The 57,671-nt window shown below is 66.3% G+C and carries 45 protein-coding genes and 2 tRNA genes (1 of these 47 running past the window's edge); 20 read left to right on the top strand and 27 right to left on the bottom strand.

The annotated features are described in order from the left end of the window. Positions 1 to 2,714, top strand: the 3' portion of a protein-coding gene (locus GX414_09395) for a hypothetical protein (GenBank protein ID NLI47308.1). The gene continues 1,000 nt to the left of window position 1, outside the view; 2,714 of the gene's 3,714 nt are visible here — the last part of the coding sequence; its start codon lies off the left edge, out of view; its stop codon occupies positions 2,712 to 2,714. 22 nt (positions 2,715 to 2,736) lie between these two features. Here GX414_09395 and GX414_09390 read toward each other — a convergent pair whose 3' ends face one another. The 5 genes from GX414_09390 to GX414_09370 form a co-directional block, all read right to left on the bottom strand. After that, positions 2,737 to 3,156 (bottom strand): YjbQ family protein, encoded by a 420-nt coding sequence (locus tag GX414_09390; protein ID NLI47307.1) that lies wholly within the window; start codon positions 3,154 to 3,156, stop codon positions 2,737 to 2,739. A gap of 16 nt (positions 3,157 to 3,172) precedes the next feature. After that, the gene (locus GX414_09385) at positions 3,173 to 5,209 is read right to left on the bottom strand and encodes a protein kinase (protein NLI47306.1); all 2,037 of its coding nucleotides are present in this window, start codon (positions 5,207 to 5,209) and stop codon (positions 3,173 to 3,175) included. 28 nt (positions 5,210 to 5,237) lie between these two features. Beyond that, positions 5,238 to 5,882 carry a class I SAM-dependent methyltransferase gene (locus tag GX414_09380; protein NLI47305.1) on the bottom strand — a complete coding sequence of 215 codons (645 nt, stop codon included), beginning with the start codon at positions 5,880 to 5,882 and terminating at the stop codon, positions 5,238 to 5,240. 43 nt (positions 5,883 to 5,925) lie between these two features. Further along, positions 5,926 to 6,001: transfer RNA gene (locus GX414_09375), tRNA-Ala, on the bottom strand. Positions 6,002 to 6,079: 78 nt separating this feature from the next. After that, positions 6,080 to 6,505, bottom strand: coding sequence for a PaaI family thioesterase (locus GX414_09370; GenBank protein ID NLI47304.1), 426 nt, complete (start codon positions 6,503 to 6,505; stop codon positions 6,080 to 6,082). Between the two features lie 165 nt (positions 6,506 to 6,670). On the opposite strand from GX414_09370, the gene GX414_09365 reads away from it, so the two are divergent. The 10 genes from GX414_09365 (at position 6,671) to dnaB (ending at position 14,206) form a co-directional block, all read left to right on the top strand. Further along, positions 6,671 to 8,074 (top strand): hypothetical protein, encoded by a 1,404-nt coding sequence (locus tag GX414_09365; protein NLI47303.1) that lies wholly within the window; start codon positions 6,671 to 6,673, stop codon positions 8,072 to 8,074. 7 nt (positions 8,075 to 8,081) lie between these two features. Next, positions 8,082 to 8,981, top strand: coding sequence for a 4-(cytidine 5'-diphospho)-2-C-methyl-D-erythritol kinase (gene ispE, locus GX414_09360; GenBank protein NLI47302.1), 900 nt, complete (start codon positions 8,082 to 8,084; stop codon positions 8,979 to 8,981). A gap of 5 nt (positions 8,982 to 8,986) precedes the next feature. Next, positions 8,987 to 9,061 (top strand) — tRNA-Gln (locus GX414_09355). A gap of 75 nt (positions 9,062 to 9,136) precedes the next feature. Beyond that, positions 9,137 to 10,063, top strand: a complete 927-nt coding sequence (locus GX414_09350; GenBank protein NLI47301.1) for a ribose-phosphate pyrophosphokinase — start codon at positions 9,137 to 9,139, stop codon at positions 10,061 to 10,063. A 37-nt stretch (positions 10,064 to 10,100) separates the two neighbouring features. Beyond that, positions 10,101 to 10,742, top strand: coding sequence for a 50S ribosomal protein L25 (locus tag GX414_09345; protein ID NLI47300.1), 642 nt, complete (start codon positions 10,101 to 10,103; stop codon positions 10,740 to 10,742). 8 nt (positions 10,743 to 10,750) lie between these two features. Then, the gene (locus GX414_09340; protein ID NLI47299.1) at positions 10,751 to 11,404 is read left to right on the top strand and encodes an aminoacyl-tRNA hydrolase; all 654 of its coding nucleotides are present in this window, start codon (positions 10,751 to 10,753) and stop codon (positions 11,402 to 11,404) included. Positions 11,405 to 11,513: 109 nt separating this feature from the next. Then, entirely contained in the window at positions 11,514 to 11,963 is a 450-nt protein-coding gene (rpsF, locus tag GX414_09335) for a 30S ribosomal protein S6 (protein ID NLI47298.1), read from the top strand. Next, entirely contained in the window at positions 11,956 to 12,210 is a 255-nt protein-coding gene (locus tag GX414_09330; GenBank protein ID NLI47297.1) for a 30S ribosomal protein S18, read from the top strand. Before rpsF ends, GX414_09330 begins: the two co-directional genes overlap by 8 nt. 44 nt (positions 12,211 to 12,254) lie before the next feature. Next, positions 12,255 to 12,725: a 50S ribosomal protein L9 gene (locus GX414_09325; GenBank protein NLI47296.1), complete on the top strand. Its 471-nt coding sequence runs from the start codon at positions 12,255 to 12,257 to the stop codon at positions 12,723 to 12,725. A gap of 116 nt (positions 12,726 to 12,841) precedes the next feature. Next, positions 12,842 to 14,206, top strand: a complete 1,365-nt coding sequence (dnaB, locus tag GX414_09320) for a replicative DNA helicase (protein ID NLI47295.1) — start codon at positions 12,842 to 12,844, stop codon at positions 14,204 to 14,206. Here dnaB and GX414_09315 read toward each other — a convergent pair. The 3 genes from GX414_09315 to GX414_09305 all read right to left on the bottom strand — a co-directional run bounded on the left by GX414_09315 (position 14,193) and on the right by GX414_09305 (position 16,911). Next, positions 14,193 to 15,209, bottom strand: a complete 1,017-nt coding sequence (locus GX414_09315) for an energy transducer TonB (protein NLI47294.1) — start codon at positions 15,207 to 15,209, stop codon at positions 14,193 to 14,195. The two genes, dnaB and GX414_09315, sit on opposite strands and share 14 nt — an antisense overlap. A 77-nt stretch (positions 15,210 to 15,286) precedes the next feature. Then, positions 15,287 to 16,588, bottom strand: coding sequence for an imidazolonepropionase (locus GX414_09310; GenBank protein NLI47293.1), 1,302 nt, complete (start codon positions 16,586 to 16,588; stop codon positions 15,287 to 15,289). Beyond that, entirely contained in the window at positions 16,585 to 16,911 is a 327-nt protein-coding gene (locus GX414_09305; protein ID NLI47292.1) for a hypothetical protein, read from the bottom strand. The genes GX414_09310 and GX414_09305 overlap by 4 nt, the downstream gene beginning before the upstream one ends. A gap of 79 nt (positions 16,912 to 16,990) precedes the next feature. Here GX414_09305 and GX414_09300 point away from each other — a divergent pair, with 79 nt between their 5' ends. Further along, positions 16,991 to 18,073 carry an RDD family protein gene (locus GX414_09300; protein ID NLI47291.1) on the top strand — a complete coding sequence of 361 codons (1,083 nt, stop codon included), beginning with the start codon at positions 16,991 to 16,993 and terminating at the stop codon, positions 18,071 to 18,073. A 2-nt stretch (positions 18,074 to 18,075) separates the two neighbouring features. Beyond that, positions 18,076 to 19,782, top strand: coding sequence for a DUF814 domain-containing protein (locus GX414_09295; protein NLI47290.1), 1,707 nt, complete (start codon positions 18,076 to 18,078; stop codon positions 19,780 to 19,782). An 87-nt stretch (positions 19,783 to 19,869) separates the two neighbouring features. Here the strand turns inward: GX414_09295 and GX414_09290 are convergent, their stop codons facing one another. From GX414_09290 to GX414_09280, 3 genes are all read right to left on the bottom strand, one after another. Next, positions 19,870 to 21,462, bottom strand: a complete 1,593-nt coding sequence (locus GX414_09290) for a glycosyltransferase (GenBank protein NLI47289.1) — start codon at positions 21,460 to 21,462, stop codon at positions 19,870 to 19,872. Positions 21,463 to 21,595: 133 nt separating this feature from the next. Then, positions 21,596 to 23,041, bottom strand: a complete 1,446-nt coding sequence (locus GX414_09285) for a nucleotide excision repair endonuclease (GenBank protein ID NLI47288.1) — start codon at positions 23,039 to 23,041, stop codon at positions 21,596 to 21,598. Further along, on the bottom strand, positions 23,038 to 24,261 hold the full coding sequence (locus tag GX414_09280) for a hypothetical protein (GenBank protein NLI47287.1): 1,224 nt from the start codon (positions 24,259 to 24,261) through the stop codon (positions 23,038 to 23,040). The genes GX414_09285 and GX414_09280 overlap by 4 nt, the downstream gene beginning before the upstream one ends. A 178-nt stretch (positions 24,262 to 24,439) precedes the next feature. Here GX414_09280 and rpsO point away from each other — a divergent pair, with 178 nt between their 5' ends. Then, positions 24,440 to 24,709: a 30S ribosomal protein S15 gene (rpsO, locus tag GX414_09275; protein ID NLI47286.1), complete on the top strand. Its 270-nt coding sequence runs from the start codon at positions 24,440 to 24,442 to the stop codon at positions 24,707 to 24,709. 178 nt (positions 24,710 to 24,887) lie between these two features. Continuing rightward, positions 24,888 to 27,092, top strand: coding sequence for a polyribonucleotide nucleotidyltransferase (gene pnp / locus GX414_09270; protein NLI47285.1), 2,205 nt, complete (start codon positions 24,888 to 24,890; stop codon positions 27,090 to 27,092). 86 nt (positions 27,093 to 27,178) lie between these two features. Here the strand turns inward: pnp and GX414_09265 are convergent, their stop codons facing one another. The 11 genes from GX414_09265 to mnmA all read right to left on the bottom strand — a co-directional run bounded on the left by GX414_09265 (position 27,179) and on the right by mnmA (position 42,003). Beyond that, on the bottom strand, positions 27,179 to 29,191 hold the full coding sequence (locus tag GX414_09265; GenBank protein NLI47284.1) for an Rne/Rng family ribonuclease: 2,013 nt from the start codon (positions 29,189 to 29,191) through the stop codon (positions 27,179 to 27,181). 159 nt (positions 29,192 to 29,350) lie between these two features. Continuing rightward, positions 29,351 to 30,340: an HD domain-containing protein gene (locus tag GX414_09260; GenBank protein ID NLI47283.1), complete on the bottom strand. Its 990-nt coding sequence runs from the start codon at positions 30,338 to 30,340 to the stop codon at positions 29,351 to 29,353. Then, a complete protein-coding gene (locus GX414_09255) occupies positions 30,337 to 30,609 on the bottom strand; it encodes an RNA-binding S4 domain-containing protein (GenBank protein ID NLI47282.1) in 273 nt (90 codons plus the stop codon). Before GX414_09255 ends, GX414_09260 begins: the two co-directional genes overlap by 4 nt. Positions 30,610 to 30,632: 23 nt before the next feature. Then, on the bottom strand, positions 30,633 to 31,637 hold the full coding sequence (locus GX414_09250; protein ID NLI47281.1) for a hypothetical protein: 1,005 nt from the start codon (positions 31,635 to 31,637) through the stop codon (positions 30,633 to 30,635). Then, the gene (locus GX414_09245; GenBank protein ID NLI47280.1) at positions 31,627 to 32,589 is read right to left on the bottom strand and encodes a hypothetical protein; all 963 of its coding nucleotides are present in this window, start codon (positions 32,587 to 32,589) and stop codon (positions 31,627 to 31,629) included. Before GX414_09245 ends, GX414_09250 begins: the two co-directional genes overlap by 11 nt. 83 nt (positions 32,590 to 32,672) lie before the next feature. Continuing rightward, the gene (gene mfd, locus GX414_09240) at positions 32,673 to 36,131 is read right to left on the bottom strand and encodes a transcription-repair coupling factor (GenBank protein NLI47279.1); all 3,459 of its coding nucleotides are present in this window, start codon (positions 36,129 to 36,131) and stop codon (positions 32,673 to 32,675) included. A 19-nt stretch (positions 36,132 to 36,150) separates the two neighbouring features. Further along, on the bottom strand, positions 36,151 to 36,654 hold the full coding sequence (gene rfaE2, locus GX414_09235) for a D-glycero-beta-D-manno-heptose 1-phosphate adenylyltransferase (GenBank protein ID NLI47278.1): 504 nt from the start codon (positions 36,652 to 36,654) through the stop codon (positions 36,151 to 36,153). Then, on the bottom strand, positions 36,614 to 37,507 hold the full coding sequence (locus tag GX414_09230) for a hypothetical protein (GenBank protein NLI47277.1): 894 nt from the start codon (positions 37,505 to 37,507) through the stop codon (positions 36,614 to 36,616). The genes rfaE2 and GX414_09230 overlap by 41 nt, the downstream gene beginning before the upstream one ends. After that, on the bottom strand, positions 37,473 to 39,560 hold the full coding sequence (locus GX414_09225) for a hypothetical protein (GenBank protein NLI47276.1): 2,088 nt from the start codon (positions 39,558 to 39,560) through the stop codon (positions 37,473 to 37,475). Before GX414_09225 ends, GX414_09230 begins: the two co-directional genes overlap by 35 nt. Then, on the bottom strand, positions 39,560 to 40,768 hold the full coding sequence (lpxB, locus tag GX414_09220; protein ID NLI47275.1) for a lipid-A-disaccharide synthase: 1,209 nt from the start codon (positions 40,766 to 40,768) through the stop codon (positions 39,560 to 39,562). Before lpxB ends, GX414_09225 begins: the two co-directional genes overlap by 1 nt. Positions 40,769 to 40,887: 119 nt before the next feature. Next, on the bottom strand, positions 40,888 to 42,003 hold the full coding sequence (mnmA, locus tag GX414_09215) for a tRNA 2-thiouridine(34) synthase MnmA (GenBank protein ID NLI47274.1): 1,116 nt from the start codon (positions 42,001 to 42,003) through the stop codon (positions 40,888 to 40,890). Positions 42,004 to 42,195: 192 nt separating this feature from the next. Between mnmA and GX414_09210 the strand changes: the two genes are divergently transcribed. The 3 genes from GX414_09210 to hemL are packed head-to-tail and all read left to right on the top strand — an operon-like array spanning position 42,196 to position 45,318. Beyond that, positions 42,196 to 43,029 carry a uroporphyrinogen-III synthase gene (locus GX414_09210; GenBank protein ID NLI47273.1) on the top strand — a complete coding sequence of 278 codons (834 nt, stop codon included), beginning with the start codon at positions 42,196 to 42,198 and terminating at the stop codon, positions 43,027 to 43,029. Then, positions 43,026 to 44,003, top strand: coding sequence for a porphobilinogen synthase (gene hemB, locus GX414_09205; protein ID NLI47272.1), 978 nt, complete (start codon positions 43,026 to 43,028; stop codon positions 44,001 to 44,003). Before GX414_09210 ends, hemB begins: the two co-directional genes overlap by 4 nt. 10 nt (positions 44,004 to 44,013) lie before the next feature. Further along, positions 44,014 to 45,318: a glutamate-1-semialdehyde 2,1-aminomutase gene (gene hemL / locus GX414_09200; GenBank protein NLI47271.1), complete on the top strand. Its 1,305-nt coding sequence runs from the start codon at positions 44,014 to 44,016 to the stop codon at positions 45,316 to 45,318. 83 nt (positions 45,319 to 45,401) lie between these two features. Here hemL and GX414_09195 read toward each other — a convergent pair whose 3' ends face one another. The 5 genes from GX414_09195 to GX414_09175 form a co-directional block, all read right to left on the bottom strand. Further along, positions 45,402 to 46,637, bottom strand: a complete 1,236-nt coding sequence (locus GX414_09195) for an FtsX-like permease family protein (GenBank protein NLI47270.1) — start codon at positions 46,635 to 46,637, stop codon at positions 45,402 to 45,404. A 26-nt stretch (positions 46,638 to 46,663) separates the two neighbouring features. Further along, positions 46,664 to 47,989, bottom strand: a complete 1,326-nt coding sequence (locus GX414_09190; GenBank protein NLI47269.1) for an HlyD family efflux transporter periplasmic adaptor subunit — start codon at positions 47,987 to 47,989, stop codon at positions 46,664 to 46,666. Then, positions 47,986 to 50,409, bottom strand: coding sequence for an HlyD family efflux transporter periplasmic adaptor subunit (locus GX414_09185; protein NLI47268.1), 2,424 nt, complete (start codon positions 50,407 to 50,409; stop codon positions 47,986 to 47,988). The genes GX414_09190 and GX414_09185 overlap by 4 nt, the downstream gene beginning before the upstream one ends. Before the next feature lie 167 nt (positions 50,410 to 50,576). Next, the gene (locus GX414_09180) at positions 50,577 to 51,545 is read right to left on the bottom strand and encodes a hypothetical protein (protein NLI47267.1); all 969 of its coding nucleotides are present in this window, start codon (positions 51,543 to 51,545) and stop codon (positions 50,577 to 50,579) included. Positions 51,546 to 51,642: 97 nt separating this feature from the next. After that, positions 51,643 to 51,834 carry a hypothetical protein gene (locus GX414_09175; GenBank protein NLI47266.1) on the bottom strand — a complete coding sequence of 64 codons (192 nt, stop codon included), beginning with the start codon at positions 51,832 to 51,834 and terminating at the stop codon, positions 51,643 to 51,645. A 212-nt stretch (positions 51,835 to 52,046) separates the two neighbouring features. Between GX414_09175 and GX414_09170 the strand changes: the two genes are divergently transcribed. Next, a complete protein-coding gene (locus tag GX414_09170; GenBank protein NLI47265.1) occupies positions 52,047 to 55,511 on the top strand; it encodes a protein kinase in 3,465 nt (1,154 codons plus the stop codon). 41 nt (positions 55,512 to 55,552) lie between these two features. Then, positions 55,553 to 56,599 (top strand): GNAT family N-acetyltransferase, encoded by a 1,047-nt coding sequence (locus GX414_09165; GenBank protein NLI47264.1) that lies wholly within the window; start codon positions 55,553 to 55,555, stop codon positions 56,597 to 56,599. Positions 56,600 to 57,671 lie beyond the last annotated feature (1,072 nt).

The raw sequence follows: 57,671 nt of genomic DNA, 5'->3' as shown, positions 1-57,671 counted from the left end.
CCGACGAGACCGACCTGTTCGCGGAGGTGGCAGTGGGCCGCATCGCCGCCTCGAGCCCCACGGAAGCGACCACCCAGATTCAGAAAATCATCGCTTACGAGAACTCTGCGCCACCCTTCCGCACGCTGCTGCTGGGCGAAAAGCTGGACGACCAGACCTATGGCGGCGACAGCAAGGATGTCGTTTACGGGGCGATGGCCGGAATTCCCGCCGAGCGCCTGTATGACGCGCCGGGTGCGGAGTGGTCGACCGATACGCTAATCGACACCTATTTCAACACCGACGACACACACATCGTCAACCACCTGGGGCACGCCAACAGCACCTATTGCTTGAAGCTGTACAACTCCGATGTCAGCCGGCTCACCAACACCTGTCCGTTCTTTGTGTACAGCCAGGGTTGCTACCCGGGGAACTTCGTCTACGACGTCTGTTTCGCCGAGCGGATGACCGTGGGTACCACCGCCGCCGCGTTCGCCGCGGTGATGAACACGCGCTACGGCTGGTACGCGTCCGGCGGCACCAACGGCACGTCCAACGTGTTTGACCACGAGTACATGCGATCCGTGTTCGAGCAGTTCCGCCGCAATCTGGGTCTTGCCCTGAACGAATCCCGTCAGCGTCTGGCCGCCCTGGCCGGCGACGGCAGTTACCGTTGGGTCTATTTTGAAACCACCCTCTTCGGCTGTCCCGAGACCGCCCTGCACTGGACCTGCACTCCGACAGCCGTCCGGCTTGTCCCCGACCAGCCTGCAGGTGGATTCGTCGTCATGGACGGTGATGACGTGACCTTGGGCGCCGTGGTGGGCACCGATTGCGCCGAACCGGTGGACCAGCCGCACGTCACCGCCCGGGTGGTGGATGCGGCGGGCACGCGCACCCTCACCCTGAGCGACGACGGTGCGGACGCCGATGTCCGTGCAAATGACGGGCTGTTCACCGGACGGTGGGTGCCGGCGGGCCCGAGCAGCGCCCAGATCACGTTTTTCGCCAGCGCGCCCGGTCTGGCCGCCGACCAGGAGGTGGTCTCGGGCGAGGTGGTGGAGCGGATGGACTACCTGATGCAGACGCAGGACCCGGCCTGGATCGAGCCGGCGGGTGGAGCGGCCGTCCTGGCCGGCCAGGATGATGCGGGCGCGGTCGTACCGATCGGGTTCCCGTTCAAGTTCTACGGCAAGACGTATGAACAGGTGCTGATCTCCACGAACGGACTGCTCCGCTTCACCGGCGTCTACGATTGGGACGCCGGCAACACGCAGATCCCCCGGCCGGAGAATCCCAACGCGGTCATCGCGGCGTTCTGGACCGACCTGGACCTGACCAAGCCGGGGGCGGCCATCCGCTACCGGGTTGACGGGCAGCCGCCCCACCGGCTGTTCGTGGTGTCCTGGCTGAATGTGGCGCATTACAACAAAGTCGGGGCGGTCACGTTCCAGGTCGCGCTGGAGGAGTCGACCCACAAGATCCACCTGAATTACCAGGACACCGCGTTCGGCGACCCGGCCTATGACTTCGGCGCCGACGCCACGGTGGGGATCGAGGATTACAACGGAACGAAAGGGCTTCAGTTCGCCTGCCGCGAACCGGTGGTGGAACCCGGGCTCAGCCTCTGCTTCATGCCGGTGGTGGGACCGGTGGTGGTCCCGACCGACTGGCAATTTTGGGGTGGCGACGGCGACGGGATCCCGGAACCGGGCGAGTCGGTGACCATGCAGCTGACTCTGCAGAACATCGGCACGAATCCCGCCGTGGATGTCACCGCCAGCCTGGCCACCGGCATGCCGGAGGTCCAGATTGACCCCGCGGCCAGTGGTTACTCCACGTTGGCGGTCGGTGCCGTCGCGACCGGTGAGTTCTACGTCATCCTGGATGATGCGCTGGCCTGTGGCGCGCAACTGGACTGGCTGTTGACCATCGAATGCCGGAACGAAGCGGGCGACGCGCTGCAGTGGGAGCAGCCGATGGCGCTGCTCGCGGGCGAAGAGGTGGACCGGATCACGTTTGCGGACGACGTGGAGGCGGGTGCGGGCGGGTGGAGCCACCTGCTCGACCAGGGAGTGACCGACTGGTCGCAGGTCGGCGGGTGGAGCCATTCTCCGGCAACCAGCTGGTTCACCCCCGCGGAAGACAACATCAAGGATAACTCGTTGCTGAGCCCCTGGTTTGAAGTGCCTGAAGGTGCGGCATTGACCTTCTGGCACGATTACGACCTGGAGACAGAGTCCGACGGCGGCGTCCTGGAGATCCGGACCGCCACGGAGCCGTGGGCCGACCTCGGTTCGGCGATGAGCGCCGGCGGCTACACGCACGAGCTGGATTTCTTCCTGCTCAATCCGCTGGGCCGGCGCGCCGCCTGGTCCGGCGACAGCCAGGGGTTCATCCAGACCCAAGTGGATCTCGCCGCATACGGCGGCCAAAGGGTCCAGATCCGCTTCCGCCTGGGCTGTGACCTGGTGGTGGGATCGGGCGGCTGGTACGTGGACGATGTCCAGGTGAGCGGCCGCGAAATCCGCTGTGTCCTGGAGCCCGACGGCGATCTGGACGGCGATGGTCGATCCGATGCCCGGGATCTGGGCCTGCTGTTGCACCTGGTCGTGGGTAACCTGGCGCCCGGCAAGCCGCCCTGTCTCCGGCCGGACATGGGCGATCTCAACCGGTCCGGCGCGCTCGATGCCCTGGATTGCCGCCTGCTGGCCGCCCGGCTGGCTGAGTAACACCGGCACCGGCGCCCGGATCTCACTCGCCGATGATCTTGATCAGAACCCGCTTGCGCCGGCGTCCGTCGAACTCACCGTAAAAGATCTGCTCCCAGGGGCCGAAGTCAAGCGCACCCCCGCTGATGGCCACGACCACCTCCCGCCCCATGATCTGACGCTTGAGATGCGCGTCGCCGTTGTCCTCGCCTGTCCGATTGTGGCGGTAGCGCGCGGTGGGGCTGTGGGGCGCGAGTTGTTCCAGCCAATCCTGATAGTCCTGGTGCAAGCCCGGTTCGTCGTCGTTGATGAAGACGGAGGCGGTGATGTGCATCGCGTTGACCAGGCACAGTCCTTCCCGCACACCGCTGGCGCGGACGGCTTCTGCCACTTGTGGCGTGATGTTGACGAGGGCAATCCGGGTTGGGGTCTGGAAAGTCAGTTCCTGACGATAGTGGCGCATGGCGGTCTCCCGGGAATCAGTTCGGCGGCCGGGCCGTGGCGGCTTTCAACTCCTCGAGCAGCACGGCGGCGGACGGATAGCGGAGCTGGCGATCCTTTTCGAGGCACTTCAGGACGATCTGCTCCAGTTCCACCGGGAGCGAGGGGTTGTGGGACCGGATCGGCACGGGCGGAGTGACCAGGTGGTGGTGGAGGATGCCGTCCAAGGGGTACGGGAGCGTGCCGGTGAGCATTTCGTGAAAAGTGATCCCGAACGAATAGATGTCGCACCGTTCGTCGACGGGGGATCCCTGGAGCTGCTCCGGCGAGATGTACTTGGGCGTGCCCATGACGATGTCGGAGGAGTGGCCGGGCAGTTCGTGGAACAGTCGGGCGATGCCGAAGTCGGTGAGCTTGACGATCTTGTCGTCGCTGAGCATGATGTTGGCCGGTTTGATGTCCTGGTGGCTGACGCCGTTGCGGTTGGCGTAGGACAGGGCCTGCAGCATGTGCCGGGCGATATACAGGGACAGCTTGAGCGACAGGGCGCCCTTGACCTCCAGCAGCCGCTCGACGGTGGTGCCCCGGATGAATTCCATCACGATGAAGTAGGCGTTGTCTGCCTTGATGATGTCGTGGATGGCCACGATGTTGGGGTGGTTGAGCTTGGCGATGGCCTTGGCTTCCGAAAAAAAGGCCTGCAGGCGGGCCGGGTCCTGGGTGACCGAGGTGGGCAATTTTTTCAATGCGACGGTGCGATCGAGGATCTTGTCCCGCGCGCTATAAACGATCCCTGCGCCGCCGCGACCGATTTCTTCCAGTTCCGTGTAGCGCTCCCCCAACCGGATCAGGAAATCGTCGGACAGCCCGGCATCCTTGGCGGCGGCATCCTGGTCCAGCATCGCCTTCATCGCATCCGGCTCGCTGGTTTTGTGGTCGATCGCGTCGATGCGCTCATCGACGTTCATGAAAAAGGGCCGGATGCTCTGCACCCGCGCATACACGTCGCGGGCGTGCTTGAGCCGGCCGAGTTTTTCCAGGCAGAGGCCCATCTGGAAGAACTCCTCCAGCGTGGTATCGGAAGGTTTCACCCGCTTGAAGTACTCGACATAGTGTTTCAACGATTCCTGGTAGCGCTCATCGCGGAAGTGAAGGCGGGCCATGAGCACCAGACTGTCGGTGTACTGTTTGTGATCCGCCGTGATCTTGCCCATGACTTTCAGCGCCTGGTCGGTTTCCCCACCAGCCAGCAGCAATTCCGCCGCCCGGATGAAATTGCCCCCCTGCGTGTAGTATTGCACCGCGCCGGGGATGTCCTGGGCGGTCTCGCAGAAAGCGGCGGCCTTCAGAGGGAGCCCGAGCTGGTCGGCCAACTGGACGATCTTCTGGCAGCGTTCCCGGAGCTGCTCCGGGGGGTAGAGGCTCCGGAGATCGCGCAGGTGCGTCTCATAGCACGCCAGCGCGCTCGCCTTGTCCTCGGCCTTCAGATAGTACTTGGCGGCCTTCTCCCATTCTTGGCGCTGGTAAAAGTATTGGCCCGCCGCCGCGTACGCCCGGCGCGCCTGGTCCAGCCGGCCCATCTCCTCGTACAATTCGCCGGCGCGGGTGAGGCTCTCGTTGCCCAGGTGTTCCAGCATGCGCGCTGCCTGGGGATACTGGCGACGCTGGCGGTAGATTTCCGCCGCCCGGTCCCACCGGCCGATCTGCTTGTACAGACGCAGAGCACGGCGGAGCCTGCCCTCGCGCATCAGCGTGTCCGCCTGCAGCTCGAGCGGCAGGTGGCGGAGGTGCTCGTCCCGGCCCGACAGGATGATGTATTCGAGATAGAGGAACAGCATCGTCAGGCCCAGCGATCCGATGAACAGCAGGCTCGGGTGGATCGATTCGCGCAACTGGATGAGCCAGAGTGCGGCGTCGGCCAGCGTCGTCCGGCTGAGCATGCCGAGGAAGGCGTCGAAGATGTCTCGCAGGAGCGCGACGGAGAACGCCAGGGTGGCGCTGTAGAGCAGCAGGAAAATCGACACCATGAACAGGGTGGTGACGAGGAACACTGCTAAGTGATGCGTGATTCTCATCTGTCCATCGCGTCGGGCGGCACCGCGGTCAGTATCTCTGCCCGGTCAGCAGTCGGATGTAACCCCGCATATAATACCACGCCCGGAAGTCGGCGAACCGGTAATCGGCGAGGATGGTGCGCCAGTCACGGGCGATGAAGTCCTGCGCCTGTTCGCATTCGAACCGTTGAAACAACTGCCGCACCAGCGGATTGAAGCCGGCCAGGCCGCGCTCATTCCAGTCGAGGATGCACAACCAGCCGTCCGCGGTCAGCAGCTCGCTGGCATTCTGGATGACCAGAATACGCTGGTGGTGTTCGAGACCATGCATCACAAAGGAAATCAGAATCCGGTCGTAGAGTTCCCCGAGGTCCAGCGGTTCGTCGATGCGCCGTTCCACCAGGGCCATGTTGGGGAGCTGCGCCGCCCGCCGCCGGAAGCAGTCTTGCATCTCCGGGCCGATCTCGACACCGACGACCCGACCCGCCGGGCCGGTGCGCCGTGCCATCTGGGCGGCCAGCCGGCCGGTGCCTGCGCCCAGGTCGAGTATTCGTTCGCCGGGTTGGATGGCCAAGTCGTCCAGCACCCGCCGGAGGAAACGGCGGTAATAGCCGGCGCTGACCAGATCCAGCAGCCGGTCGTAGTGGCGGGCCTTGAAGCCGGTGATTTCGATTCTGGGTTTCTGCGTCACCATATCGGGATAAACACGAAACGACCCTGACGGGCCGTTCCGAAAATGGTGGAGCAAGGGGGTCTCGAACCCCCGACCTCGGCATTGCGAACGCCGCGCTCTTCCAACTGAGCTATTGCCCCATAAATTTTAAGGCGGCATCATAGCCAAGAAGCGGTCCGAATGCAAGCATTTTTAGCGACGACCAGTGGCCGACGGATTCAGCGCATCACCGGCTTCGGAGATCCATCGGCGGACACGGCCAGAAACAGGGCGGAGGCCTCGGCCAGGCGCTCCCCACGGCTGTTCACGATCCAGCCCCGCGTCTGGATCCGGCGACCGGAGACCTTGTCCGCTTCAGCCTCCACCCGGAGGGGCTCCCCGACCGGCACCGGTCGGCGGAAGGCCACCTCCATCCGGGCTGTGGCCGCGTGTCCGCCAGCGACCCGCAGCGCGGCGTGGGCCATCAGCTCGTCCAGCAGGGTGGCCAGCAGGCCCCCGTGCACGGTGCCCCGGTAGCCTTGATATCGCTCAGCCAGCACGCACTCAGTGAAGACTCGGCCGGTCGACTCGTCATGCGCGATCCGCAGCTGCAAACCGTGCGGATTGTCCGTCCCGCAACAAAAGCAGAATCGATCCCGTTCCATCGCCAGCTCCTGAGCCATAAACCATGATTATACACATTCCAACGTTCACGGGCGGGAAATCCTGGGCGGCCCGAAACCGGCGGCAAGATGTGCTATCATTCCTCTAGAACCAAGCGGTCGTCCCTGTACGGATGTGATGGCCGCCGAATTTCCCAGGAGGACGATATGCGCAAGGCAGTGTTGGGCCTTTGGGTGCTGGTCGCCCTGATGGCCGCCAGCCCGATCCAGGCAGGCGTCGCGGTGGTCGAGGTCAGCGTCGACGGATCGGATTATCTGTTGATCCGCGGGGCTGATATCCGCGTGGAGCACCGCAATTTCGAACCACTGACCAATCTGAAGGTGCGCTTCGATCCCACAACCGGCCTGCCCGCGGCGGCGGCGACCATCACCGTGACCCGGCTGGAAGGGTCGGGACCGGTGACCGTTGTGGAACAGCCGTCGGCGGGGAACGACTATACGCTGAAAATTCTCATCGACAATGACAACGAATCGCTCTACCCCCAGAAATACCGGTTGCGCCTCGAGTGGGAAGAACAATCGGCTGCCCTGTTCCCCACCATGGACCGGAACATCCACGATTACTTCCATTGGCGCGGTGAGGTGGACGGCACGGACATGATCCGCATCCAAGGCACCACCGTGACCATCGATCATGTGCGCGCCCAGCCCATCAAGAACCAGCGCGTGGACTACACCGCCGCCTTGCCGGCCGCCCGAGTCGAAACGGCGTTGTACACGGAGCGAGCGCGCGGAACCGTCGAGGTCATCCAACAGCCCAGTTACACCAACAGCTACACCGCCGTCATCCGGGTGGACGACGGGAAGTTCTCCGGATCGGACGTGTACGACATCTACCTCTATTGGCCGAAGACGATTCCGGAAGAGGCGATCACACCCGACGAAATGGATTTCTATTGGGAAGGACGGGTGGACGGCGTGGATCGCGTGATCATCCGCGGCAACAGTGCGACGCTGGAGCATCTGCAGTCCAAACCGCCTGAAGGGGTCAAGGGCCAGTTGCGCCGGGCGTTACCCCAGCGGGAACAAACGGTCAGCTTGCATGTGTTTTCGGGGCGCGGCTCGGTGAAGATCACCGAACAGCCCAGCTGGTCCAACAAATATGCGGTGAGTGTGCTGGTGGACGATTCGAACCGAAGCGGTGCCGCCGATTACCGATTCGGCCTGCGCTGGGGAGTGGATGGATCCGCCGACACCGTGCCCATGGCCGGCACCACCCATGCCGGGACCACTCCGGCCGGCACCACGCCGGTCAGCAACGGCGGGGTGATCCGGTGGCGCGGACGGGTCGATGGCAAAGACCGGTTGTTGATCAAAGGCAACACCGTCACCGTGCAACACCTGGCGGCCCAGCCGATCCGCGATGCCAGCCACACGTTTTCCGATCCGCTGCCCGCCAGGGACGTGACCGTCAACCTGAACCTGATCGCGGGCCGGGGCTCGGTTCGGATTGTGGAACAACCGAGCCGTGGCAACAACTACACGCTGATCGTCGAAATCGAGGATGCGTCCAACGGCGACAGTGTTTATGAGTTTGAGCTCTTCTGGTGAGTGGGCGATGACGCTGCGCGTACCCGCCCGGGCGAAACTCAACCTGCACCTGCAGGTCATGTTCCCTCGCCCGGACGGGTACCATGAAATCCGAACCGTGTTTCAGACGGTGGATCTGGCCGACGAGGTCGTTCTGGAATCCGCCGCCGACGGACAACTGGTGTTTCGCTGCGACCAGCCGGACGTGCCCACGGGTGAGGACAACCTGTGCTTGAAGGCTGCCCGGCTCCTCCAGGCGGAGACCGGTGTCCGGCGCGGCGCCCGGATCACGCTGCGCAAGCAGATACCGATGCAGGCGGGACTTGGCGGGGGGAGCGCAGATGCCGCGGCGACGCTGGTCGGGTTGATGCGGCTCTGGGATCTGGCGTGTGCTTCGGAAGACCTGCTGCTCTGGGGGGGGCGACTGGGCTCGGATGTCCCTTTCTTTCTGGTGGGCGGCACCGCGCTCGGGCTGGGTCGCGGCGAAGAACTGGTGCCGCTGCCGGACGCGCCGTCCCGTCACGTGTTGCTGGTGTGCCCGCCGGTGGCGGTCAGTACGGCCTGGGCCTACGGACGCCTGAATTTTCAGTTGACAACAAAGGGTTTCGTGAATAAAATTCCTCCCCTGCACAGGGTGCTCGCGGACGGCCGAATGGACGCATTCCAGGGCGTGAACGATTTTGAAGCGGCGGTTTTTCCTGAATTTCCCCTGTTGCTCCATATCAAATCACAAATCGCGGATTGCGGCGCCGACGGGACGATGATGAGTGGGAGCGGATCCTCGATTTACGGGCTCTTTGACACTGCGGCTGCGTGCATGGAGGCGGAGCGTAGCCTGTGCCGCCAGTCTGTGCCGGGTCGGATTATCCGCACCCGGTTCATCGGCCGAGACGAGTACCGTCGCAATCTGTTTTCCCACTGGAATTGATCTGCTGGGGAGTCGTCAAGCGGTAAGACACAGGTCTTTGGAACCTGCATTCGGAGGTTCGAATCCTCCCTCCCCAGCCAAATTTTTCCGGCGGATTCCGGCGTGCCCGCGGGCGCCGTCCGGCGGTGAGGAGGCCTTCTTTGGTCAAGGGCGATTTGATCATCTTTTCCGGATCTGCCAACGTGCCGTTGGCGGAGGAGATCTGTCGCTATCTGAAAGTCCCAAAAGGAGAATGCCGACTGACCCGCTTCTCCGACGGCGAGATTTACTTCCAGAGCCATGAGAATGTCCGCGGGCGCGACGTTTTCCTCATCCAGCCCACGTCGAATCCGGTCAACCATCACCTGATGGAACTTCTGATCATGATCGACGCCTGCAAGCGGGCGTCGGCCTCCCGGATCACGGCGGTCATGCCCTATTTCGGTTACGCCCGCCAGGACCGTAAGGACAAGCCGCGCGTACCGATCTCATCGAAGCTGGTGGCCGATCTGATCACCGCGGCCGGCGCGAACCGGGTCCTGACCATGGACCTGCACGCGTCCCAGATCCAGGGCTTCTTCAATATCCCGGTGGACCACCTGTTCGCGGCGCCGGTGATCCTGGACTACATCTCCTCGTGCTGTTTCGAGGATCTGACCATCCTGTCGCCGGACACCGGCGGCGCCGAGAGAGCCCGGGCCTACGCCAAGCGCCTTGAGGCGGGCCTGGCCATCGGCGACAAGCGACGGGTCGCGGACAACGTAGCCGAGGTCATGCATATCATCGGCGACGTTGAAGCGAAAACCGTGGTCATCTGTGACGACATGATCGATACGGCCGGCACGGTGGTGGAGATCGTGCACGCGCTGAGTCTGCGCGGGGTCAAGCGAGTCGTGGTGGCGGCCACCCACCCGGTGTTCAGCGGCCCCGCCTTCGAGCGGCTGGGCAAACTGGCGCTGGAGGAGATCGTCGTGACGAACTCCATCCTGATCCCGGAGGAGCGGCGGTTGAAGAACCTCCGGATCCTGTCGGTGGCCGCCTTGTTCGGCGAGGCCATCCGCTCGATCCACTACGAGACGTCAATCAGCACGCTCTTTATCTGAGTGGTTTGGCAAATCAACGTTAGCAGGAGATATTCCGATGGAAAGAGTGACAATCGAAGCGCGGCGGCGTTGGGATTTGGGCAAGAACGGCTCACACCGCCTCCGTGAGACGGGGTGGGTTCCTGCCGTGGTGTACGGCAAGGATACGGATCCCCTGCCGCTGGCGGTGGAACAGGCGTTTATGGACCGGTTGCTGCACAATCCCGAGGCCCGCAACCAGATCTGCGACCTCAAGGTCGACGACATGAAACAGCTGGCGGTGCTGGTTCGCGATTATCAGCTGGATCCGATCCGGGGCGAGCTGATCCATGTCGATCTGATGGTCGTCAACGAGCAGCGCGTGATCAAGGTCAAGGTGCCCATCGAGACCGTCGGCGTGCCGGTCGGCGTCAAGACCGCCGGCGGCATGCTGGTGGTTCTGGTCCGTGAAGTGCCCATCGAGTGTCTGCCGCAGCACATCCCGGCGGTGATTCGCTTGGATGTCAGCGGCCTGGATCTCAACCAGAGTCTGCGGGTCCGCGACCTCCAGCTCGGCGATAAAGTCACGATCCTGATGGATCCGGAAGTCAACATCGCCCATGTGGAAGAGACGCGCGCCGCAGTGGCCGAGGAGGCCCCCGCTGAAGGTGCGGCTGAAGCCGCGGCTGCGGGTGGTGAGCAGGAAGACGAAGAATCCTGACGGGGGATATGACGGATTCCGCGGACCTCCGTGCGGTTTTTGGATTGGGCAATCCGGGATTGGCCTATCGGTTCCACAGGCACAATGCCGGATTTCTTTTTCTGGAGCGTCTGTTGCGGGATGCCCGCGTCACGCGGCTGGAACACCGCACCGAGTCGCTGAGCCTCGTGGACTGGGTGGTGGTAGGCGGCGCTCGCTGTCTGCTGGTCCGGCCGCAGACGTTCATGAACCTGAGCGGGCAGGCGTTCGAGTCCGTCCTGGCGGCGCACGGCTGGACACCCCGCCAGGCGCTGCTGGTCTACGATGACCTGGATCTGCCGCTCGGGACGTTCCGCCTCCGGGCCCGGGGCGCATCAGCCGGGCATCGGGGGGTACGCAGCATCCTGGAGGTGGCCCAAACGACCGCCGTCCCGCGCCTCCGACTCGGCGTGGGCCCCCGCCCCCCGGAGGTCGATGCCGCCGCCTTCGTTCTAGCCGATTTCACGGCCGCCGAGTGGCCGCGGCTCGAAGCGGTTTTCGACGGCGCAGCGGATGCGTTGATGTCCGTCCTCGCCGAAGGGCTGGCGACGGCGATGAACCGTTTCAACGCCCGTCCGGCGCCGCGGCGGCCCGATGCAGGGCTTCCGGCGGGACCGGATGCGCCGCAGGAAAAAAAGTTGTAATTTGGGATTTTTTTGGTATAATCCCAACTTTCGCGAGCTGGGCCTTGCTTCGCCACCGGGGTCCATGGATAGCTGATCCTGTTGAGAACACCTGCAAAGGAGTGATCCCTTGAGTAAGTACGAACTCGTTTATCTCGTCGCGCCCGATACGCCGGAAGAACGCCAGGCGGACATCGCGGAGCGGCTCAAAAGCTACATTCAGCAGCTCAACGGCACGCTGGAAAGCCTGGACCTCTGGGAAAAGCGCAGACTGGCGTACGAGATCAAGAAATTTCAGGAAGCGTTCTACTATGTCGCCCGGTTTGAGGGCGACGGCAAGCTGGTGGACGAGCTGGAGCGGCGTCTGCGTGTCGCCGATGAGGTGATCCGCTTCATCACCATCCGCAAGGACGACGAGATCAAGATCATGGAGAAGCGGCAGCGCTACTACAAGTCCCGCCGGGAGGGCCTGGAGAAGCGGAAGAAGAAAAGCCCCCCGCCGGCCGAGCGCCCGGATGCCGGTCATCACGGCGGGCGAGCCCGCGCGAAAACGGAGAACGAGGTAAGCAGTCATGAGTGAAGGCACTGAAAAACCCCAGCGGCGCTATGTGTACCGCAAGAAGAAGGTCTGCAAGTTCTGCGAAGAGAAGATCCCGTTCATCGACTACAAAGACGTGAATCTGCTGCGGTTGTTCGTTCCCGAGCGCGGACGGGTGATGCCCAAGCGACTGTCCGGCGTTTGCTCGTCGCACCAGCGCCAGTTGCGAAACGCGATCAAGCGCGCCCGCGTGGTCGCCCTGGTGCCGTTTGCGGCTGACTCGTTCTGAGCCGGCGGCGCGTGATTCCGACAGCCTGACTGGAGATGACAGCGATGAAGATCATTTTGATCCAAGAAGTGGATAACGTTGGCCGGCGCGGCCAGATCGTCAATGTCAGCGACGGCTACGCCCGCAACTATCTGATCCCCCGCAAGCTGGCGATGCCGGCCAGCGCCGCCAACCTGAAGTACGTCGAGACGCAGAAGTTGAACTGGGCCAAACAGGAGGCCAAGCTGAAGGATGAGGCCGAGGTGCTGGCCAAGGCGCTGGGCGACGTACGCATTGCCGTGACGAAGAAGGTTGGCGAAGGCGACAGCCTCTACGGTTCCGTCACCACAATGGAGATCGCCGACGGCCTGTCGCACCGGGGCTTCAGTATCGAGCTGCGCAAGATCCGGCTCGAGCATCCGATCAAGACCCTGGGTGAATACACGATTCCCATCAAACTGCACGCCGAGGTGACCGCGCATATCAAGCTGCTGGTCCAGCGGGAAGGGGAGGCGGAGGCCCCGGCAGAGGCGTAGGCTCAGCCGCCGCGCGATTCGGCGGCGACACCCACCCGTTCTGAAGGGGCGCGCATTCCGCTGCGCCCCTTCGCATTTTGAAGGCCGCGGGCCCGACCCGTCTGCGAGGATTGTCCATGAAGGGGAATGTCTCATCGTCGATCACCCGGCCGCTGCCGCAGGATCCGGACAGCGAGCGGGCGATCCTCGGTGCGGTGCTCGTCAACAACGAACTGTTCCACACGATCAGCGACAAGCTGGTCCCTGAAGATTTCTGCCTCCCGCCCCACCAGGCCGTCTACGCGGCGATGGTGCAGCTAGCCCAAGGCCGCCAGCCGCTGGATGAGCTGACACTCAAGAATGCGCTGGAGGCCATGAAGCTGGACGAGCCGATCACGCTGTCCTACCTGACTTCGCTCTCGAACGGTTTCCCGCGGCTCGAGAACATCATGCACTACGTCGAGATCGTCAAGCAGAAGGCGATCCTGCGCAACCTGATCCGGGCGTCGGAATCGATCGCCGAGATCAGCTACGCCCAGGAGCAGAGCGCCATCGACGTCCTGCAGCAGGCCGAGACCTGGATCGGCCACATCTCGGAATCGTTCATCAAAAAGAACTACATGACGCTCTCGGACGCGCTGGAACAGGCCTACCGCTACATCTCCCAGCTCTACGAAGCCAAGACGTACCTGACCGGCATCCCTACCGGCTTCCGGGATCTCGACCAGTTGACCTGCGGCTTGCAACGCGGCGAGCTGATCATCATCGCGGCCCGGCCCTCAATGGGCAAGACCAGCTTCGCGCTGAATCTCGCCCTGCACGCGGCGCTGAAGGAAAAACTGTCCGTGGCGGTGTTCTCGCTGGAAATGTCCGCCCGCCAGCTCGCGCTGCGCCTCCTGTCCGCCAAGTCGCCCATCGACGGCCAGAAACTGCGGAGCGGCTATTTCTCCAAATCGGACTGGGAAGAGATCGGCCGGGCGGTCGCGGAACTGGACCAGGCCAAGATCTACATCGACGAAACAGCCAACCTGACCCTGCTGGAGCTGATGACCAAGGCCCGGCGCCTCAAGAAGCAGTACAACCTGGATATGGTGATCGTCGACTACCTGCAGCTGCTGGCAGGCAACCAGCGGTACGAGAACCGGGTGCAGGAAATCGCCGCCATCTCCCGCTCACTCAAAGCCATGGCCAAGGAGCTGGATGCGCCGGTGGTGGCCCTGTCCCAGCTCAGCCGGGCGCCGGAGACCCGCAAAGGCGACCACCGGCCGATGCTGGCCGACCTGCGAGAGTCGGGGTCGCTGGAGCAGGACGCCGACGTCGTGATGTTCATCTATCGCGGGGAAGTCTACGACAAAGACGATCCGGACCTGGCGGGGAAGGCGGAACTCATCATTGCCAAGCAGCGCAACGGCCCCGTGGCCAGCATCGACCTGGCGTTTCAGAAGGAGTTCAGCCGATTTGTGCAGATGGAATCCCGGGGACCCCGCTCTACCGAAACGTAAAGAAGATCGTATCCCAGACCTTCACGCGGACGTTTCCCTTGCGGGCCGGCTTGTACTTGAAATCCCAAGCCGCGTCCGTGGCCGCCTTGCCGAAGCCGAATCCCTTGGGCGTCTCGTTGACCAGTTTGGCGTCGGCAACCGAGCCATTCTCGTCCACCAGCACACGGACGATCACCTGACCGGACTTCTTCAACTGACGGGCCAGCGCGGGCATCGCCGGCGTCGCCCGCTTGGTGATCTCCGGCTTGATCACGTCATCGGTCAGCGGGACCAGGTCGCCTTCCTTGACCTTAGGCTGCTCCGAAAGGGTGAAGCCCGATTCCATCGAGGACGCCGTAGCCGGAGCCGGTGAGGCGGACGCCGGCGTGCTGGGGGGTGCAGCCGGCGTGGTCGTCGCCGGCTGGGGCTGCGGCTGAGCCGGAGCCGGAGTCGGGGTTGCCGCCGGGGCCGGCTGGGTCGGCGCGGGACGGACGGGAATCGTGGGCGCGGCCTCGGTGCCGCTGCTGATGGTGGCCGATGATTCGATCCGCGCGGCCTGCACCACGGGGGCGGCACCGGATCGCCCGGCGTCGCGGGCGGCTTCATCACGGCGGTCAGCGGAGGCGCCGGGCTGCGAGATCGACGGGACAGCCGCAGCCTGCCGGTCGCCGGACGCCTGGCCCGGCGAGCGACCCTGGACGATCTGGGCGTCCATCGAGTCGGTGCCGCCGGCGGCGATGTCGGCGGAACCACCGGAGAAGATGCCGCTGCTGCCGCCCGAAAAGAAGGCGAAGTAGACGATGACGGCGATCACGGCCAAGCCGGCGAGGATGCCGCCGACGATCAGGCCCACGTTCGATTTCTTCTTCTCCTCGTCATCGATCGCCAGGTCGGCCAGCCGGCTGGTGAGCGGCGCGGTGACGGCCGTCTCCGCCTCGATCCGTTCCGGTTTCTTTTTCAGCAGTTTGGTGGTGGGAGCGGATTCGGGTTCCGGAATGTTCGGGTCGCGATTCATTGCGTCCATAGCCGACCTCCAAAGCGGTCTCTACCCCAATCATTGTAACATTTTATTCAGAGCCGATCGAAAGAATGTGCTCCCGGTCACGTTTCAGCGGTACAGGTGCAGTCGTTGAAGCCGGCCAGCTTCCTGACCGGCCGACCCTGGACAAAGGTTTCCACGCAGTGGTTCACGCCGAACAGGTAGGGAATCTGGCGGTAGTTTTCACAATCCATCACGGCCAGGTCGGCCCGCTTGCCCGGTTCCAGCGACCCCCGGTCGTGCTCCAACTCCAGAGCGCAGGCGCCGTTGACGGTGGCCGCCACCAGGGCCTCGGCGGGGGTCATCCGCATCTGGCTGCAGGCCACGGCGATCACCAGCTGCATGTTCGGGGTGAAGCAGGTGCCCGGATTGAAATCGGTCGCCAGCGCCACCGGCACCCCGGCGTCGATGAGCGCTCGGGCCGGCGGGTACATGTCGAGCCCGAGGTTGAAGGCCGTGCCGGGAAGCAGGCCGGCGATGACACTCCGATCAGCCATCGCCGCAATGCCGGCCGGGCTGATGCGCTCCAGGTGATCGGCGCTGACGGCGCCCACCTCGGCGGCCAGTTCCGCCGCCCCGACGGCGGCCAACTCGTCGGCATGCAGCCGGGCTTTCAAGCCGAAGCGCCGGGCGGCCGTGATGATCTCGCGCGCCTCCGCCACCGAGAAAAAGCCCTGATCGCAAAAGACGTCGACGTAGCGGGCCAGCCGCTCGCCGGCCACCCGGGGGAGCATCTGTCCGATGATCTGGTCGAGGTAACCGCGGTGGTTCTGGCGGAACTCCAGCGGGTAGGCGTGGGCGCCCAGGAAGGTGGGGACCATGTCCAGCGGCAGGAGCCCGCGGGCGGCGGCGATGGCCCGGAGGAGTTTCAGCTCGCCGTCGGGGCTGAGTCCGTAACCGCTCTTCGCCTCGATGGTCGTCGTGCCGTGCGCCAGAAAGAGCCGACCGAAGCGGACCACATTGGCCGTAATCTGTTCGAGGGTGGCCTGCTGGACGCGCCGGGCGCTGTTTAGAATTCCGCCTCCCTTGGCCGCGATTTCCTCGTAGGAGGCGCCCAGGATCCGCAGCTCGTACTCGTCCTCCCGCGTGCCCCAGAAGGCGAGGTGGGTGTGCGAATCCACGAAGCCGGGTAGTATCACCACCGGCCGGTCGCGAAAATCAATGACTCGGAACTCCTGCGGATCTACGTCCCGCATGATGGCGGGAGTGGGGCCGACGGCCAGGATCCGGCCGTCGCGGATGAGGATCGCCCCCGCCTCGATGAGACCAAGCTCCCGCATCTCCGCCCTGCGGCGGGGGCCGGCCGGTCCGGCCATGGTCAGGATTTGACGGACATGAATCAGGGCCAGCGCTTCGGGTGTCATCGGGTTCGAGCGTGCTCCATATATTCCTCGATCCGCTCCAGCTCGCGTCGGCCGAGCACCTCGTGCTTTTCGACGAAGGCGGCGGTGTCCAGCAGGAACTGGCGGTGGACGGTTCGGGACAGGCGGCCGCCGTCCCGCCAGGCGCGCAATTCGACGAACCGGGCCTGGACCGCTGCCGCGTCGATTTCCGGAGCCAGCTTTTCCAGCACGGTATGCTCCACGACGAAATCGAGGAACTCCACGTCGTGGGTCCGGAACAGAGTGTACCCGCCGGCCAGCGCCAGCAGACCCACTGCGGAGATGATCCAAAATCGGCAGCGCAAAACGTTTGACCCTCGGCCTTTCTTTCTGCTACCATTTTAAAGGATTTGATGCGAGTTTCAACGCGGTCGTGAATGCCGGATGAAGAAAAAAGACGATCAGCGGTTGCTTCAGTTCCCCTCCGTTTTCAACATGGAACCCGGCGGCAAGGCTGAAGTCAAGCCGGTCGAAGATGAGAACGCTCCCGAGTGGCGCCGGGAAGTCAGCCGCAAGGTCGAGGAACACCGCAAGATGAAGGAGCTCCAGGACAACCTGGACATTCTCCGTCGCATCGATGCGCCCGATGACGCTGCCGCGACGATGGGCCGGGAGAAGGCCCGACCCGACGAGCGCGTTGCCGAGGCGGTTCTGTCGGCACCGGCACCGCACCCGGCGATACCGGTGGCCGGAGGGGTGCGGGACGAACGACTCCGGCAGGCACTGCAGACACCCAAGCCGCGGGAAAGCACGCCGCGTCCTCACCTGGACAGCGATCTGAAGGAAAAGCTGGCGGACCAGCACCGTCAGCTTTTCAAGGACGCCGTGGTCGAGGCGGACGACGACACCGCCGAATCCATCACCCAACCCATCGCGTTCGACGAGCTGGACCTGGCCAAAAACCCCACGCCCGTCATCGAAGACGAGCCGCCGGTGGTTGAGGCGCAAGCCGCAGAGGAGTCCGTGGCCAGGTCCGAGTACGACCGGCCGCTGGGCGAGCTGCTCAGCCGGTACGAGCAGCGCAGCACTCGGCCCCGGAAGGAGGCCGCCCCGCCCGCTGACCGCACCTTGCTGGTCAGCCGGTTTCTGGCCGGTCTCATCGACTTCGTGCTCGTGACGGGGCTGGCGGTCGCGCTGCTGGCCATCGTCGCCTGGCTCACCGGCGGGGGGCTGTTCCAACCGCGGATGGGTGCTCTGCTCGGCGGATTGTTCGTGCTTGTGCACCTCGTGTACAGCTTCTATTTTCTCTTCTTGGGCGGCCAGACACCCGGGATGGCCATGGTGGGCCTCCAGGTAGTCCAGGACGGCGACCGCGCGATGTCGCCGCGGGCAATCCTGGTGCGCACCATCATCTACCTGCTGGCCGTCGCCTGTTCGGGCATCGGCCTGATCTGGGGCATCTTCGACCGGGAAGCCAAGTGCTGGCAGGACATCCTGTCCGATTCCCACGTCACCCGGGTCGTCTGACCTTGCTCGAGGATTTTCACCTTCACCACCTCTGCCTGGGGTTGCGGCAGCGGCTCACCGGCCGCCGGGTCGCGGGCGTGCAGACCGCCGGCGCCACCCGTCTGCTGATCCGTTGGGAGGGAAACGCGGAACGGTGTCTGGTGCAGCTGGATCCGGACCGCCCCACGATCCGGATCCTGGCTGCACGGGCGCGCCGGGACTCCGACACCTGGGTGAACTGCCCGGCGATTGACGACGAACTGGCCGGCCGCCGGCTCACCGACCTGGAGAAGGTGTCCGACGACCGCCGCGTCGTTTTGCGGTTCGGTGATGCCGGCGCCATCCTGGTCGCCGAGGTGCGGCCCATCGCACCTTCGCTCCACCTGTGTGACGCCGGAGGCGTCGTCCGGTACGCACTGGGCCCGCTGCGGACCCAGCTCCAGCCGCTGGGGGCGCCGTACCGCGAACCGGTCCGCGCCGGCCGGGTGCCGCCCGAGGCCGGCTCGATCCGGGAACTGCTCGCCGCAGGCGACGGCCGCGACCGACGGCGGGCGCTGCTCGGCCGGGTGCAGCGGCTCAGCCCGCTTCTTTTGGATGAGGCGCAGGCCCGCGCGGGCGTTGACGAGCCCGATGTCCTGGCAGCGGCGGTGGCGATGGTTGTGGCGGAAGCGTATGCGCCGTCAGCGGGCGCCATCCTGTACGCGCGGCAACCCTGGCTGCCCGACGAATATCGGATGGATCCCCGGGGGGACTTCCGCCTCAGCACCTGTCCGCTCCGGCTGTGCCGCGACTGGTCAGCGATCCGGTTCGAACGTTTTGAGGATGCGGCGGACCGCTGGTTCGACTATGCGGAGGCGCACCGGCGATTCGTCGCACGACGGGATGCCGCTGCCCGGGCCCTGGTGGCGAAACTCCGGAAGTCCGAAGACCGGGTGGCGGCGCTGGAGCGGGAGTTGGCGCGGACCGATGACGCCGAGACGGGCCGGCGATACGGCGAACTGATCCTGGCCCACCTGCACCGCCTGGGGGCCGCGTACCGGGGCGTGTCCGTGGAGGTGCCCGACGTGTACCAGCCGGAGGGGCCTGCCGTCCGCGTTCCGTTGGATCCGGAAAAGACCCTTCGCGAGAACGCCGACAGCTACTTCCGCCGCTGGCGCAAGGCGCGACAGGCGCGGGAGAATCTGCCGGAGCATCTCCGCGCGGAGCGTGAGCGCCGGGCGGCGCTGGCGCAGCAGGCGGCGGCGGTCCGGGCAGCCGTCTGCGACAGCGAGTTGTCCGCGGCGCCGGCGCAACCGTCGTCTCCGACGGCCCGCCAGCGACCGGCCAAAGGCGGCGGTGCGGCGGGCGCGCGGTTTCGCCGATTCCGGACCCGGAGCGGCCTGGACGTGCGGGTGGGGCGAAGCGCCGCCGAGAATGACCGGCTGACGTTCGGCGCCAGCCGTCCGGACGACGTGTGGCTGCACGCCGCCGACTACGCCGGATCCCATGTGGTTCTGGCCTGGGGACAGAAAACGGATCCGCCGCTGGCCGACCTGCGCGAAGCGGCGGCGGTGGCGGCCTGGTACTCGGGCGCCCGGCGCGAGCCGGCGGCCGACATTCGCTGGACCCGCTGCAAGTACGTGCAGAAGGTGAAAGGGACAGCCGGACTGGTTCGGCTGATGAAATTCAAGACACTGCGAGTGGCGCCTGCCCTCCCGCCGGGTGAGACGGCCGGAGAAGCGGATACCTGACCCGCCGGGCGCCGGCGCGGTGATTTTGAAAATGAAACGACCGGGCGCACCGCCCGGTCGTTGGTTGTCTGTCGACGAGAGCCGGCGCTAGTCGAGCAGCGCCCGCAACCGCCGGTATTGCATGTCCACAAAGGGGAACTTGAGCAGGTTGTGGAACAGCGAGGAGAAGCCGGTGTAAAAGTACCCGACGATGAACAGCAGCAGGAAGGGGAGGACGCCGAAATTGCCGATCGCCACGCAATAGCCGAACACCCAGGTGAAAAAGCAGCCGAACGCGATCTCCACCAGCGGCCAGATGCCGATCTTGCCGCGGTACTTTTTCCGCAGCCAGCTGTCCTTCCGGCCGGTGACGTGGTACTTGGGGGTGCGGACGAAAGCCGACTTGATGCCGAGCACCGCCTCGATAACGGCCTTGCCGTTGGTCACCGTCAGGCCGATGCCCAGCGCCATGAGGAACGGCAGGAGCCGGACCCGCTCTTTCCAGTCGGTGTACAGCGCTTTCTGGGAATGGATGTAAAACAACGCCACGCTCAGCGTGGAGGCGACGAAGATGGGCAGATCCAGAACCAGCATCTCCCAGATACCCTGGTGGAAGCGTACGATGATCGACGGCAGCAGGACGAGCGACAGCAGCACCATCAGCGGATAGGCGAAGTTGGCGGTCAGGTGGAACACCGCCTCGGTTTTGACGGGACGGGGGAGCGGCGCCCGGAGGATGGGGCCCAGCATCTTGAGGCAGACCTGGGTGGAGCCCTTGGCCCAGCGATTCTGCTGGTTCTTGAAGGCGTTCATCTCCACCGGCAGCTCGGCGGGGCACTCGATTTCGGGCAGGTAGACGAACTTCCAGCCCTTCATCTGGGCGCGGAGGCTCAGGTCCAGATCCTCGGTGATCGTGTCGTGGCTCCAGCCGCCGGCGTCGGCGATCGCCTGCTTGCGCCACAGTCCGGCGGTGCCGTTGAAATTGACGAACAGCCCGGCGCGGGCGCGGGGCAGGCTTTCCATCATGAAGTGGCCGTCGAGGAACAGGGTCTGGGCGCGGGTCAGTAGGGAGTAGTCGCCGTTGAGGTGGGTCCAGCGAGTCTGGACGATCGCCACCCGCGGATCGGTGAAGTGATGCACCGTGCGCTGGAGAAAGTCGGAATGGGGCACGAAGTCGGCGTCGAAAATGGCCACGATGTCGCCTTTGGCGGTGCGCAGCCCGTTCTCCAGCGCGCCGGCCTTGAAGCCGCCGCGGTTGGTCCGGTGGATGTACTCCACGTCGAAGCCGCGGTCGGTCCAGTACGCCACCGCCTGTCGCATGATACCCACCGTCTCGTCGGTGGAATCGTCCAGGACCTGGATGTGGAGCTTGTCCTTGGGGTAGTCCAGCTGGCAGGCGGAGTTGAGGATCCGGGGGCCCACATACATTTCGTTGTACATGGGGAGCTGCACCGTGACCATGGGCAGTTCCTCGAAGTGGCCCGCCGGCGCCACTCGCTCGTGGCGGTGCTTGCGGAAGAGGTGGAGGTAGTAAAACCGGCGCAGCCCGTAGGCGCTCAAGAAGATTAGGACGCCGAAGTAGATGAGCAGGATGACCAGATCGAACAGTTCGGGGCGGTACAGGAACGAGAGGTTGCCACTCTCTAGGAATTTTTCGTAGCTGCCCGGGGGCAGGCGATGGCTGAACGGATTTCCGAACATAGGCTCCTCATCCGGATGGATTGACGGGGTGTTGAGTGAAATGATCCGCCATACGAATGCCTATGCTAAACAAGTGCGCGGGCGAGGTGAAGCCGTATCTTGTATGGAATTGTCGCGGATTGTAAGCAGGCCGTCAGCGGTAAATGCGGGGTCCGTCGACGGCGGTTTCGGCGAGGGCGCGAGTGATGGCGCGAGCCAGGGTGTCGCGATCGGGGAAATCGTGGAATTTGAAAAAGGTGACGGACTGGTTGTTCTTGCGGAGCCAGCGCAGCGCCAGGGGAAAAGACGCCTCCCGATATACCTGCAGAGCCGGGTGCGGCTGGCCGGCGGCGACTGCAGCCAGCACGGTGTCCAGCACCTCCGGCTGGACGCCGGCCCGCGGCAGAGCCAGGCTGCGGATCTGGCCGCCCGGATGCAACGCCCAGAGGCGGACTTTCCCGGTGTCGGGGTGCGGCAGCAGGGCCAGGAGCACGTCCTCGATCCCCTTCTCGCTGGGTGTCGGTTGGGTGTCCAGTTGCACATTGACGGTGGGTTGGTGGCGGGCGATGAGCTCGGCCTCCTCCAGCATCGCCTCCAGGTCGGAACCGAGAACGATGTGGCGCAGCCGACGGGTGTCGCGCTGGATCCGCTCCAGCTTCGGATCATCGTCGGCCCGCCAGCGGAAGTAGCTCTGGACCCGCCGGCGCAGGTTGACGCTTTTGCCCACGTAAATGACCGAGTCACGGGCGTCCAGGAACAGGTACACGCCCGGGGTTTCGGGGAGCGCCGCCAGGTCGGCCGGCGTGAAGGCGTAGCGCCCGAAATCCACCGGGGCGTGGCGGGCGGCCAGCGCGTCATCCAGCTCATCGAGCCGCTCCACGCCCTGGATCGCCAGCTCGGCGGCCAGCCGCGGCAGCAGCGCCGGCAGCGCGGCCAGCTCGTCGACGAACGGATCGTCCCGGCGGGTCGCCACGGCGGCAAAATCCAGCAGGGCGTCGAGGGCGGGCCGCGGCCTGCCGGGCAGGGCCAGCCAGCCCATGTCGGCCAGCGACCATAACGGCTCCGGCAACACGGATCCGGTGTCTTCGGCGACCTGAAGCCAGGGGCCGAGGTCTCGGGCATTCAATCCCCGGAGACACAGGCCGCCGCCGGCGAACGCCTCGTCCAGAACGCGCAACACCTTGAGCTCGGTGAGGAGCTGCGGCGGCGCCAACCCCTCCAGTGCGGCGGCGGCCGCCCGCAGGGCGTCCGCAGGCCCCACGGCGGCGATCTGGCATTCGACGGGCGATTCGGCGCCGGGCTGGTAACGGGTCACGGCCACGAGCCGCAGCGGCCCCTGACCGGACGGTCGAGTGGTCGCTGAGAGCACCGTCCAAGGGAGCGCCGCCAGCCGATCGCCGGCCGAATCGGGAACGGCTTCCCAGCCTTCGGGCAGGCGGCGGAAGCGCGGGTCGCGCCGGAGGGCCGTCTCAAGGATACGCACTGCGGCCGCCTGGCCCGACATCGCGGCACCCAGGTGGCGGATGCACAGTTCGGCGGCCGGCACCGGAGCCGCCGCGCCGCGCAAGGCGTCGTAGATGCGATCTTCGAGGCGCTTCATGGCGACCCGTCCCCGATCCGGAGAAGCACCGTATCGGGCGCGGTCCGCCTCGCCACGAGCCGGGGGGCGTCGGCGGACCAGGCGGACAGGGCGGCCTGGAACCGGTCAGCGTCGGCGGGGACGTCCCAGGCGATGAGCCAGAGGACCAGCGGGGGACGGCCGTCGCTGCGCTCCACCAGCACCAGGGTATCGCCGCCCCAGCCACGGGCGGATCCGACGGCATCCGCTTCGGGCAGGCCGCGCTTCAGAAATTCGGCCAGCTGAAACTGGCCCCAGCAGCGGAGCCGGCCGGTTTGCCGCCCCAGCTCACGCCAGTGTGTTTCGTCCAGGGTGAGCGGCCGGCCGCTTTCGGGCGGTGTCGCCAGGAACTTGTCCGGCCGCAGAATCTGTTCGGTGGTGGCGGGCGGATGCTCCACCAGCCGGAGGGTCTGGGCGAACGTGCGTGTCTCCATCAGCCGACAGACGAAATCGGTGCCCTCGAGATAGGGGAAAAGCAAGGCGGCTTGCAGGAAGGCCGGCGCCCGGGCGAACACCGCCGCCTGTCCCTGGGACTGCCGGACGGCGCTGCGCATCATGGCGGCGATGCCGGGGATGGCAGCGACCTGTTCCACCGGGGAGTCGGTCATATACGCCAGCATCGCAACGGTGGCCGTGCCTTCGAGCAGGGCCATCAAGGCCAGGGCGGCGTCATCGTTGTGGCGGACCCGGGCCTGGAGGGCGCCGATCCCGCCGTACTGATCCTGCAGGGCATGGACCAACTCGTGGGCCATGACCGCTTCCTGCAGGTCCGGCGCGATCCAGTCGGCCATCACGTAGGCGCCGCTGTCCGGGTCGTAATAGCCGCCCAGTTGTTCGGTGTAGAGATCCACCACCAGACGCTTTAGATCCGTCCCGACCGGCACGAGCCCCAGGGTTTCCAGAATGAGTGTTTCTTCGCGGATCTCGGCCTCGGTGTAGTCCTCGCCGAGCTTGCGCAGCACCAAGGCCTCGATCTCGGCCTTGCTCATGGTGCGCGCGGCGACTGGTCGCTTGCGCGAGACGCCGGTGAGCCGCTCGAGCTTGGCCAGCACCCGCTCCACGGCCGCAGCGTCCGGCGCCACGTCCGCTGTCGCCTGTTCGCCGGCAGCGGGTGTTGCCATGGCGGGGGCCGCAACCGGAAGGATTTCCAGGCCAGCCAGCCAGGCGCAGATACACAGCAGCAGGGTGAACAGTCGAACCATGGACGCGGACTCCTGTGGCAATCGGCGGCCATTGTAGCAGATCCGGTGCCTGTTTTCATCGCCCCGGCTGGGCCGGACATCGAGGGCGGTTCCGCGGCTCTGGAAAAATTTCTCTTTACAGGCCGGGGAAGCTGTGATAAAAGATCTGTCTTTTGATCGACGCCCGAGGAGGACACTCTTGTCTCTGACGAACGAATCGAAGCAGCAGATCATGAAGCAGTACCAGCGCCACACCAAGGACGTTGGATCCACGGAAGTCCAGGTGGCGTTGCTGACCCAGCGCATCAACGACCTCAATGAGCATTTCCGGTCCCACGTCAAGGATCATCACTCCCGGCGCGGTCTCCTGCAGCTCGTGGGGCAGCGGAAACGGCTGCTGGAATACCTGAAGCAGACCGACATCGAGCGCTATCGCAAGCTCATCGGCGAGCTGGGGCTGAGGAAGTAACCGCTAATTTGACTGCACCCGATACTGATACTGACCAAGACGCCGCGAGGAAGGGGTGCCCCCTCCCGCCGGCGTCTTGTTATATTTCCCTTCCCGTCATCCTGAGACCAACGGCCGATGCCGCACCGGCATCCCGGATCATGAAACCGGGGAGACACCCGCATCTGGAGGATTCGATATGATTTACCGTGCATCGGTTGAAATCGGGGGCCGCGAGCTGACCATCGAGACTGGCCGGCTGGCCAAGCAGGCCAACGGCGCCGCGCTGATCCGCTACGGCGACACCGTAATCATGGCCACGGCTTGCGCCGCCACCAAACCCCGGGAGAACGCCTCGTTCTTGCCCCTGACTGTGGATTACCGCGAGTACACTTACGCCGCCGGCAAGTTTCCGGGCGGCTTCCACAAGCGCGAGGGCCGGCCGTCGGAGAAGGAGATCCTGACCAGCCGCCTCATCGACCGGCCGCTGCGCCCCCTGTTCCCGGAGGGTTACTTCCGCGACACCCAGATCGTCGCACTGGTGTTTTCGGCGGACGGGGTCAACGATCCCGACACCATGAGCATCTGCGGCGCCTCGGCGGCGCTGTACCTGTCGGACATTCCCTTTACCACCCCCATCGCGGGCGTGCGCATGGGCTACATCGACAACCAGCACGTGGTCAACCCGACTCCGGCCCAGCTCGCGGCCAGCCGCCTGAACCTGGTGGTCGCCGGCTCCGAGGAGGCCCTCGTGATGGTGGAGGCCGCGGCCAAGGAAGTCAGCGAGGAGGTCCTGCTCGAGTCGCTGCTGCTGGCCCACGAGCAGATCCGCAAGATCATCGGCCTGATCAAGCATCTGGCGCAACAGAAGCAGCCGGTCAAGCCCGTCGTGGAACCGCCGGCCATGCCCGCCGAGGCCGTGGCCGAAGTCCGGCAGGCGGTCGCCGACAAGATTCTGGCCGCGCTGTACACCCCGGGCAAGCTGGCCAGCGAGCGCGCCATGGACGCCGTGAAGGACGAGCTCCTCGGTGCCATCCCCGAGGAGGAGAAGGAGAAGAAGGCCCTGTTCAGCGGTATCTTCGAGAAATTGAAGGAGGAGATCTTCCGCGAGGAGATCCTGGTGAAGGGTACGCGGCCCGACCGCCGGGGCACCGAGGAGATCCGGCCCATCGACATCGAGGTGGGGGTCATGCCCCGCACCCACGGCTCGGCGCTGTTCACCCGCGGCGAGACCCAAGCGCTGGTCACCGCCACGCTGGGCACGCCCGAGGACACGCAGATCATGGACACCTTGGACGGCGAGTCGGAGAAGACCTTCATGGTCCACTACAATTTCCCGCCGTTCAGCGTGGGCGAGGTGGCCTTCCTGCGCGGCCCCGGCCGCCGGGAGATCGGCCACGGCGCGCTGGCCGAGAAGGCGCTCAAGGCCATGGTGCCCACTGAGGAGCAGTTCCCCTACACCATCCGGGTCGTTTCCGACATCCTGGAATCCAACGGCTCGTCGTCCATGGCCACCGTCTGCGGCGGCTCGCTGGCACTCATGGATGCCGGCGTGCCCATTCCGAAGCACATCGCCGGCGTGGCCATGGGCCTGATCAAGGAAGGCGACCGCTACGCCGTCCTGACGGACATCGCCGGGTTTGAGGATCACTACGGCGACATGGATTTCAAGGTGGCCGGCACCGTCGATGGCGTCACCGCCCTGCAGATGGACATCAAGATCACCGGCATCACCCCGGAGATCATGAAGCAGGCGCTGGACCAGGCCAAACGCGGCCGCATGTACATTTTGGACAAGATGAATGGGGTGCTGGCCAAGCCGCGCGAGAACCTGGCCGCCAACGCGCCGCGGCTCCACACCATGGAGATCGCCGTGCACCGCATCAAGGACCTCATCGGACCCGGCGGCAAGAACATCAAGGCGATCGTCCTCGCCACCGGCGCCAAGATCGACATCGAGGACGACGGCAAGGTCAAGATCTATGCGTCCGACGAGCAGTCGGCCCAGGACGCCATCCGCCGAATCAACGAGCTGTGCGAGGAGGCGGAGATCGGCAAGGTCTACACCGGCCGGGTGACCCGCCTGGAGACCTATGGCGCGTTCGTGGAGATTTTCCCCGGAACCGAGGGACTGTTGCACATCTCCGAAGTCGCTCACCAGCGCACCCGCGACATCCGTGACGTGGTCAACGTGGGCGACGAGATCCAGGTCAAGGTGCTGGGAATCGAGCCGCCCAACAAGATCCGGCTCAGCATGAAGGCGCTGCAGGAACCACCGGCGGGCATGGAGGAATCCGGCTTGGCCGAGGGCCACAGCCACCCGCGTGAGCACCGCGAGCATCGGGACCGCCGTGAGGGACACGGCGACCGGGACCGCGGTCCCCGCGGGCCGCGCCGTCACTGATCCGATTCCGGCGACCGAAAAAAAACGAGGCGGGCTGCATCCAGCAGCCCGCCTTGTGTTTTTGAGGACCGCGCGGAGCGGCGCCGTCAGATGCCGACGATGTCGAATGCGGTCAATTCCAGCATCGAGTCCGGGATCAGGACCACCGGCCGGTGGAAATCTTTTTCGATGGCCGCGACCACTTCCCGCTCGATGCTCTTGAGCGCCCGGATGACATTCGGATGGGCGCGGATCTCGACCTGGGTGCCTTCCAGCGACTTGCGCATCCGCGCCACGTGCGCGTAAATCTCGTAGCAGATGGTGGACACCGACTTGGTGAAACCCGACCCGCCGCACAGGGGGCAGGGCTCGGACAGATTCTTCTCCAAGGCGCTGGCCGACCGTTTCCGGGTCATGATCACCATGCCGAAATCATTGAACGGAATGACCTTGGTGGGCACCTTGTCCTTGCGCAGTTCCAGCGTCAGGGCGTCCAGAACCAGCCGTTTGCTTTTCTTCTCCTGCATGTCGATGAAATCGATCACGATGATGCCGCCGAGGTTCCGCAGACGGATCTGGCGCATGGCCTCCTTGGCCGCGTCCACGTTGATCTTGGTGATGGTCTCCTCGAAGCTGTTTCCCTTGCCCACGTACTTGCCGCTGTTGACGTCGATGGCCACGAGCGCTTCGGTGTGATTGACGACGATGAAGCCGCCGGAGGGGAGCCAGACCTTCTGCCGGGTGGCGCGCTGGATCTCGGGCGTCAGGTTGAAATGGTCGAAGATCGAAGCGTCGCGCGAGTACAGCTTTACGCGCGACAGGAGCGTGGGCATGAAGCGCTCGACGAAGTTCACGATGGCGGCGTACTCGGTTTCGTCGTCCACCCAGATGTTCTGAAAGCTGTCGTCCAGCTTGTCCCGGAGGAGTTTTTCCACCAGGTCGAGCTCCTGGTAGAGGAGACACGGGGCGGATTCGGCGGCGCCACGGGTCTGGATATCGTCCCACGTCTTCATCAGGTATTCCATGTCCTGAACCAGTTCGGCCTCGCTGAGCCCCTCGCTGGCCGTACGGATGATGAAGCCGCCCGGACGCTCCTTGCGGTTCTGGATGATGATGGTGCGGAGCCGTTTCCGCTCCTGGTCGCTGTGGATCTTGCGGGACACGCCCACGTGATTGACGGTGGGCAGGAACACGAGCTGGCGCCCGGGGAGCGAGATGTGGGAGGTGATCCGGGCGCTCTTCAGGGACATGGGCTCCTTCATGACCTGAACGATGATCTCCTGGCCCGGTTTCAGCATGGTGGCGATGTTGCCGGGCTCCGCCTCGCCGGCCAGGTTGAACCCCTTGCGCTTCCGGCGGCCGCCGCGCGGGCGGCTGGCGCAGAAGGTGAGGTCGGGGTCGGGAAAGCGGATGGTGGCTGTGCCGTCTTCGGCGTCGGTGCGGTCGCGCTCCGGTTCCGGCGCGTCGGCGGCAGGCTGGGCCCAAGGGGAGGTCCAGGACGGTTCCGCCGGGGTGGCGGCGGTTTCCGCCGGGAGAGATTCCGTGCCCGCGGCCGCCTCGACGGCGGTCTCCGCCAACGGTCCAGCCGTTGCCGGCGTGGCCTCGGCGGCTTCGGAATCCGCAGCCGTTGCATCGGCGGCGGCCCGCGTGCGCGACCGGGAGCGGGACGACCGGCGGGAGCGGCGGCGCTTCTTCGGCGCCTCGGCCGTTCCCTCAACCGCTGCGGATTCGACATCCGCCGCCGGAGCCGCCTCCGTCTCGACGGCTTCTCTCTCGGGCGGTGCCGAGATGGCAGTCTCCGCTTCCGCCGGCTCCTCGGGCGGTCGCGCCGGCGGTTTGGCGGCGCGTCCCTTGGGCACGTCCACGTCGAGGGTTTCCTTCAGATCGGCGAACTCCTCGAAGAAGTCGGTGACATAGAGGAAGGCGTTTTTTTCGATGCCGATGTCCACAAAGGCCGACTGCATACCCGGCAGCACCTTTCCCACCCGGCCCTTGTAGATGTTGCCGACGATGCTGCGGTCCTTGCGGCGCTCCACATGGTATTCGGCCAGCGCACCGTCCTCCAGAATGGCGGCATGCACCTCGAACGGGGTGACGTGCACCATCATTTCACGGCTCATGGTGTACACCTCGAGCTTGAAGGTTGTAGAGTGGGAATCCGGCGTGTGCTGTCAGGAAAAAATATCTTTACGCCACCGGACGGTCCAGGATTCCCATTGTCCGGTCGTTAAAATTCCATGCCGCTGAGGATCTTAGCACAGCGGCGGGGAAAATCCAAATCATTCGTCGGCGCCTACGCCCTCCGCCGGCTTGTCCTCCGCGACCGAGCGGCGATAGATGAATCGCTGCAGGTTGGTGTTGTAGGGGGTCCAGTGATCGCTCTCGCCGGCCTGCTGAATCGCCTCGAGGAAGGTGCCCAGCTTGGCGTCGAGATCGTCCAGGTAGGACAGGGCCAGAGCTTCCAGGGTCTTGGGGCGTTTGGGCGAACCGAATTCCAGTTCGCGGTGGTGGCTGATCACCAAATGGAGCAGCTCCATCCGGAGGTCGGCGGGAAAATCGGGGATGGCCGAGATCCTGCGGTCCAGCAGGATGGCTTCCATGGTGATGTGCCCGACGAGGCGGCCCTCGTCGGTGTAATCGATGCTCTTACCCCAGACCAGCTCGTCCAGTTTGCCGATGTCGTGGAGCGCGGCGCCCGCCAGCAGCATGCTCTTGTTCAGGAATGGGTAATGCTGGCAGATGCGGACGCACAACTGCATCACCGACAGCGTGTGATCCAGCAGGCCGCCGATATACGCGTGATGGAGCGCCTTGGCCGCGGGGCACTGTTTGAATCGGGCCTGCAGTTCCGGCTCGCCGAAGATGTCCAGGAGCAGGCGGCGCAGGAACGGATCAGCCACCTCCCGGTCAATGCCGTCGAGGAGGGCGGCGTAGCTCTGGTCGGTGTCGCGGTGCGACTTGCGGATGAAGTCATCCAACTCCACCTGGTCGGGTTCGACCCGTCGGATCTTGTGGATGGTGATCTGGGTGGCGTTGTTGAATTCCTTGGTCATTCCGATCACGTGGACGAACTGATCCACGTCGAACTTGGCGCGGAAGACATCCACGTTGTCCCAGAGGAAGGCGGTGATGGTGCCGGTCCGATCGGCCAGCACGGTGAAGATGAAATCCCCCCCCTGCTTTTTCGGCCGGATTTCCTTACGGACCACCAAAAACACGTCATCGACGTTCTGGTTCGGAAGGTAATCGGAAACGTATTTGGCTTTCAATCCAGTATGTCCTTTCGTTCGGTGTCGAGCAGCGTGACCAGCTCGCGGGCTTCGGTTCGAGCGACGTTGCGGCCGTCGGGCAGCCGCTCCACGCGGTAGCGGCGGCGCGTGCCGGGCGCGTCCACTTCGATGATGTCGCCGGCACGAATCTCCTGGGCTGCCTTGGCCGTCCGGCCGTTGACCCGCACGGCCCCGCTGTCGCACAGCCGCTTGCCCAGCGGGCGGCGGGCGATGATCCGGCTCACGCGCAGAAACATGTCGAGGCGCATGCCGGCGCGACCCCTGCGGGCCCCTACCTGGGCTCGGCGTCGGGGTCGTAGTCCCCACGGAATTCGGGAAACACATACACGTAGGCCTGCTTGCGCAGCTCCGCCATGAACTCCTTCATGACCGGCTCCAGCCGGATGCGGAAGAGCTTCTCCTCGACATCGCGGCGGACCTCCTCAAGGGGACGCTGTACGGCGGCGGTCCGCTTGACGAGCTGGAGAATCTCGAAACCGAACTCCATCTCCAGTACGCGGCTGTACTGGCCGGGTTGCAGTGTCTGAACCACTTCCCGGATGGTCGGGGTCAGGTTGGACAGGGGGAAGCTGCCGATATTGCCCCCGTCCTTGGCCGACGGGCCGTCGGAGAACGCCTTGGCCAGATCCGTGAATGCCTGGCCGGCCTGCAGCTCCTGGTGGACCTGGTTGATCCGGGCCCGCACTTCGTCGACATTCTTGTCCTTCGTGTAGAGGACGATCTCGGCCAGCTCCACCTGTTCGGGCGTCGTGAACTCCTGGATGTGGTCTTGGTAGTACTTCTCCACCTCGCCGGTCATGACCTTGATCCGCTGGCGGACAATGGCGCCCCGAATCCGGCTGACCAGGATCTGGCGCTTCAGGTTCTCATAGTAGTCGGCGTAGACGATCCCCGCCTTGGCCATCTCCTGCTTGAGCGCGTCCATGTTGGGGATGCTGTTCTGTTTCATCAGATCTTCCAGGTAGGCGTTGGCCTCCAGGTCCAGATCCTCGCTCATGCCGTACTCGTTGGCCTTCTGGACGAGCAGCAATTCGTTGATCAGGGTGGGCAGGATCTGCTTCACCGTCTCGTTGTAGCGGGCGGTCAGCTCGTCGCCCTGGTAGCGGCCGCGCATCTGCTTGAGCACGGTGTCCTTTTCGCGGTTGTACTGGGTCAGGGTGATGATGTCGTTGTTGACCTGAGCGACGATTTGCTCGATCACCTCGCCCCGGACCCAGCCGGGAATCAGCCCTGCGAGCAGCAGGCCCGCCAGGGCCGTGAGCGCTCTATTTCGCATGGTCGGCCTCCACGATGGTTCGGGTCAGAATTGATGGGTCGGGAACAAAATCCAGCGCCTGCCGGTGGAGCGTCGGGCGGTACCTGGCGACCAGCTCGTCGAGCAGGGCGGCGTGGGCGGCCCGCTCCTTGTCCATGCGCAGCTGCTGGATGATTGCTTCCCGAACCTCGTAATATTTCTGGGGATGGGACTGGATGACCTCTTCCAGGTAGAAGATGTGGAATCCGTACTGGGTCCGCATCACCTCGGAGTAGCCGCCCGGCTTCAACCCGATGATGATCGCCTCGAAATCGGGCGGCAGCTGCCCCGGCTGAAACAGTCCGAGATCACCGCCGTTGGCGGCAGATGGGGCGCGGGAGAACTGTCGGGCGAAAGCGCTGAAACGGGGCTTGCCGCTCTCGCGGAGTTCAGTATGGATCTGCCGGGCCAACCCTTCGTCGTCCACCAGGATTTCGCGCACGTGGAAGCGCTTGGGCACCAGGTATTCTCCGCTGTGCTGGGCGAAATGGGCTTCAGCTTCCGCTTCGGTCACCTGGAGCTGTCCGCCGATCCGCCGGTTCAAATACTCCTGGATGATCAACTCGTCGCCGGACAGGGTCAGCCCATCGGCGTCGCCCGTTCGCGCCGGTTGTTTCGAGTTGCCGCCAAGATCCGGCGGTCGGCTGATCCCGTCGTCGCGGGCGGCAGTCAACAGCAGGCTGCGCTCGATGAATTCGTTGAGGATGGTGGTGTTCTCGGCGTTGCCCAGCGGGGCCGAATCACCGATGGTGGACACAAAGCCCTGCCGGAACCGGTTGAATTCGCTGGACTTGAAGACAGCCTTCCCCACTGTGAGAACCACGGCCCGGTCCGTCTGGAACCAGGCCGAGGCGGGGCCGGGCGGGGTGCCTGCGCCGGGCTCCTCGCCCCGACAGGCCGCCAGGGTCAGGGTCAGGGCCAGGGTGCATGGCATCGCCGCCGGCAGGCCAAACGACTTCCGGCGGATTCGATGGAATTGTCTATCGGGAGCGTTCGCGCGCATCATGCCCTTTCAAATCAGGAAATACTACCACAAGCATGCAGCTCCAGCAATGTGCTTTTCAAGTGTTGGAACATCTCGAGGATGGATGAGAACGTCTGTCGGAGAATGAGAAAACCGCCCGGGGCGAAGGCGAGGGGTTCGCCCGCCTGGATCTTGCGAATCAGTCGGTCGGTGTCCACCGGGGAGTCCTCGGAGAACTGTATCCGGAACTCGTCCTGCCGGCGCTCGATGGAGAGCACGGCCAGTCGGGTGGCCAGCAGCTTGAGCTGCATGTACTCGAACAGGTACTCGAGCACCTCGGGGAAGGCGCCGTACCGGTCCCGGACCTCCGCGCGCAGCTCCTGGAGGGCGGCGTCGTCGGCCGCCGAGGCGATGCGCTTGTAGAGCCGTAGGCGCTCTTCTTCCTGGGGAATGTAGTCGGCGGGGATGCGGAGCTTGACCTGGAGGTTGAGTTTGAGGCGCTCGGGGGGCAGGTAGCGCTCGCCCTTCAACTCCCGGACGGCCTCCTCGAGCAGGCGGCAGTACATCTCGAAACCCACCGCTTCGATGTGTCCGTGCTGTTCCGCGCCGAGCAAGTTGCCTGCGCCGCGGATCTCCAAATCCAGGGCCGCCAGGCGGAACCCGGCGCCGAGTTCGGTGAAGTCGCGGATGGCCGCCAGGCGCTTGCGGGCCGAGTCGGTGAGCTGCTCGAACGACGGCACGAACAGCCAGGCATAGGCCCGCCGGTTGGAACGGCCCACCCGGCCGCGGAGCTGATAGAGCTGCGCGAGGCCGAAGCGGTGGGCGTGGTTGATGATGATGGTGTTGACCAGGGGGATGTCGATGCCGTTCTCGATGATGGTGGTGGACAGGAGGACGTCGTATTCCTGGGCGATGAAGGCGAGCAGAATGCGCTCCAACTCGTTCTCGGGCATCTGGCCGTGGGCGATCACCACCCGCGCCTCAGGCACGAGTGTGCGGATCCGGGCGTCGATCTCATGGATGGTGTCGATCCGATTGTGGATGAAATAGACCTGGCCGCGGCGGGCCAGCTCCTGCCGCACCGCCTCCTGGATCGCATCCTCGGCGTACCGCATCACCTGGGTCTGGATCGAGAGCCGGTCCTTCGGCGGCGTTTCGATGACCGAGATGTCGCGGATGCCCACGATCCCCATGTGCAGCGTGCGGGGGATGGGCGTGGCGGTGAGGGTCAGGACGTCCAGATCGGTGCGGAGCTGTTTGATCCGCTCCTTGTGGCGCACGCCGAAGCGCTGCTCCTCGTCCACAATCAGCAGGCCGAGTCGGGGGCACACCACATCCTTGGAGAGCAGGCGGTGGGTGCCCACGATGATGTCCACCTTGCCTTCGGCCAGGTCGGCCAGCACCGCCTTCTGCTCGCGGGCGCTGCGAAACCGGCTGAGCAGTTCGATGCGCACGGGGAAGGAGGCGAAACGGTTGCGGAAGGTGTTCAGATGCTGGAAGGCCAGCACGGTGGTGGGTGCAAGCACGGCCACCTGCCGTCCGGCGCCCACCGCCTTGAATGCGGCGCGCATGGCCACCTCGGTCTTGCCGTACCCCACGTCACCGCAGAGCAGTCGATCCATGGGGCGGGGCGACTCCATGTCGCGCTTGATATCCTGAATGGCCGTCCACTGGTCCGGCGTCTCCTCGAACTCGAACATGTTCTCGAACTCCCGTTGCCAGTGGTCGTCGGCGGGAAAGGCGAAGCCGGGGGCCGAGGAGCGGCGGGCGTACAGCCGGATCAGCTCGTTGGCCATATCCTGGAGGGATTTTTTCACCCGCGCCCGCGTCTTCTGCCAGGTGGCGCCGCCCAGGCGATCCATGGACGGCGCGGCGTTCTCGCTGCCGGCGAATCGCTGCACCAGATCGAGACGTTCGGCCGGGACGTAGAGCTGGGCGCGGTCAGCGTACTCGAGATGGGCGAACTCCTGTTCCGTGCCGGCGACGGCGATCCGCTCCAGGCCCCGGAAGATGCCGATCCCGTGGTCCACGTGCACGACGTAATCGCCCGGCTTCAGGTCGCGAAAATCGGAGAAGAAGGCCGAGATGGAGGCGAACCGCCGGGCCGGCAGCTCCGCTCGGCGCCGGCGGCCGCGGGGATAGATGTCGTCGCTGGCAAATACCGCCAGCGACAGGTCGGGCAGGCGGAAGCCCCGTTCCAGCGGTCCCTGGGTGATGATCACCTGCCGGCCGGCGGAAAGGTCCAGGTCCGCCCAGCGCAGTTCTTCCAGCCAGCGGTGGGCGATGCCATACTCCTCGCACAGATCGTGAATGCGCTCGCAACGGCCCCGCGAGGAGAGCACCAGCAGGATGTGCTCCCGCGTGCCGGTGATGTGCTGGGCCAGCCCGGTGAAGTTACCCAGGAACGATGTGGTCGGCGTGACGCGCAGGGTGATGGCCGCGGCGCCCTCCGCGGGGAAGGACTCCACGTGCACGCACGCCGGGTGGTTGATGAGCGTCTCTGCCGCCTCAACCGGATGGAAATGATCGGACGGCGGCAACGCGGGTCGCCCGGCGGCGACGGTCTCCCGGTAGCGTTCGGCTTGTGCGTCCCGGAAGGCAGCCATCCGTCCGGCGATGTCGTCGACGAAAAGAACCGCCGGACGGTTCGGGCCGAGATAATCCCACAGGCCGGCCGTAGCCGGGCCGAGCAGCGGCGCCAGGTGCTCGTAGCCGGGAGCAGGGACGGCACCCGCCAGCGGCTCAAGGATCTCGGCCAGTGCCCCGGAATCCGCCTCGCCGGCGAACCGGCGGGCCGCCGCCTCCGCCAGCGCGGCCAAGTGTTCAGGGCCGGCGGGGCCGGGCGTCATGGGGATGATGGTGACGGCGTCCAGCATCCGGATGGAACGCTGGCTGTCGGGATCGAAGGCGCGAAGCGACTCGATGACGTCGCCGAAGAACTCCACTCGGATCGGGTGGGTCAACTGCGGCGAGAAGACGTCCAGGACGCCGCCGCGAATGGCGAATTCGCCGGGCTCAGTGACGGGGTCCTCGGCGGTGTAGCCCCCGTCGAGCAGGCGCCGGCGGATTTCCGGGAGCGGGATCTCGCGCTGCAGCCGCAACTCCAGGAGTCGCGCGATGAACATCTCCGGCAGGGGGTAACGGTCCAGCAGACACTCCGGTGTCGTGACCAAGGCGTCGGGCGGGCGGTCCAGGAGCCGCCAGAGGGCCTGACTGCGCTGGGCCAGGATGCGCGGGTGGGGAGACAAGCCCCGGTACGGATCCGCCTCATGCGCCGGCAGCAGCGCCACGGCGCCGGCGGACCGTCCGTCCCGCCCGAGCCACCAGGCGAGCTCCTCGGCCAGCCGTTCGGCGTGGTCATTGTCCCGCGCCACCAGCAGCACCGGGGGGCCGGATGCCGCCACCACGGCGGCAGCCACCATGGGGTGGGCCGCGTCGGGGCAGCCGCAGACCCGCCGTGGGCGGCCGGGCGGGCCGGCCATTGCCTGCTGGAAATAGTTTAAGGGATCCATCGCCGGCTCCGCCGCAGGATCAGGACGCTGCTGGGTCGTCACCCGTGATCCGGCGGATCAGGGCGGATGTGGAGTAGCCCGGAGCGAACGGTAGGGAGCGGACCGTGCCGCCGCCCGCCTCCACATCCGTGCGCCCGACGATGCGGTCGGGGGTCCAGTCGCCGCCCTTGACCAGCACGTCGGGCTTGAGGGCGCGGATCGCCTCCAGCGGCGTGTCGTCGTCGAAGATGGTGACGTAGCCCACCATTTCGAGGGCGGCAAGGATCTCGGCCCGCTCCGACTCGGTCTGGATGGGCCGGGACGCGCCTTTCAGCCGGCGCACGGAGGCGTCGCTGTTGACGGCGACCACCAGCACGTCGCCCAGGGCGGCCGCCTCGCGCAGGTAGCGGATGTGGCCGGGGTGCAGGAGGTCAAAGCAGCCGTTGGTGAACACCACCCGCCGGCCGCTGGCCTGGAGGCCGGCCAGGATCGACCGCAGGGCCTCAACGCTGTGGATTTTGCTCCGGGGCACGCACGTCTCCATATTGCAGAGTGAAACGGATCTCCGTGGCGACCACCTCGCCGTTGTATGTGGCGGGTAGAAATTTCCACGAATTGCGGATGGTCTCGCGGATCCGCTCCGCCATGCCGTGGGGCGGTTCGGGCGAGAGCCGAATCTCAGATACGTTGCCCGACGGATCCATCCGGGCGATCGCTTCGACAACCCCCGCGAAGCCGGCCGCGGCCGCTTCGGGAGTCAGGCGGGGCTGCGGCCGCTTGATGATCCGGGGCGGGTTGATGCCGTCGGCGGTGAGGCAGCCGTCATGAAGATCCCGGACGGCATCGCCTTCCTCGTAGGGAATGTAGACGCCCAGGTCGGGGATCTGGCGCTGCTGGAACATCTTCGGGACGTTGGCCACGGTCAGGTCCAACTCGGCGAGGCGGCCCATGAGCGATTCGAACCGCTCCGAGCTCAGCGCCTCCAGCTCCAGGAAGCGGCCGCTCCAGCTCAGATAGATCTTGACCATGTCCTGATCGAACTGGAATGCGCCGAGGATGTCGGTGCCCATGGCGGCGCGCGGCGGGATCATCCGAAACGCCGAATATACCACGACGTTGCCCGGTTTGATTTCCGTGAACACCTGGCCTACGACGGTGAAGCCGTTCCGTTTGATGCCCACCAGATGGTGGGGTTCGAGCACGAAGGCGGTGTCGGTGAAATTGATCACGTTGATGATGGCCAGAGTGTCGCTCTTGAACTCCAGCGTGACCACCCGGGACGAGTCGGTGTAGGCGAACGCCGATTGGGCGCGGGCGGCGCCCGCCAGACCGGTCGCGCAGAGAAGAGCCGCCAGCAAAAGTTTAGCGACCGGGGTCTTTTGCGGGTGCGTCCGCATCGGGCTTGTCCTCCTCGGGTTGCTTCAGCTCGGGTTGGGCGGCATCCTGCTGCCCCGGCAGGTAGGTTTTGGCGCGGGTGAAGGGCTGGCTGAGGTACTTGGTGGCCTCGGTGACGGCGCCACGGGAGTCGTCGTTGGTGTTGACGGCCTTGTTGTATTCGGCGACCGCCCGCTGGCGCTGTCCGAGCACGTCGAAGATCTTGCCCATGTACATGTAGCAGAGGGCCACCACCCAGGGCGGCTGCTGGTCGCCATTGAGCGCTTCGCGGAAGGTGTTCTGGGCGGTGTTGTAGTTGAACTGCTCGTAGAACACCAGGGCCAGCTTGAAGAGCGCGTGCGAGTTGCGGGGCTGCCGTTCGAGGACGCGCTTGTACTCGTCGGTGGCCGACGGGAAATCGCCGAGTTCGAAATACTCATCGCCCCGAACGATGTGGACCTGGATTTCCAGCTCTTCCGACTTGCGCAGGATCCGGAAGTTCGGGTCGATGACGAGCTGGATGGGTCGCGTCTCGGTTTCAATGTTGAGCCGGGTGCTCTCGCCCTTGACGTCGATCACCTTCAGCTCGTCCTGGCCCTTGGTGACGAACTTGAGTTCCAGCGGAATCTGAAACGCGGTCAGGGTCTGGTTCACCTTGCCCACCGTCTGGAAGCCGCCCTTGGCGAGGCGGTAGACGATGTACTCCACGGAGAAATCCGGCAGGTCCACGGTGTTGATCCATTGGTTGAAGAACCAGCTGTAATCGGTACCGGTCACCTGCCGGGCGATATCGGCGATGCGCGCCGTGCTGAGCGGCTCGCGGGCGCCCAGCTCCCAGATGGTCGCGAGCAGCGGCTCGAATTTCTCCTTGCCGACAAGCGTCCGCAGCATGTGGAACACCCACGCCGACTTGGCCACCACCACCGAGTCGTACTTCTCCGAACCGACCCCCAGGTGCACGCCCCGGGCGATGGGTTCGGCATCCTGGTACTTGAGGGCATCCACCGCCAGCAGGCGCATGGTGGTGTCGAAGGCCTCCGCGCCCTTGACATCCTCGAAGTACAGGGCGGCGGCGTACTGGGACAATCCCTCCAGAATCCAGATGTCTTCGGGCGTGGCGACCTGCATGGGCAGCAGCCACTTCTGGTAGGCGAACTTGCGGATGATCTGCCGATTCTCCGGATTCTTGCTGGTGAACTCCCTGGTGGAGAGGAAGACGGAGTCCTGCATGCCGAACTGCGCCTGGAAGTTGTCGGACACCTCGACGATCCGCAACGGTTCCTGGACCGGCCGCCAGTTCCAGCGATGGCGCAGGTGCCGGACGATCTCGGCGTAACGCTGAGCGCTGCCGGCCTGCTCCGGGAATTCCGTCAGGAACCAGGTCTGGAGCGTCAGATCGCCGAAGGTGTAGTCCTGCACCTGGTATCGTCCGGCGACCAGGGTAGGTGCCAGGATGTCTTGGGCGGACTTGAAGATGTAGGTTTTGGTCAGGCCCGTGTCGATGGTCTCCGTGGACAGGCCGGCGGTGAACGGGCGCAGGCCCGTGGGCAGCGTCACCTGGAGTTCGTAAGCGGAGCGGTCCATGGGGTCGGTGTTGCGGGGGAACCACATGGACGCGGCCGGCAGCTCCACCATGTCCGGGCCGATATAGGCGTACAGGGGGTTGCCCAACTGTTTGAAGAAGTCGAAGTCCAGGCGGCTGAACAGACCGTTGTACTCCAGGTGGATGGTCATTTCGGTGCCGGCCGCCCGGGGCCGGACCAGATTGATCATGACCTCGAACTTTTCGGTGTCGTCCTGGATGAACCGGAGCGGTTCGCCGGTGTCGTCTTCGACGTGCGTCACCACGAGGTTGCCGTTCAGGCGGAAGGCGATGTAGTTGGTGCGGTCGACGATCCGGATCCGCACGTCGGCGATCGCCTCCAAACGGTTGGCGGCGGGCTGGATGTCCGCGACCAGGGTGGTCTGGAGGGTGTCGTATCGCGGCTGGTCGGTGGCGGCCGCGGCGGTGGCGGCCAGGACGGCCACCAGGAGGAGCAGCGGCGCCGCGCGGCGCAGATATAGATTGAGGGGCATCAGGTACCTCCGTGGGTTGCCGGGTTGCCGTCGAGGGCCCGCCGCAGCTCGGCGGCCACCTCGGTGGGGGCGTCGTGGGTGCCGAAGCCGGCGGCGATTTCGGCCAGCTCCGCCTTCATCCGGGAATAGATGCCCGGATCGTGATAAATGTTGAGAAACGTCCGGGCCAGGTTGTCCGGGTTGAGCCGGTCCTGCATCAGTTCCGGCACCACCTCGCGCCCGGCGATGAGGTTGACGATGGAGAAATGCGCGTTGCGCAGGATCAACCGGCCCAGCCGCCACATGGCGGGAGTGGTGCGGTAGACCATGACGAACGGGGTTCCCGCCAAGGCGGCCTGCAGCGTAGATGTGCCTGACTTGACGATGCCCATCCGGGCGTTGGCCAGGCAGCTGAGGGCGCCGCTCTCGGCCAGCACGATCCGGCCCGGGCCAAGGCCGGCCGGCGAGCCGGCAAAGCACGCGGTCAGGTGGCGTTGGACCGACTCGCGGATCGCGGCCGACGGGGTGGGGATGAGGAACCGGGTGCCCGGCACGGCGGCGGCGATGGCGGGCAGCGCCCGCAGGACCACCGGCAGGATGTGCTCGATTTCCGCCCGCCGGCTGCCCGGCAGCACGGCGACGGGGACGTCGTCTGCACCCAGCCCGTTCCGCGCGGCGAACGCGGCCGGCGGCTCGATCTCGCTCAGAGTGGCCGTGAGGGGGTGGCCCACGTAACGGACCGGCACGCGGTGCCGGCGGTAGAGGTCCTCCTCGAACGGGAAGATGCAGAGCATGCGCGCCACGCTCCGGCGGATGGTGCGGATGCGCCCGGCGCGCCAGGCCCAGACGGTGGGCGAGATGTAGTACAGCACGGTGACTCCGCGTCGCTTCAGCCAGGGCGCCAGCCGCAGGTTGAAGTCGGGGAAATCCACCAGCAGGGCGACGCGCGTCCCGCGGCGCCGGACCTCCCGCAGGCTGTCGCGGAACAGCCGCAGGTAGTGCCCCGTGAGCTTCAGGGCGTTCCACGGGCCGATAGCCGCCAGGTCGGCGACATCGGCCAGCAGTTCGGCGCCGCGGCGGCGCATGGCGTCGCCGCCGCTGCCGAAGAATTGTACGTTGGCGGCGGCCGGCAGGTTGGCGAAAGCGTCGAGAACCTGGGCGGCGTAGCGCTCGCCGGAGTTTTCGCCGGTGACGATAAGCACGGAGGATGCGGCGGACTGTCCGGTCACTCAGGTCTCCCCTGGCCGGTCCGGGCGGGCGGCTGCGGCGGCGCGGCCGGACCTACCATAGCACGGGGACCCCGGCCAGGCAATTGATTTGTCAACGATTGGGCGTGCCGCGGGGCCGCTCAGGCGGATTCTGGTTCGATCCGGTAAATCCAGCCGCCGCCTACCACGACGTCGTCCCAGTAGAAGACCGCGGCCTGGCCGGGCGTGATGGACGGCTGGGGCTCCCGGAAGGTTACTTCGGCGCCGTTGTCGCCGCAGGGCCGAATCTCCACCGCGGCTGGCTGGAACCGCGACCGGATCTTCACCGTGGCATCGATGGCCTCGTCCAGCGACGGGATGGCGATCCAGTTGCAGCGGGTGATCCGGAAGCGACGGGCGTAGATGTCCTCCAGGCGGCCCACGACCACCTGGTTCAGAGCGGGCCGGAGCCCGATCACGTAAGTGGGGTAGCCGAGGGCGATGCCCAGCCCCCGGCGCTGGCCCACTGTGTAGCGGTGGATCCCCTCGTGGCGGCCCACCACCGTGCCGTCCTTGAGGACGATGTCGCCGGGCGGAGCGGGCGCATCCAGCTTCTCCTCGTCCACGAAGCGGTTGATGAACCCCGCGTAGTCGCCGTCGGGCACGAAGCAGATTTCCTGACTCTCCGCCTTTTCGGCCACCGGCAGGCCGGCGGCGGCGGCCTGGTCGCGGATCTCCCGCTTGGTCAGGTCGCCCAGCGGGAACACCACATCCCGGAGCTGCTCCTGGTCCAGGTCGAAGAGGAAATAGGACTGGTCCTTCTGCATGTCCCGCCCCCGGAGCAGCAGGTGGCGCCGGGTGATCTCGTCGAACTGGGTGCGGGCATAGTGACCGGTGGCGATCCGGCGGATTCCCAGACAGTGCGCGAAGCGGCGAAGCTTGGAGAATTTGATCAGCGTGTTGCACAGGATGCAGGGCGAGGGGGTGAGGCCCTTGAGGTAGGTTTCGACGAACGGGGTGATCACGCGCTGGCGGAAGTCGTCGCGGTAATTGACCAGGTAGTGCCGGATGCCCAGGGCGGCGGCCACGTCGCGGGCGTCCTGATAGTGGCGGTGGGAACAGCAGGCCGCCTGGCCGCTGGCCGGGGCCGCGGCCGGCTCCTCGAACAGGCGCATGGTGACGCCCACCACCTCGTAGCCGGCCTGGAGAAGCCGGTGCGCCGCCATGGAACTGTCGATGCCGCCGCTCATGGCGACGAGGATCTTTTCTTTGCTCATTCGCTGGCCGTGCCCCGACGAAATCGTGAAATCGTTCCCATTCCGCCCTATTGGACGAGTACAGGCGGGCGGTTGATTCAAAAAATGAGCTGCCGAGGCCGGGTCGGCATTGGCGCCCCGGCGATCTTCTGCTACAATCGGTTGCCGGCGGTGGCCCCGGGCCACCGCCGCGTGCTTCGGGCAGGAGCGGATATGTCTGCAGCCGGTGGCCCCCTGGCGGGCCGGACCATCGTCATCACTCGGGATGAAACCCGGGCGGCCTCCCTGCAGACCGAGTTGGCGGCGCGGGGGGCGGTGCCGGTGCTCTGTCCCGTCGTGGCCATCGGCCCGCCGGACTCCTGGGCTGAGGTGGACGCAGCTCTGGCCCGGTGGGACCGGATCGAGTGGGTGGTGTTCCCGTCGGCCAGCGCGGTGACGCACCTGCTGGACCGCATGGCCGCGCGCGACCTGGGCGGGGACGCCTGGCACGGCAAGCGGGTGGCGGCGGTGGGTGATGCGACGGCGGCGGAGCTGGCGGCGCGCGGCATCGCCGTCGCGGCCGTGCCTCGCCGGCACACCGGCGCCGAGCTGGCCCGGGTGCTGCTGGCGCGCTATCCCCGGCCGGCCGGCGAGGCGCTCATCCCGCGCTCGTCCCGGGCGCGTGAGGAGCTGGCCGAGCGGCTGGCCGCCGGCGGGTGGCCCGTGCGGACGGTCACGGCGTACGCCAACACGCCGGCCGAGCCGGGGCCCGACATCCGAAGCCGCCTCGAATCGGCGGACGCAATACTGTTCGCCGCGCCCAGCGCCGTCGAGGGATTTACCGTCGTGGCGGGGGCCGATTATTTTCATCGCCACCCCGGCGTCCTGGCCGCGGCCATCGGACCGGTCACCGCCGCCGCGCTGGCGAAGCTGGCGCCGGTGGCGCTGGTTGTGGCCGAGCCGCACACCTCGGCCGGACTGCTGCGATCCCTGGAGCGCTATTTTGCATCGAACCGCGCTGGCAAGACGTCCAGCCGCGCCCATCTTTCCGGAGGCAACCATCCATGAGTTATGAATTTTTCCGATTCCGCCGCCTGCGGCGCACCGACACGCTGCGACGCATGGTACGGGAGACCGTCGTGCTCAAGGAGGACCTGATCTATCCGCTGTTCGCGGTGCCGGGCCGCGGCGTGAAAAAGGAGATCACCTCCATGCCGGGCGTGTTCCAGATGTCGGTGGACGTGCTGGCCGAGGAGTGCCGCGTCGTCCGCGACTTGGGTATTCCGGCGGTGATCCTGTTCGGCATCCCGGAGAAGAAGGACGAGACCGGTTCCTCCGCGTGGGCCGCCGACGGCATTATCCCGCGGGCGATCGCCGCGGTGAAGGCGCAGGCGCCGGAACTGGCGGTGATCACCGACGTCTGCTTTTGCGAGTACACGTCCCACGGCCACTGCGGCGTGATCCGTGACGGCGACGTGGCCAACGACCCCACCGTCGAGAACCTGGCCCACCAGGCGCTGGCCCACGCCCGGGCGGGCGCCGACATGGTGGCCCCGTCCGACATGATGGACGGCCGGGTGCTGGTCATCCGTCGCACCCTGGACGCCAACGGCTTCACCCATCTCCCGATCATGGCCTACTCGGCCAAGTTCGCCTCGGGCTTCTACGGGCCGTTCCGCGAGGCGGCCGAGTCGGCGCCCCAGTTCGGCGACCGGCGCTCCTATCAGATGGATCCGCCCAACGGCCGCGAGGCGGTGCGCGAGGTGGCCGAAGACGTCGCCGAGGGCGCCGATATCGTCATGGTGAAGCCCGCCCTGGCCTATCTGGACGTCATCCGGGCCGTACGCGACGAGTTTGACTTGCCCCTGGCCGCCTACAACGTGAGCGGCGAGTACTCCATGATCAAGGCGGCCGCCCACCAAGGCTGGCTGGACCACGATCGGATCGCGCTGGAAGTGCTCACCGCCATCAAGCGCGCCGGCGCCGACCTGATCCTGACCTACTTCGCCAAGGATCTGGTTTCCCGCGGACTGATCCGCTGAGGAGGCGGTCATGGACCAGACACGCAGCCGCGCCCTCTTCGCCGAAGCCCTCCGGTGCATCCCCGGCGGGGTTAATTCGCCGGTGCGCGCCTTCGGATCGGTGGGCGGGACTCCGCCCTTCATCGAGCGGGGCGCCGGGGCCCGGCTCTGGGACGTCGACGGCAACGAGTATCTCGACTTCGTGGCGTCGTGGGGACCGCTGATCCTCGGACACGCGTACCCGCCGGTGATCCGGCGGCTGGAGGAGGCGCTCGGCAAGGGCACCTCGTTCGGTGCGCCGGTGGCGGTGGAGCTGGCGCTGGCCCAGGCCATCTGTCGGCTGGTGCCGTCGGTGGAAAAGATCCGGCTCGTGAGTTCGGGCACCGAGGCCACCATGAGCGCCATCCGGCTGGCGCGCGGATTCACCGGCCGCCGTAAGATCCTCAAGTTCGAGGGTTGCTACCACGGTCACGCCGACGCCTTCCTGGTGAAGGCGGGCTCCGGCGTCGCCACGCTGGGCATCCCGGGCTGCCCGGGGATTCCCGCGGAGGTGTCGGGGCTCACCCTGACCGTTCCGTACAACGACGCGGCGGCGGTGGCCGACATGGTCCGGCGCGAGGCGGCGGACCTGGCGTGCGTCATCGTGGAGCCGGTGGCGGCGAACATGGGCGTGGTGCCTCCGGCGGACGGCTTCCTCCCCTTCCTGCGCGAGATCACCGCCGCGCACGGCATCCTGCTGGTGTTCGACGAGGTGATCACCGGCTTCCGGCTGGGGCTGGGCGGCGCGCAGGCCCACTACGGCGTGACGCCGGACTTGACCACGCTCGGCAAGATCATTGGCGGCGGCCTGCCGGTGGGCGCCTACGGCGGCCGGTCGGACGTCATGGCCCACGTCGCCCCCGAGGGCCCCGTTTATCAGGCGGGAACGCTCTCCGGCAATCCGCTGGCGGTGACCGCCGGCCTGGCCACTCTGGAGGCGCTGGAGCAGATGGAACGGGACGAGGGCCTGTACGCGCGGCTGGCGCGGCTGGGCGACCACCTGGCCGACGGGATCCGCCGCGACCTGGAGCGGCTGAACCTCCGCCTGACCCTGAACACGGCGGGCTCCATGGCCACGCTGTTCTTCACCGACGGCGCGGTGCGGGACTTTGCCTCGGCAGCCCGGTCGGACACGCAGCGATATGGCCGCTACTTCTGGGAGATGCTCCGACGGGGGATCTATCTGGCGCCGTCTCAATTCGAGGCGTGCTTTGTTTCAGCGGTGCACACCGAAGCCGATCTGGAGCTGTTCCTGAGGGCCAACTACGAGGCCCTGAAAGTCGCCTTCGAAAAGTAAACAGTAATCGGTGAACGGTGAGATAGGCGGGGGCCGATGATGCCTTCCGTTCTCACCGTTAACTGTTCACTACTCACTGTTTACTATTCGTGGCGCAGAGCCTCGATGGGGGAGATCCGGGCCGCCCGCTGGGCCGGATAGATTCCGAACACCAGCCCGACGGTGCACGAGACGCCCACACCCAGCAGGACGGACCACACCGTGACCACGGTGGCCCAGCCGGAGTAAACCGACACGATTTGCGCGATGCCGAACCCCAGCGCGATGCCCAACAGCGACCCTCCGGCGCTCAGGCCCACAGACTCGAGGACGAACTGGCGGCTGATGTCGCGGCGGCGCGCGCCCAGCGCCCGGCGCAGCCCGATCTCGTTGGTGCGCTCCAGCACCGAGGCAAGCATGATGTTCATGATGCCGATGCCGCCCACGAGCAGCGAGATGGAGGCGATGGCGCCCATCACCACGTTGAAGATCTGCTGCGTCTGGCGGTTCTGGGCCAGGAGCTTCTCCGGCACCACGAGATTGAAGTCGTCGATCTGCCGGTGCATGCTGCCCACCATCGAGGAGACCAGCGCCGCCTGGACGGCCAGGTCGGCCCCCTCGGGGATCTGGATGACGATCTCGTCGAGTTCGTTGGCCACGGGATCGGGTTCGAACTTGGCCGTGTAGGCGGCCAGCGGGACGTAGATGTCGTTGCTGGGGTTCTCCAGCTTCACCCCCTCGAACTCGTCCTTCTGCAGGTACTGGTCCGCCAGCACACCGACCACGGTGAACCACTCCTCGTTGATCTTGACCGGTTCGCCGACGGGATCGTTGACGCCGAACAGCTTGCGCCGCGCGGTGGTTCCCAGCACGCAGACCGGGTTGGCCTTGGCCTCGTCCACCGGGAGGAAGAAGGTGCCGGCCAGGAGCTGCAGGCCCATCGCCTGGGGGTAGAGGGCGTTCACCGCCAGCACGCGGGAGTCGCTCTTGCCGAGGCGCGAGAAGATCTGGTAGGTCTTCACAACTTTCTTGCCCACCGCAAGCGAGCCGTCGGGCAGGGCCTGGCGGAGCGCCGCCACGTCGCGGCGGCTCAGGCCGGGCGAATCCTGGCGGATGATCTTCTGCTCGTTGGGGGCGAACTCCTTGGCCTTGACCATGATGTTGCGCAGGCCCATGTTGCGGATCAGGGTCAACGACTCCTGCTCGGCGCCGGCGCCGATGGCCAGCATGGAGAGCACGGCCGCCACGCCGAAGATGATCCCCAGCATGGTGAGCGTGGTGCGCAGCTTGTGCCGGAACAGGTTCTCGAAGGCGACTTTAAACGATTCGCTGATGAGCATTCGGTTGACTCCCTGCGGGCTGCCGCCTAGCCGATGACGATGAAGCGCCGCCCGGTGGTCATGGTGGTGGCGGCGTTGAAGTCCGGCAGGTGGAGCTGTTGCTTTTCGTACGGATGGCGCAGGGCGATCACGTCGCCGTCCCGGACGCCGTCGAGGACGAAGAAGCCGTGGTCGCTGTCGACGATGGTCACGAGGCGCTCGCGGTAGCCGTTGCGCGCATCGCGGACATACACGAGAAAGCGGTTGTCCTTTTTGATCACTGCGCACTTGGGCACCACGAAAGCGCCTGCCTGGCGGGCCGTCTCGATCTCCGCCGTCAGGCGCAGGCCGGGCTTGAGGCGGGGGAGCACGTCGGCCGGCACGTCGAGGGCGATCTCGCACTCGAAGTACTTGCGGGGATCCTCGTCGACGATCTGCTCGGCCACCCGGGCCACCTTGACCACCCGGCCGGTGAAGGCCTGGTCGGGCAGCGAGGCGATCCGGACGCCGACCGGCGCGCCCTCCTTGACGCCGGCGATGCTGGCCTCGGCCACCTGGATCTTGCCCTTGAACGAACTGAGGCTGGCGATGTCTATGAGCGGTTGTCCCGGCCAGACCTCGCCGCCCACTTCCAGACGGTGGAACCAGCTCTCGCGGTAGATGACCACGCCGGGCACCGGGGCCCGGATTTCCAGCGACGAGAGAATCTCTTCAGCGGACTGGACCTCGGCCTGTGCCCGGTCGCGCTCAATCCCCAGAATTTTTTGGTCGGCCTGGTTCAGCGTGCCGCGCAGCTCCCCCTTGCGGGCGAGCACGCCCTTGCGGTACTGGGCCAGGGCGGCGTTCATGATGGACTCCTGGATCTCCCAGCGCGAAAAGATGTCCTCGTCCTTGCGGATCTGCCGCTGAGCAAACGCGTACTCCTGGTCGGCGCCGGTTTGGTCCAGTTCCACCAGCCGGGTGTCGGTGCGGGCGTCCTGGCTGTTCTTGTCGAGGCGGTGGTCGTAGCCGGCGACGGTGTTCCGGTTCTGCTCCAGTGCCAGGGCCGCCTCGCTCCGGTCAAAGCGCACCAGGGTGCCGCCGGCGGGGAGCAGGGTTCCCTCGGGGACGAGCCAGGCGATCTTGAGAGACCAGCGGGAACGGCTGCGGGGGCTGGGAGTGTTGATGGGGACGGTATCCAGTCCCGTGAGCGTCCCCTGGGCTGGCACCACGACGCGGTATTCGCGTGGCTGGAGACTCAGGGTGGGCACCGGGTCGTCGTCCGCCGGATGCAGCCACGCGGAGATCCGGCGGCTGACCGGTCCGCCGAACAAGTAGCCGGCGGCCGCCAGGGCGGCCAGCACAGCGGCGGTGATGAGCAGCTTCTTGGTCAATGGGCGACCCTCCCCTCCGCGCGGCCGCCGTTGGCGGCCGCGGCGGACGATTCCACGGGCCGGCTGGCCACCCGCTCGCCCGCCTGGAGGCCGCGGGAGACGATGGCCATGAGCCCGTTGTTCCGGCCCACCGTCACCTCGCGCCGCTGGGGCCGGCCGTTGCGCTCCACCCACAGGTAGGAACGGCCGCCGGCGGTTTCGATGGCGGCCAGCGGCACCGCGAGCACGTTCTGGAAGTGGTCGATCTCCACCTCGAGGCGGGCGGCCATGCCGGGGCGCATCCGCTGGGGATCGACCGTCTCCAGCTTGACCGTGAAACCGAGGGACTTGATGGGCCGATCCGGGGGGCCGGCGGTCAACGAGTCGGCGATCTGCGTGATCCGACCGCGGAACACCTTCTCCGGGATGCCGTCAAAGGAGACCGCCACCGGCAGGCCGATGCGGATCTTGTTGGAGTCCACTTCGGCGACCTGCCCGCGGACCACCAGGGTGGAGAGGTCGGGCAGCGAGATGATCGTGTCCATCATGAACACGTCGCTGCCCACCTGCTTTTTCTCATTGTTCCAGTCGGTCTTGTGGATGACCACGCCGCCGATGGGGGCGGTGACCTCCAGGGCGGCCAGGGCGGCCTGGTAACTCTGGACGCGCTCCTGGTGGAAGCGCTGCTTGTCCTGCAGGAGGCCCAGCTCCAGCCGGGCGTTCTCCTGCACCGCCGCCAGCTTCTTGCCCAGCATGGCGGTGCGGGCCTTGGCCAGTTCCAGCTCGTACTCGGCCTCCTGGACCTTGATGGAGGACTCGAATTCGCGCACGTCGAGGAGCTTGCTCTGGGCGCGCACCTCCTGGGTCTTGGCCTCTTCCAGTTCCAGCTCCAGGTCCTTGACCGCGGACTCGCGGGTGGAGCCGGTGCGCAGGATCTCCTGCCGGGCCTTGTCCAGCTCGGCGGTCTCGTCGCGCAGGTAGCGGAAGATCTCCGACGGATCGAACTGGACGAGGAAATCGCCCGGCCGGACCTGGATGCCCTCCTCAGCCAGCCGGATGATCTTGAAGCGCCGCACGCGGGGCAGGGCGGGCGGACCGATGTCCACGGCCTTCTCCGCGACGACCTGGCCCGAGCCGGCGACGGTGAAGGCGAAGTCATCCCGCTTCACGCTCAGCCACTCGACGGCGGCGTCGGCCGACGCGCCGGCGGCGTCGGCCGCCGGCAGCACCTCCTCTCCGGCGCGGATGTCGCCCCGGACGGCCGCTTCGGTGGCGTTGGCGTCCAGCACCTCGATGGGGACACGGCGCGGCGGATCGCCCGGTCGCCGGAGAAACGCCTCGCCGCGGCTGTCGATGTGGACGGCTGCGCGCGGCACCACCAGCGCCCCGGCCCGGGTCACGGGCACCCGGATTCGGGCGGTCATGCCCGGTTTCATCACGGCCGGGTCGGGCCGTTCCAGGGCGATCTTCATCCGGAACGACCGCAGTTGGGACCGGAAGTTCCGGGTGCTGGCCGCGTCGCTGAGCTGGGCCACCCGGCCGCGGAAGGTCCGGTCCGGGATGGCGTCGAGCACGATCTCAGCGGGCAGGCCGAGGGCCAGTTGGAGGAGGTCGGTGTCGTACACGCGGGCATCCACCTGGAGCGTGTCGAGGTCGGGCAATTGCAGGGCCGCGGAGCCTTCGAAGATCTTGTCGCCCACTTGGTACTTGCGGCTGCTCTCCCAGTTGTCCGCCACCTGCACCAGTCCGTCGACGGGGGCGGTGATGGTCATAGCGTCGATTTCGGCCTGGATCTTGCGCAGTTCGATGTCCGCCTGGTCGAACTGCAGCCTGACCACCGCGAGTTCCGCGGCGGACGTCCGGGCCAGGTTGCCCAGCCGTTCCTCCACTTTGGCCAGTGCCAGCCGGGCCTTCTCGAGGTTGTACTGGTAGGTCTCGTAGTCAGCCCGGGGCAGCAGGTCGGAATCGAGGCGGGCATAGAGCTCGGCCACCTTGACGTTCTTCACCGCCGCGGCCTGTTCCAGCAGCAGGTCCTGGCGGCGGCTTTCCAGGTCCGCCTCTTTCTGGGCCACCTGGACCCGCGCCTCCTCGCGCTTCTTTTCCAGGTCCAGCCGGTCCAGCTCCAGGCTCGACGTGTCGAACCGGACGAGCACGTCGCCCCGGCGGACGGACGCGCCGTCGGGGACGATGAAGGAGATGGTCATCCCCCAGATCCGGCTGGCCGGGGCATGGACGGTGATGGCCTGGCTTGTCTCCAGCTCACCGGTGAAGGTGAGGGGCTTGACGAAGTCGCGCGACGCGACGACGCAGGTCCGGCGGGCGGGTGCGGCCCCGGCCGCAACCGCCAGCGCCAGCGCCAGCAGAATGGCCGCGTGGCGCGCGGCGCGTCTCCGGCCGCCCGGGCGGCGGTGTCCGGACTCCTGAATGCGAATCGTCTTCAACGGTGGATGCGCCTCCCCATGGGATGAAACACAAAGTAGTACGCAGCCGTTCCGGCCAGGTTTCAAGAAAACCGGCCGGGCGCACGACACCGCCCGCGGTCATCCGTGACGGGAATCCGATGGGAATGAAGCGGCTGCTCCCGGTGACTTGCGTCCGGATGCCGCCATCAGCCCCCGGCCCGCCGGCTCTGGAATTCCGCCGCCAGCGTCTGCCGCAGGCTGTCGAGGCGCCGGGTCACATCGAGCTCCGCCTGCCGCAACGCGTCCGCCCGATCGGCCAGTTTCCGGTCATCGGTCTGGTCCGTGCGGTTTTCTTCGGCCGTCAGGCGACTGCTCCGGACGGCGTGGGCCTGCCGGAACGCCGTGCGGTGCAACGCGTCGGACCGGTCGATGGCCGACTGGCGGATCTGGTAGGCCTGGCCGAACGCATCGTCGCGGATCTTGCGGGCGCTGAGGCGGGCGGTGGTCCGGGTGTCCTCGGCGCGGCCCTGCACCTCGGTGCGCAGCTGGGTGATACGCAGGTCCAACTGGGCCCAGAAGGCGTTGGCGTCATCGCCCTCCTTGCCCGTCGCCTCGGCTTCCGCCTGGCTGCGCAACTGCTCGATCTGCCCGTCCAGTCCCTGCAGGATCTCTTCGGCCTGGGCCAGGCCGAGAGACTCGATGGAGGCGGCGTCGCCTTCGGCGCGGCGCACCAGATCGTCGGCCAAGGCAAACGCCTTGCTCAGGAAGCTCTCGGCCTGAGAATGCATCTTCTCGATGAGCTCCTCGGACTGGCGCACCGTCGGGGCGCCCATGAGGGCCGACGTCTTGCCGCCGACCAGCCGCGCCATGGCCACTTCGGCGTCGAGCGCTTCCTTCTCCAGGCTCAGGGACTCGGTGAGCAAATTCTGGAACTCGGCCAGTCCCGGCTCCCCGCGGCCGGCGTCCGGCGCGGCGGCGGACGACTCGGCTCCCAGGAGCGATTCGGCCGTAGGCACGGTCGGGCTGCCGGTGACGAGCTGGTCGGCGAACGTCCCGACGGCAAGAGGCGCCGCGCCGTCAGGGAGCGTCGGGGCGGCGTCCCGGGGAGCGAGGGCGTCCGGCTCCATCTCGGGCAAGCCGGCGCCGAGGGCATCGGTTCTGCCGATTGAGGTCATGGCGGTCCCCTCCTGATGGTGAATGCCGATGGTGTGTACGCCATCATGATACTACTTATCGGGCCCATGGCGCAGTTTGTTGCCCGTTCTGTGCACGTCATTCCAGGGGGACCGCCGAGACCGCGCTGAGGAACTCGAGCGGCTGGTCGCCGAACAGTTCGAACACGACAATTTGGGATTCCGGCGGCCCCGCCAGCAGGATGTAACCGCCGAAGATGGCCGTGAGCCCGGGCATGAGCTGGTCGAGGAGGAAGACCTGACGCTCACCGGCGGCGGTGTCGAGGACCATAGTGTCCTGCAGGATGCCGAATTGATCGAATGCGGAGACGGTGATGACGCACGCCTCGGTCCCCGTGTTCAGGCAGGCGATGCCTGTTGGATTTGGCTGGTGAGGGCATGCCAAAAGAGAAGTGCCGTTACACTGGCAGATCCTTGACCCGGGCGACGGATCGCAATAAGATGCCCATCAGCGCACGGCACATCCGGAGACAGGGCGCGCCAATGGTTGACACGAATAGCGGGCGACATGGGGACAGCGGGCGCGCGGCGGCGATCGGCTTCGTCTGCCGCCGGTTGATCCGCTCCGCTGGACTGGCATTGGGCGTTGCTGCGGCCGCCGGTCTGGCCGCCGGGCAGTCCGATGGGCAGGCTCCCGCCCGCCTGCGCTTCCAGCGCCTGTCCATCGAGCAGGGCCTGTCCCAGAGCAGCGTCCAGTCCATCGCCCAGGACCCGCTGGGCTTCATGTGGTTCGCCACCGAAGACGGACTCAACCGCTACGACGGCTACGCCTTCACCGTCTACAAACCCCGGCCGCTGGACGCGGCGTGGCTGTCCGACACCTACATCAACGTCGTGGCCGTGGACGGCGCGGGCGTCCTGTGGGTGGGCACCTACGGCGGCGGGCTGAACCGCTTCGACCGCCGCGCGGGGCGCTTCACGGTGTTCCGGCACGATCCGGCCGACCCGGCGAGCCTGAGCGACGACAACGTCACCGCGATCCTGGCGGACCGGCACGGCACACTGTGGGTGGGCACGGCGCGGGGGCTCAACCGGTTCGACGCCGCCACCGGGCGGTGGCGACGGTACCGGACGCAGCCGGACCGGCCCCACAGCTTGCCTCATGATCGGGTCACGGCGCTGGCCGACGACCTCGACGGCAGCCTCTGGGTGGGCACGGCCGGCGGCGGCGTGAGCCGGCTGGACCCGTCCACCGGGCGGTTCCAGCAAGTTTTCCCCCGGCCGGGCGAGACGGTGGACGCCGGCGCCGCCCAGGTGCTGGCGCTCTGCCTCGACCACGCGGGCGCGCTGTGGCTCGGCACCGACGGCGGCGGCCTGGGCCGGCTGGACACGGCCACCGGCCGGGTCATCCGCTACCGCCACCGGCCGGATGATCCGGCCAGCCTCGGTTCCGACACGGTGCGAGCCATCCTGCGCGATGCCGACGGCGACCTGTGGCTGGGCACCGCCGACGGGCTGGACCTGATGGATGCGGCGCGCGGCGCCTTCCGCCATTTCCGCCACGACCCGGCCGACAGCCAGAGCCTGGCCAACAACGAGGTGCTGGCCGTCCACCAGGACCGTTCCGGCCTGCTGTGGGCGGGCACGCTGGGCGGCGGCGTCAACAAGTTCCGAAAGCGGGAGAAGTTCACCGCCTACACGCGGTCGCCCAACGATCCGGGGTCGCTCGCGGCCGCGGTGATCTTCGCCTTCGCCGAGGACGCCGATGGCGCGCTCTGGGTGGGGACGTACGGCGGCGGCCTGGACCGCTTGGACCGGCGCACGGGGCGCATCACCCACCACCGGCCCGACCCGGACCGCGCCGACGCGCTGCCCGACGGCCGCATCCGCTGCCTGGCGCGAGGTCCCGACGGGCGTCTCTGGATCGGCACCGCCGAAGGCGGCCTGTCCTGCCTGGATCCGACGAGCGGCCGGTTCCACACCTGGCGCCACCAGCCGGGCGATCCGGCGAGCCTCGGGGAAAACATCGTCCGCTGTCTCGGCTTCGACCCGCAGGGGTACCTCTGGGTGGGCACGGTGAGTGCCGGCGTCCACCGCTTCGATCCGGCGACGGGGCGCTTCACGCGCCACGCGCACAACCCGGCCGATCCGGACAGCATCGCCGCCGGAACGGTCCGCGACATCTTCTGCGACCGCGCCGGCACGATGTGGCTGGGCACCGACAACGGCCTGTGCCGGTTCGACGCGGCGCGCGGCGCCTTTGTCCGCTTCACCAGCGACCCGGACCGCCCCGACTCCCTGAGCCACCCGCGGGTGTTCTGCATCCACGAAGACCGGCAGGGCATCCTGTGGCTGGGCACGGGGGGCGGCGGGCTGAACCGGTTTGATCCGGCCACGGGGCGGAGCCGCCACTACACGGAGCGCGACGGCCTGCCCAATAACCTCGTCTACGGCATCCTCGAGGACGACCGCGGCGCCCTGTGGCTGAGCACCAACCGGGGCCTGTCGCGGTTCGATCCCGCCGTCGGCAGCTTCCGGAATTACGACGCGAGCGACGGCCTGCCGAGCAACGAGTTCAACGCCGGCGCTTACTACCGCACCGCCGCCGGCGAGATGTGCTTCGGCACCATCGACGGCTTCGCCGTCTTCCATCCCGGTGCGGTGCGGGACAACCCGTTCGTGCCCCCCGTCGTGGTCACCGCCTTCCGCAAGTTCGACCAGCTCGTGGCCGCGGACCTGGCGGCCACGGGCGCCGCGCTCGAGCTATCGCACCGCGACAACTTCTTCGCCTTCGAGTTCGCCGCGCTGGACTTCCACAGCCCCGACAAGAACCGCTACGCCTACAAGCTCGACGGCTTCGACCGGGAGTGGGTCCGTTGCGGCGCCCGCCGTTACGCCAGCTACACGAACCTGCCCGGCGGCGACTACACGTTTCGGGTGCGCGGCTCCAACAACGACGGCGTCTGGAACGAGCGGGGCGTCGCCGTGGCGGTCCGCATCCAGCCACCGCTCTGGCAGCGGTGGTGGTTCCAGGCGCTGCTTGGGGCGCTCTTCTTCGTGCTGTCGGTGGTCATCTACCGGGTGGGCCGAAAACTGGTGACGTACTTCCACTACTGGCGCCGCAGCCACTTCGTGGGCCACTACCGCATCCTGGAGACGCTGGGCCGCGGCGGCCTGGGCACGGTGTACCGCGCCCGCGACCTCGTGGACGACCGGGTGGTGGCGCTCAAGGTGCTGCACGAAAACGCCATGGACGAGACGGGCCGCCGCCGGTTCATCCAGGAGGGGCTCATCTGCGAGCGCATCGATCACCCGAACATCGTCAAGGTGTACGACCGCGGCGAGCACGCCGGCCAGTGCTACTATGCCATGGAGTTCTGCCGCGGCGTCACCCTGCGCGCCCTGATGACCGACGGCCGGCTCACGGTGGGGGACGCGCTGGCCGTGTTCCTGGCGCTGGCGGGGATCGTCCGGGACCTGCACGCGGCGGGGATCATCCACCGGGACATCAAGCCGGAAAACATCATGCTGCTGGACTCCCTACCGGGCACGGGCCGGAGCGGCCGCACCCTGCGGCTGCAGGACCTGGCTCGGTCCATCAAGATCCTCGATTTCGGGGTGGCCAAGATCCTGGACGCCCAGTCCATGACCCAGACGGGCACGTTCGAGGGGACGCTCTACTACCTGCCGCCTGAGTACCTGAGCGGCAAGGTGAAGGCCGGTTGCGGCATGGACTACTACGCGCTGGGCGTCGTGCTCTACGAGATGCTCACGGGCGCCAAGCCGTACCGCGGCGAGGGGTCGGTGGAGCTGATCTACGCCATCCTCTACGGCGAGACGCGGCCGCCCCGCGAGGTGCGGGCCACGGTGCCCGAGGCGGTGTCGGCGTTCGTCATGGAAGTGATCCACAAGGATCCGTCGCGGCGGCTGGCCGACTTCCCGGCGATCCAGCCCCGCGTCGAGTCGCTGCTGCAGCTCCTGGCTGCTCGCCCCGCCGATAACGAGTGACCGGATCAGTTGCCGGACCGGTGAATGGTGGACGTCATCCGATGCCGCAGGTGAGACTGAACCGCTTCACATTTGAGCGGCTGGCGGCCGACATTCTGGCCGGCGGCGGGTTATTCCAATTCGAAGCCCACGGCCACAGCATGGCGCCGGCGGTCCGGGACGGGGACGTCCTGACCCTGGAGCCGGTGCGGGGGGCGGACGCGCACGTGGGTGACATCGTATTGTACAGGAACGACCACGATCAGCCGGTAGTCCACCGCGTGGCGGTGCGCGCCGATCGCTCCGGCTCCGTCGTTCTGACCATCCGCGGCGACGCGGCGCCCGGCGCGAGAGAAGCGGTGCCGGCGGAGCGGGTGCTGGGCCGGGTGGTTCGGATTCAGCGGGGCGGTCGGGCGATCGGCCTTCACCGGCCGCTGCTGGGGGGGATGGCCCGCCGGGGGATCCGCACGGCGTATCTTGATTATGCCTGGTGGGGGCGCGCGGCGCGGGCCGTTGCCCGATCCGCTGTGGGCCGTGTGCAGCGGCTGCGCTTCTACCGACGCCTGGCCGGAAGCATCCTGGGCGGGAGCATCCGCTGCCGTCTGGCGACCATGGCGGATGTCGGCGATCTGGCCAGAATCTATGGCCACTCCATCTTCACTCAGGATGATCACCCGTCCGCCCAGGATGATCACCCATTCGCTGAGAATGATCGCTCGACCGAGTCGTCCGGCCCCGACACGGCGGGGCGCCGGCTGGTGCTTGTCGCCCAGGCGGGCCGGCGCATGGCCGGAGCGGCCATGCTGATCCGGCCCGCCGACCAGGCCACCTACCCCGACTGGTGGATCTTCAGCATGTTCGTCCGGCCCGTCTTCCGCGGCGCGGGGATCGGCAAGGACCTGGTCCGTCTGGCTCTCGATCAGGCCGGGGCGCATGGCGGCGAACGGGTGCACCTGCTGGTGTTCGAGGAAAACCGGCCGGCCGTCGAGCTGTACCGCAAGATGGGCTTCCGGCCGTCCGCCCTGCCGGTGTTGAGCCGGCAACTGGATGAGAGAGCGGCGCGCGAGGGCCGCCGCCGCGTTATCATGACCCGCGACTGCCCGCGGTGAGTGCCGGGTGCGGTTCTCGACGCGGGGCGGATCAGGTCTCATCACCTGTGGGTTGCGGGAATCCAAAGCGCAGACGTGTCTGCGCACTCCAAACAGCGATGCTTCCGAAAGTGGATGTGCGACGGCAGGATGGTCTGGAGTGCGGCGGCATGACGCCGCTTTGGATGGCGCGGGATGCGCCCGACAGGATCACGGAGTGGAGGTGGTCCCGTTTGACCAAATCCCTTCTTCTCCTTTTCCCCAGGGCTTAGCGCCCGCTTCGCGGGAATCCAAAGCGCAGACGTGTCTGCGCACTCCAAACAGCGGTGCTTACCAGCGTGGATGTGTAGCGATACTCCCACCGGCACGGTACGGAACATCCTGCCGTCCGTTCAGGCTACTGCGCAATGCGCCTCCGGTGCCCCCGCCCTCCCCCACGTGATCCGTCGCATGGATCCCGCCGCGCGAGCGGCGGCGGAGTGCAGCCCGGACCGAAAGGTCCGGGGAAGCGAAGGGTGCGAGAGGGCAGCCAGCTCCGCAGGAGCGGGGTAAGTCACAGCCGGGGTAAGCCGCAACTGGCGGTTGATCAATGCCCCAACCCGAGCCCGGCGCCCGGATTCCGCCGCCGCATGCGCGGCTTTCCCGTCCCGAAATTATCCCGGCCACCCGGGCCTTTCGGCCCGGGCTACATGCCGCGGCTGCTGGCGCGGCCCGGCCGCGTGGAGCCACGATCCATCGGCTCACCCGATGTCACGGCCGGAAGCCGCGAGGTGAAAATGATCGGGGATGAACGGGCAGGCTGTGATGTGATCCGGGCGGATTCCTCAATTGCAGGTTCCATCGGAATTGTCACAATGCGCACCGCGGGAGTGTTTTTTGACATATGGACATGACGATCGTGACAATGTTCAGACAACCGCATGGGTTTTGTAACTTTTTGAATAATATGCATCACTGCTGTCCGGTTAAAACTTGAATGATTTCTGTGGGTTAGGCGATTGTAACAGGTTGTCATTTTCGTTATCATTTGCAAACAACTCATGTACAAGAACTTTGCTAAAAAGGTGCACGCTGAAAACCTGGAGCATTCGGG

The organism is Acidobacteriota bacterium (assembly GCA_012517875.1).
In the GTDB taxonomy this organism is placed as follows: Bacteria; Acidobacteriota; JAAYUB01; order JAAYUB01; family JAAYUB01; genus JAAYUB01.
The sequence above is the reverse complement of the archived record's forward strand: the minus strand, read 5'-3'. Positions and strand labels throughout refer to the sequence as shown.

Coding starts and splice junctions, on each gene's coding strand:
- GX414_09210 (NLI47273.1), top strand. CDS start 42,196: ATGTCTGCAGCCGGTGGCCCCCTGGCGGGCCGGACCATCGTCATCACT.
- mfd (NLI47279.1), bottom strand. CDS start 36,131: ATGGATCCCTTAAACTATTTCCAGCAGGCAATGGCCGGCCCGCCCGGC.
- GX414_09280 (NLI47287.1), bottom strand. CDS start 24,261: ATGGTTCGACTGTTCACCCTGCTGCTGTGTATCTGCGCCTGGCTGGCT.
- GX414_09310 (NLI47293.1), bottom strand. CDS start 16,588: ATGACACCCGAAGCGCTGGCCCTGATTCATGTCCGTCAAATCCTGACC.
- GX414_09315 (NLI47294.1), bottom strand. CDS start 15,209: ATGGACGCAATGAATCGCGACCCGAACATTCCGGAACCCGAATCCGCT.
- GX414_09340 (NLI47299.1), top strand. CDS start 10,751: ATGACGGATTCCGCGGACCTCCGTGCGGTTTTTGGATTGGGCAATCCG.
- GX414_09265 (NLI47284.1), bottom strand. CDS start 29,191: ATGAGCCGTGAAATGATGGTGCACGTCACCCCGTTCGAGGTGCATGCC.
- GX414_09230 (NLI47277.1), bottom strand. CDS start 37,507: ATGCGGACGCACCCGCAAAAGACCCCGGTCGCTAAACTTTTGCTGGCG.
- GX414_09325 (NLI47296.1), top strand. CDS start 12,255: ATGAAGATCATTTTGATCCAAGAAGTGGATAACGTTGGCCGGCGCGGC.
- GX414_09330 (NLI47297.1), top strand. CDS start 11,956: ATGAGTGAAGGCACTGAAAAACCCCAGCGGCGCTATGTGTACCGCAAG.
- ispE (NLI47302.1), top strand. CDS start 8,082: ATGACGCTGCGCGTACCCGCCCGGGCGAAACTCAACCTGCACCTGCAG.
- GX414_09385 (NLI47306.1), bottom strand. CDS start 5,209: ATGAGAATCACGCATCACTTAGCAGTGTTCCTCGTCACCACCCTGTTC.
- GX414_09380 (NLI47305.1), bottom strand. CDS start 5,882: ATGGTGACGCAGAAACCCAGAATCGAAATCACCGGCTTCAAGGCCCGC.
- hemL (NLI47271.1), top strand. CDS start 44,014: ATGGACCAGACACGCAGCCGCGCCCTCTTCGCCGAAGCCCTCCGGTGC.
- GX414_09285 (NLI47288.1), bottom strand. CDS start 23,041: ATGAAGCGCCTCGAAGATCGCATCTACGACGCCTTGCGCGGCGCGGCG.
- GX414_09300 (NLI47291.1), top strand. CDS start 16,991: ATGAAGAAAAAAGACGATCAGCGGTTGCTTCAGTTCCCCTCCGTTTTC.
- dnaB (NLI47295.1), top strand. CDS start 12,842: ATGAAGGGGAATGTCTCATCGTCGATCACCCGGCCGCTGCCGCAGGAT.
- GX414_09225 (NLI47276.1), bottom strand. CDS start 39,560: ATGCCCCTCAATCTATATCTGCGCCGCGCGGCGCCGCTGCTCCTCCTG.
- GX414_09255 (NLI47282.1), bottom strand. CDS start 30,609: ATGCGCCTCGACATGTTTCTGCGCGTGAGCCGGATCATCGCCCGCCGC.
- GX414_09245 (NLI47280.1), bottom strand. CDS start 32,589: ATGCCATGCACCCTGGCCCTGACCCTGACCCTGGCGGCCTGTCGGGGC.
- rfaE2 (NLI47278.1), bottom strand. CDS start 36,654: ATGGAGACGTGCGTGCCCCGGAGCAAAATCCACAGCGTTGAGGCCCTG.
- pnp (NLI47285.1), top strand. CDS start 24,888: ATGATTTACCGTGCATCGGTTGAAATCGGGGGCCGCGAGCTGACCATC.
- GX414_09165 (NLI47264.1), top strand. CDS start 55,553: ATGCCGCAGGTGAGACTGAACCGCTTCACATTTGAGCGGCTGGCGGCC.
- hemB (NLI47272.1), top strand. CDS start 43,026: ATGAGTTATGAATTTTTCCGATTCCGCCGCCTGCGGCGCACCGACACG.
- GX414_09250 (NLI47281.1), bottom strand. CDS start 31,637: ATGCGAAATAGAGCGCTCACGGCCCTGGCGGGCCTGCTGCTCGCAGGG.
- GX414_09170 (NLI47265.1), top strand. CDS start 52,047: ATGGTTGACACGAATAGCGGGCGACATGGGGACAGCGGGCGCGCGGCG.
- GX414_09365 (NLI47303.1), top strand. CDS start 6,671: ATGCGCAAGGCAGTGTTGGGCCTTTGGGTGCTGGTCGCCCTGATGGCC.
- GX414_09390 (NLI47307.1), bottom strand. CDS start 3,156: ATGCGCCACTATCGTCAGGAACTGACTTTCCAGACCCCAACCCGGATT.
- mnmA (NLI47274.1), bottom strand. CDS start 42,003: ATGAGCAAAGAAAAGATCCTCGTCGCCATGAGCGGCGGCATCGACAGT.
- GX414_09290 (NLI47289.1), bottom strand. CDS start 21,462: ATGTTCGGAAATCCGTTCAGCCATCGCCTGCCCCCGGGCAGCTACGAA.
- GX414_09370 (NLI47304.1), bottom strand. CDS start 6,505: ATGGAACGGGATCGATTCTGCTTTTGTTGCGGGACGGACAATCCGCAC.
- GX414_09345 (NLI47300.1), top strand. CDS start 10,101: ATGGAAAGAGTGACAATCGAAGCGCGGCGGCGTTGGGATTTGGGCAAG.
- GX414_09175 (NLI47266.1), bottom strand. CDS start 51,834: ATGGTCCTCGACACCGCCGCCGGTGAGCGTCAGGTCTTCCTCCTCGAC.
- GX414_09180 (NLI47267.1), bottom strand. CDS start 51,545: ATGACCTCAATCGGCAGAACCGATGCCCTCGGCGCCGGCTTGCCCGAG.
- GX414_09195 (NLI47270.1), bottom strand. CDS start 46,637: ATGCTCATCAGCGAATCGTTTAAAGTCGCCTTCGAGAACCTGTTCCGG.